Below are 49,427 nucleotides of genomic sequence, written 5' to 3' on the forward strand. Positions count from 1 at the left end.
CAAGTCCGAGGCGGTCGTGGCCGCGACGGCGAAGGGCAAGCCGGACAAGGGCGGGAAGCCGGGGAAGCCGACGGAGGACCGGGCACGGACCGCGGAGGCCCTGGCGAAGGGCGTCGCCGCTCGGCTGGGGGTGAGCCTGGCGTCCGCGCAGGAGGCGGTCAAGGAACTGTTCGCGCTGTCCGACCGATCCGGCGGCGTCGACCCGGACGGCGCGCAGTTCGCGGCGATCGCGAAGAAGCTCGGGGTCAGTCCTGACCGCCTGGAGAGGGCCCTTGGTGAGACCAAGCGGGCCCTCGGCAAGCAGGTCGTGAACGACAAGCACGCGGGCAGAGGCAAGCCGGGCGACGGCAAGGTCGTCATCAAGCACCGGGGACCGGACGACGACGCCGATGTGAAGCTCTTCGCGAAGGGCGTCGCTGACCGGCTGGGGGTCGGCACCGTCGCGGCGGAGCGAGCGGTCGGGGAGCTGTTCGCGCTGGCCGACCGGCCGGGCGGCCTCGACCCGCACGGCCCGCAGTTCGCGGCGATCGCGAAGAAGCTCGGAGTCAGCGCCGACCGGTTCGAGGAGGCTCTGTCGGGCACCAAGCAGGACCTGGCGGCCGGTGAGCAGTCCAAGAAGGGCTGAGCGGGCTAGGCCGGGCGGCCGGTCCGGGGCAGTCCGGGCCGGCCGTCCTTATCCGTTGTTGACCTACCGGACAGGACGATGCGGTCATGCGTGTGCTGGTGGTGGACGATGACGACGCGGTGCGCCTCGCGCTGGCCCGGGCTCTGGCCCGGGACGGCCACGAGGTCGCCGAGGCGGCCGACGGAGTGGCGGCTTTGGAGGCGCTCGGCGGTAGCCGGCCTGATGCCGTCGTCCTCGATGTGCTGATGCCGGAGCCCAATGGCCTGGAGGTGTGCCGCCGGATCCGGGCCCGGGGCGATCGCGTGCCGATCCTGATGCTGACCGCGCGGGACCTGGTGGAGGACCGGGTGGCCGGGCTGGACGCGGGCGCCGACGACTATCTGGTCAAGCCGTTCGCCCTGGACGAGCTCAGGGCCCGGATCCGGGCCCTGCTGCGGCGCAGCGGTGCCGCACAGGAGGAGGTGATCCGCTTCGCCGATCTGGAGCTGGATGCCGCTGCCTGCCGGGCACGCCGCGGTGGGCGGACGCTGGAACTCACCCGTACCGAGTACGCCCTGCTGGAGCTGTTCTTGCGTAACCCGCGACGAGTGCTGAGCCGTTCGCTGATCTTCGAGGCGGTGTGGGGGTACGACTTCGGCCCCTCGTCCAATGCGCTGTGGGTCTACATCAGTTATCTGCGCGGCAAGTTGGAGGCCGGTGGTGAGCCGCGGCTGCTGCAGACCGTGCGGGGACTGGGTTATGTGCTGCGGGAGGAGCCGTGACCCTGCGCAACCGGGTCGCGCTGGCCGGTGGTGCCGTGGTCTGCGCGGCCCTGGTGCTGGCCTCGCTGATCATCTATCCCTCGCTGAGCGCCGGACTGCACCGGCAGAGTGACGACGTGCTGGTGTCCGCCGCCGACCGGGACGCCTCGCAGTTGCTGAAGGAATTCAAGTTCAAGGTCCAGCAGATGGAACGGGAAGGCACACGTCTGACGGTGCCGACCTCACCGGTCACCGTCGGCTCCACGCAGTTGCAGTTCATGGTCCCACCGGTCGCCCCCGGCCCGGGTGGCGGCTTCATTCCCGTCACCAAGCACGACGTCCAGGTCGCCCTGGGCAAGGCGCCGGCGTACTTCCAGGACGCGGAGTTCGAGGGGGTGAGCTACCGGGTGTACACCGCGCCGCTCACCGACTGGGACGGCGCGCTGGTCCGGGCCGCCATCCGTCAGTCGGTCGTCGGCTCCACCCTGGACCGGCTCACCGCCCTGCTCGCCGTGATCACTGCGGGCGGGACCCTACTGGCCGCCTTCGGCGCCCGGCTGCTGGCCGGCCGGGTACTGCGCCCGGTACGGCGGCTCACCGAGACGGTCGAGCACGTCACGGCAACGCAGGATCTGACGGCGCGCATCGACGTGCGGGGCCGCGACGAGATTGCCCGGCTCGCACGCTCCTTCACCGCGATGATGGCGGCAGTGGAGGAATCGGTGAGGGCCCAGCGACGGCTCGTCGCCGACGCGTCGCACGAACTGCGCACTCCTCTCACGAGCATCACCACCAATCTGGAACTGCTCAGCGAGAGCCCCGGCCTGGCCGACCCGCAGGCCCCCGCCCTGGTCGAACAGGCCCGCACGCAGGCCCAGGAACTCCGGGACCTGCTCAACGACCTGGTGGAGCTCGCCCGTTACGGGCAGCAGGACGCCCACACCGAGGACACCCGCCTCGATCTCCTCACCGAGCGGGTCGTGGCCCGTACGGCCCGGCGCAGCCCCCGGGCGTCGCTGCGCACGGAGCTGACCGAGTGTCTGGTGCATGCCGACCCCGAAGCGTTGGAACGCGCCGTCGGCAACCTCGTCGACAACGCCGTCAAGTGGAGCCCGGACGGCGGCGACGTGCTGATTGAGGTGTCCCGCGACGGCACCGTCACGGTCACCGACCAGGGCCCCGGCATCCCGGCGGACGACCTGCCCTTCGTGTTCGACCGGTTCTACCGCTCGCCAACCGCCCGCTCCCTCCCCGGGTCCGGACTCGGGCTCGCCATCGTCAAGCAGGTCGCCGAGACCCACGGCGGCACCATCACGGCCGAGCCGCTGGACCACGGCCTCCGCATGCGGCTGTCCCTCCCGCACCTGGCCTGATCGACCGGGTGGGCCTGCAGTTCGACGGCGTGACGCCCATCAGAGGCTCGGGAGTGCGAGTGTCACCCGTGAGCGCGGTAAATGGAGATGCCGTCCCCTGACCTGCACAGGCAGGATCGCTCCATGTCGACCGATATCAGCGGAATGATCGAATGCCGGCCTGGGGCCCGTCTGTGGGGCCCCGACGACGAAGACTCCGTGTGGGAGGTCGCCATCGATCTCTTCCTCCTCAACAGGGGCAACGCCTACGACGGGCTGGCTTGCCTCTTTGGAGTCCGAAACTCCTTCGGCTTCCGTCCCCTGGCGGAAGGCCGCGGCTTTCCGGATGACGCCTCGGATGGGCTGCGAGGTGGGTTCGCAGGCTACGGCGGGCCCCGCGATGTGCACGGGACCACGTGGCTGACCTGGGCCGAGCTGAGCACCGTGGACTGGCAGGAGACCGACACCTCAGGGACCCGAACGCGCGCCTCAGCCGCAGGGAACGACACCGACTGGGGCCGGGTCTGGAGCGTCATGCGCATCCTCAGCGAGGTCCACGGAGCCGAGAACGTACGGCTTGTCGTCTGGTTCCACTGACCCACAGCTGAGCACCTGGTAGGCACTGCCCGGCAGGTCGAACGCTCAGCTCGATGCACCCTCTGGAGAGAGGTGGCCTCGGTAGTACGGCGGGAGCGGTCAGGTTGTCCTTCGCGGTATTCGATCCATGGGGACGATGCGCCAAAAGAGTTTGTCATGAGGTCGTATGTCGACGACGATCACCTCGTGACGACCGGAAAGGGCCATGCCGTCTAGGCGCCCCGCTCCGCTCTCCACCGCTCGCGCGCCGCCGACCGCTGCTCACCGCAGCACCCGATGGCCGTGACCGCCCACCCCACCCAGGAGAGCCCGCCCGTGCAGAAAACTGCCCTCATTCCGTACGCCCACCTCCCACAAGAGCACCATGACCGCCACGTCCTGACCAGTACCGTCGACGTCTTCGGCGCCGCCCACTGGCTGCTGGCCGAACGCGCTCCGCAGCCCGGCGGCGACGTCCTTCCCTTCGACGCGCTGGTCGTTTCTGTCGATCCCGGCGGCAACGTCGAAGTCACCGAGCTGAGCGCCGTGCGAGCCCGCTGGCCGCACCTGGACCGCCTGCCCGAGGGCGGGTTCGTCGTCGCCGCGTCCCGCGCCCGCCGGTACGAGGACGCGAACCAGGTCCAGGTCTTCGACGCGCTCGGCCGCGAGACCTCGTCCTTCTCCGTCGGGGACGCCATCGAGCACCTGCTCGTCGACGAGGCCGACCATATCTGGGTCGGGCACTTCGACGAGAACCCCGCCGGAATCCGCCGCTGGAGCGCCACGGGCCGACCCTCCTGGACGTCAGACGGCGCCCTCATCCCCGGTCTCTTCGACTGCTACGCCCTGAACGTGTCGGGCACCGTCGCCTGGGCATGCCCATACACGGACTTCCCACTCGTCGAGATTCGGCCCAACCGCACCGACCGACCCGTGAGGGTGTGGGCGAACCGCGTACGGGGCGCCCATGCAGTGGCCGTCCACGGTGGGCGGGTCGCCTTCTACGGCGGCTACGGCGAGGAGCGGGACCGACTCGCCCACGGAGAGCTCACCGAAACCTCCGTCGAGCCAACGGACGTCGGCCTGCTCACCCTGCCCAATGGCCTTGCCCCAGGCCGCCGGCGGGTGGTCGGCCGGGGAAGCAGGATCTACGTCCAGGCGGAGCCGTTCACCACGTGGGGCGTGTTCGACCTCAGCGGCTGATACGCAGCACTGGAAAGGCCGTTTCCACCCAGTCGCCGACCACCGGGCGGACGGTCCCGCAAGGAGTCTGCTGCGGCGCATGCCCGCCAGGGTCCAGCGGTCTTCGACCGGTAGGGCGAAATCTTCGACGAGCAGGGACCCGGCGCTCTTGTGCTGCGCTGACTCTTCACGCCGGAGTGGACCCACGGTCGAGACACGGTTGCACTGCCCGGCACGAGCGGGCGGGCCGGCTTGCCCTTGGGGGGAGTCCTGAGCATGGGAGTTGTCCATCCAGGCCAGGTCTCGCGCTCCGTCACACCCGGACCGGTTGCCAGTGGGACTACCGGACTCCCGTCCCGGACACCGCGAATCAGCTCGCGCGTCGCCCTGTGAACAGGTCCTGGTACGACGTGGACTGGAGCTGCAGGGGTGGAGCCAGGTCGCCAAAGGACTTGCCGAAGGCTTGCGGCGACCGCGCCAGTTCCATCAGCACCTGGTCCGCCGCGTCGTCGCCGGCAAGGTTGGGCGCCAGGGCCGCGCAGGCCCGAACGCCCGCATGCGGGTCAGCCAGCCAGGGACGCGTGTCGCCGTCGAGGTGGCCAATGGCGATCACCATCGTCGCCAGGTCGTGCGAGGTATCGGCGGCCCGGACCATCGACGTCAACTGTTCCAGCAGCGCCGGACGTTGTGCGGAGGCTGCGGGATGCCGCGCCAGTGACCCGACAGCTGCGGCGGCGCATGTCCTGCGCCTGGCGCGTTCCGACGCGAGGTGCGGCAGTGTTCGCCGCAGGAGCGCGGGAACCAGGTCGAAGCAGGCGAGCGCCGCCTGATCGAGGACGAGTTCACCCAGTCCCGTGCCGTCCCGCCACATCCGGGCCCTGCCATCCGCATCGGTCGACACGTACGCGGCGGTCCAGGCCCGCAGCTCCGGTACCCGGTCCTCGACCCGAGCACGGAGCTCCGCAGCCCGGTCTCCGAGGTCGGCGGCGACGCCGACCTCGTACAGGTAGGCGAGCATGGCATCGGGCAACGAGGGGTCATCCGGCCCCAGCAGCGGATTGTCCAGGAGCTCGGCGACGAGCAGCGCGGTGGGCGCCGTCGCAGGCCAGGCCTTGCCTTCGCGACGAAGCGTCGCCGACCACAGGTGCGAGTACCCGTCGACGAAAGCCTCCGCATCGTCGCCGAGGAGAGCAGCCAGGTGCCGCGGCGTGTCGTCGGCGGGGCCCGAGGCATGGAAGAGGCCGGCCCACTCCACGTCATGCGTACGGTCATCCACAACGGGGATGGTGCCACAACAGCTCGCCGGGCTCACATTGCCCAGACTCACTCCGGGGCGGCGGACACGTGCACCCAGCCCGGCCCCCGACCCCGGACGCGGACACGCGACCCGCCGACCTCGCTCAACCCGCAATCACGAACCGGACATCAATGTGCGTATCGCTCTCTGAACGCTGATTTCCCCTCCGCACCCGTGGCTGGGGGGGAGTGCGGGCCCGTCCAGCAGCCTGCACCGCCCCTGTCGCGGATGCGTCATAGCGGTGCTGACCGTCGGCATGCTCGGCGTGCGGCAGGCCCGCGTCAGCCGATCTGTTCGGCCAGGGCGACGATGATGCCTGCGGGGCCGCGGAGGTTGCAGAGCCGGTAGATGTTCTCGTACTGCGCCACCTCGCCGAGGAGTTCGGCGCCGTGGGTGCGCAGGCGGGCGATGGTGTCGTCGATGTCGTCGACGGCGAACATGACGCGATGCAGGCCCAGCGTGTTGGGCGGAGGGTTCCGCGGCTCGGCGTCGGATACCGCGGGGGTGTGGAATTTGGTCAGCTCCAGTTTGCTGTGGCCGTCCGGGGTCCGCATCATCGCGATGTCGCTCCGGACGCCGTCGAGTCCGACGGTGCGGTCCGCATAAAGGCCTTCGATCTGCGCCTTGCCTTCCAGCTCCATGCCGAGCTCGGTGAAGAAGGCGACGGCCGCGTCCAGATCGTCGACGACGATGGCGACGTTGTCCATCCGCAGAATAGTCATGTCTCCGAGCCTAACGACTCGATGCGCCGAGGCGCGGCGGGCGGCCGGTGCCGGGCCCGATGACCAGCTGGTCTTCGTCGACCGGGTGCTGATCACCCTGCTCCACCTGCCTCTGCGGCCACTGCACGCGGCGCCGGCCGAGCTGTACGGAGCGACCCGGCCCACCGTTACCCGTGCCATCCACGAGATCCGTCCTCTGCCGGCCCGGCGCGGCGGCATGCCGCTGCAGCGGGACCCCGGACGGCACGAGTCCCCCCGAGACCCACGCCACCATCGCCGGCCTGGTCTCGGACCGCACCGCCCGCAGCCCGACCCGGCACATCACCGGGGCTCTCGACACCGCTTGGCCGGACACGGGGGCCGGAACTCTTCGAACCGGCGCCCGGCCGCTCACTATTGCTTCTCGACGTCCTTCACCGAGGACGGCCCCAACTGCTTGGCGCTGGCGTACTCCGGCATCGTCATGGGCTTGTCGAACAGGAAGAACGACTGGTTCGTGCCGACCGTGAACTCCATGTACGCGTTCGTCGTCGCGTCGAAGCCGTAGTAGGCGTTGCAGGTCGAACCGGAGGTGTACGTGCCGTCCATGCCTGGCTGCGCGAGGACCGCGACGCCGTTGGAGGTGGACTCCACCCGCTCCGTCGGCGTGAGCATCTTGCAGCGCGGCACCGGCAGGCCCTTCATGATGAAGTACCCGTACTCGCCGTTGGCGTTCTGGATGTAGACGTAGGAGAGTTTGCCCCGCTGCCCCCACGTCTTGACCCACTGGTTGATCGCCTCGCGGGTCGGCGAGTACTCCATGCGGCCCGCCGGCTGCTGGGCCACGAGGCGGTCGTAGTTGTCCTGCTTGGCCTTGTTCTCCTTGTCCTGGCTGGACTCGGTGCAGGACGTCAGGACGAGACCCACAACGAGCGCGACGAGGGTGGCCAGGGCCATGCGTGCGTACTTCTTCATGCGGTGCTGCCCTCTTCCCGGATTGAGGTGCGGATCAGTTGGTGCACGTCGTGCGCTCGGCGGTGGCATCCAGCCGGTACGGCAGATCCTTGTCACGGAAGGGCGCGCGGTGCTCCTGGGCGGCCTTCGAGTTGTAGGCGTTGACCGACTCGATCCGCGTGGCCTTCAGCGCGGTGATCGACTGGTCGATCTGCGTCGTGCGGATCTCCGAAGCGGCCTTCCGCTCCTCCCGGAGCGCCTGGATCGTCCCTTCGGCGTTCTGCACGGCCGCGCACAGATCGAAGAACTCCTCGTAGGTGGTCTGACGGAACTCGCCCGAAGCGACGGTGTTCTCGCGCTCGTCCGCCTCACCGCGGAACGGGGCGGTGATCCACCCCGCGCCGCCGAAGGCGAACACCCCGATCACGTACAACACCGCCAGGGCGACAACTCCGCCGACGGCCCATGCGCCTAACCGTGCCCCCTCGCGTAGCTGCCCCATGGCCATCCCCCTTCACATGTGGCTCCGCGGCGTCGAACCACCTCTTGCGAAGGAGGACACGGCACCCGGGTGAAACGGTTCCGCTGGCGCGAGCGTCAGGAACGAGCCACTGCCGGCACACGGTCCGCTCGGCCAGGCGGCGTCGGCACGCCACGCCCGACCGGTAACCGAGTTCCTGCGGCGAGGGTTTCCCGGAGTTCTCGGTCCGCAGCGCACATGTGCGTGCGACGGGCCGCCGCGTCCCCGCATCCGCGACGTCGAGAACCAGGGCTCCACCCGTGTGATGGCCAAGCTCGGCAGGGCTCACGATCGCACGACGGCCGTGCCCGGTATCGGGCAGCCGGTGCGGGTCACCGCGATCACGCCGGAGCGGTACGCGGCGGCGCGGCAGGGGTTACGCCCGGCGCCCGTCAGACCCCGCCCGCTGTGGCCGGGTTGGGGGCGGGCCGGCTGCGCATCGGCCGGGGAACTGCCATAGGGTTCGGCGCGGACCGGCTCGTTCGGTCAGTTGCGGTACAGGGCAGTTCAGTTCAGGTCAGATCAGGTCGCAGTCAGGCAATCGCCCGACAGGCACGTGCAGGGGAGCACCAGCGTGAGTCTCATCAAGAAGGCATTCGAAGTCATCGAGAAGGGCTTTGACGCGGGCGGTGACGCCATCCACGACTTCACCGTCAACCGCCGCACGGCCGAGCTCTTCCTGAAGCTGGGTGTCGCGGTCTACGCCGAGCAGCGCCTCGGCGGCTCGCACGAGCCGGTGGAGCGGATGTTCGAGGCCCTGGAGGGCCATGTCGCCGAGAACGGCGAGGTGGAGCTCGACCACCTCAAGGAGGCCCACGAGGTCCTGGGCGAGGCGTTCGTGGCCAAGCACACCGCGGAGATCGAGGCGGCGGAGGCCGCCGAGGCCAAGGCCGTCGAGGAAGCCAAGGCCGCCGCTGCCGCCGCTGCCGCCGTGACTCCCGCGGCTCCCGTGGCGGCCCCCGCGGTTCCGGCACAGGCCCCCGCTCCTGCCGCTCCCGTCGAGGAGGCCGCCGCCCCCGTCGCCCCGGCGGAGGCCCCCGCGCCCGCCCCGGCTCCGGCTCCGGCTCCGGCTCCCGCTCCGGCTCCGGCTCCGGCTCCGGCTCCCGCTCCGGCTCCGGCTCCGGCTCCGGCGGAGCCCACCCCCGCCGGCTGACCCCCGAGCGAGGGCCCGGCGGACGTCGTCTCGGCGGATTCCCGGGATCGCCGCAACACCTGATCACTGGCGTGTGCGGCTAGGAGCGCAAGCAGCGGCTCGGCTGGGAGTTCCCGGCCGAGCCGCTGCTGCATCGTCGGCGGGAATGCTCCCATAGCCCCGTCCCTCCATGGATAGGGCAAGAACGAAGGCTCATGAACGACCGATCGGACTGGCCGACGGACAAACTGTCCGCGCTCCGCCTCGGCAGGAGGCTGGTTGCGGAAGTCCCGGCATCGCGGTGGCGGGACACCGCAGTCGGTGGGCTTCCGGGCCTCCGTGCTCCGCCGCGGAGCGGGCCAAGCAGGGAAGGTAAGTGAGGTGCCGGCAGTCGCCGGAAAGCCCGCACTACCCTGGTCCCAGGGGGCGAAGCGCGCGCGTTGGGGGCGAAGATGAAGCGCTTGGTCGGAAGATGCACGGAAGCGGCTTACGTGGTGTTGACCGGAGGTCTGGCCGTAGCGGGAGCCGTCGACGAACGAGCTGCCTTCTACCTGGCCGCCGTCGCGTTGACCCTCCCCTCGGGCGCCGTCGCCCTTCCGGCGATGTACGGGGGTTATGCGGCGATCTCGGCGATCGGCTCGATCTGGGCTCCTGCCGCCGGCCCGGACGGGACGGAGGCCGGCTGGCTGAGCCTCGGCAGCGCAACTCTGAACGTGGCCCTGTTGACCTGCGCCGCGATCGCCAATGTCGCCCTGCTGCGACGCATGTCGCGCCATCGGCGCCCGTCCCACCGCTGAGCAGCCTCCGAGGCCCTCGGGGAGACGACCCTCGGCCGCACCCTCTTGGTGGGGTTCCGGGCCGCTGTGCCACGCCCGAAGGGAGGTCCGCTCGTGTGACGACCGGACCGGCCCGGACCAGGCCCCGCCCGCGGCCCCGGCACGGCCGGGGCGGCGCGCCATCACGCCCACGGACGCCCGCCGTCCTGCGGCCGGCTCCGGGCGGCTGCGGGACGGCGGGCGAGCCGGACTCAGACCGGCGTGGAGAAGCGGCGGCAGACGTGGACCCGGGCGAACTCGCCCCGCAGTCGCTCTTCGTCGGCGAGCGTGGCGTGCAGGAACAGTGCGATGGGCCGCAGGCCTGCTCGGGCAGCCTCGATCGCGTGGCCGGGTTCACCGGACGAGGTGCAGTGATTGGCGTAGACGTGCAGGTAGTGGTCGCTCTCGGCGAAGCCCATCGCCCGATACCAGGCCAGGGTGTCCGCGTCGTCGCGTGTCCAGGCGTCCAGCGTGGAAGCCCCGGCGGCCCGGGCCCGCGAGCGGGTCTTCTCCAGCAGTCTGCGGCCGATGCCGCGGTGCTGGTGGTCGGGGTGGACTGCGACGGTGTCGATGGTGGCCAGATGGCCCTCGACGCTGGTGTCCATGATCCCGACGATGCGGTCGTGCTCGTCGACCGCGACCAGGTCCAGGCCCGGGCCCGACGTGCCGGGCCTGGCCTGCAGGACGTCGTCGAAGTAGGCGGTGGTCAAGAAGGCCAGCACCCGGCAGTGCAGCCAGGCGGTCTCATCGGCGGGCGTGTACTCGCGGACGGTGTAGTTCACGGTCGTGATCCTCTGCAGGCGTGGTGGTGTGCGGACGGTGGCTGCAGAGGCGAGAGATCATGCCGCAGATCCTGACCGACCCCGCGGACGGGCGGCAAGCGAGTTTCCCGCTCCCGCGGACCCGGTGCCGGCTACCTGGGGTCGGCCGCTGGTGCCGGCAGGGCGGCGCGGCTGACCCGGCATGCGAAACGCCCGGTCACCAGGCCCTCCTGGCTCCAACGGCGCCTGGCCACCTCCGCCGCCACGGCAACCGCCACCACCGCGTCCGCGATCCGTCACCCGGCAGGTGGCGGCGGCACCGGATCATCGGTCAAGGCCACCAGCACTGTCGTGAACAGCGACCGACCGTGTCCGCGGGACGCCCCAGTTCGGCGGCGATCCGGCGGTGCCCCCAGCCGCCGGCGGCCATCTCCAGCCCCGCGCACGTCAGCCCCGCACCGAACCGGTCCCGGATCCTACGAGGCCGCGCATGCCCCGGCCGGGCGCACCCCGGACAGGCCAACGAACGACGGCAGCAACGGGGTGGGCGGCTCACAGAGTTCATCAGGAACCAGACGCTTCGATGGATCAGCGCCCACGACCGGCATCGCACCGCACGAACATCACGTCACGTGAGACAACCTCTAAGCCTTGACTGGTGCGGCCGACCTGGCGGCCTGCTCGATCTTCGCGCAGTGGGCTGCACGGGCTTCCTCGTCGATCTGCTGCTCGTGTTCGGCGCGCAACCCGGTCCGGCCGTCGAGGCCCTCGCGCAGGATATCGGCGTGCCCGGCATGCCGGATGGACTCGCCGAGGACGTGGACCATGATGGCGAACAGGTTCGTGTCGGCATAAGGCTCCGGCCACCACGGCACGTGGCCGGGGGCGTCGAGGGGAAGCTCGTTGATCGTCGCGTCCGAGTGTTCCCACGTGCGCCGGTAGAACCCGATGATCTGATCGCGGGTCTCGTCCTCGGTCGCCCACAGATCGCTGCCGTTGGAGTCCTGCCACCGGGGCAGCGGTTCCGGGGAAGGGCGGTCGAATACCTCGCCAAAGTACCTGGCCTCGACGGTGGCCACGTGTTTGACCAGGCCGAGGAGGTTGGTCCCGGTCGCTGTCAAAGGTCGGCGGGCGTCGTATTCGGACAAGCCGTCGAGTTTCCAGAGAAGCGCCTTGCGGTCCCGCCGTAGTCTCCCGAACAGGTTGTCTTTCGCGAATTCATCGATCATGCGGCATGAGCCTGCCATGGGCTGCTCGTGGTCTCAAGATCCCGTACGTGGTCCGCGACGACTGGCAGAGCCGAGGCCTGGCCATGACCGCCCGCCCTGACCTGCTACAAGAAGCTCGCGGAACGTGCCACGCGCTGAGGAACGGCAGCACTATGCGGTTTCGTTCTCCCGTCTCCCATGGCGCCCCGATGGCTGAACGCTGGGGGTCTGCACCATCAACGCCGATCTCACCGAGAGCCGGCGGGAGCGGGAGCGCCTGGCGGTTCTCGGTGGGGCGGGCACGCGTTTGGGCAGCACCCTGGATCTGATGCAGACCGGTCAAGAACTGGCCGATCTTGCCGTGCCCCTCGCCGACTTCGTAGCCGTGAACCTGGAGCACTCGGTTCCATTGGGCCAGGGGCCCCCGGCGTGCATCGGCTCGATCGGCGAACGCTTCCCCGTTCTTCAGCGGGCCGGCGTGGCATCGGTCCGCCCGACCGGCGAGTCCCGGCTCGTACCGAAACCGGACACCTCTGCGGGCTCATGGGTCGTCAGACGCCGGAGATGGCGCAAAGGGTCCGGGAGACCGGGATCCTCTCGGTGATGGTCGTGCCCATCCGTGCGCGGCGCGTACCGCCGGGGCTGGCCTCGTTCGTCCGCACCGAGAATCCGACACCGTTCCAGAAGGACGATCCGCTCCTGGCCCAAGAGGTCGTCAGCCGCGCCGTGGTGGTCGTCGCCAGAGTGCTCCCCTACGCTTCGGCACCCGGGATCGGGGCCTCCATGAGCACGAGACGCTCGCCCCCATGCGGATAGAGGTGAGGGGTGCCGGACGGGGCGGCCCGTCGATTCGGACCGCCCCGTCGAACGATGCTCAGCGCCAGCCGAGTTCCGGTGCCACGTGGGTGAGGATGCTGTCCAGCACATGGGCGTTGTAGTCGACCCCGAGCTGGTTCGGGATGGTCAGCAGCAGGGTGTCCGCGGCCTGGATCGCCTCGTCGTCCCGCAGCAGCTTCACCAGTTCCTCCGGCTCCGCGGCGTAGGAGCGCCCGAAGACGGCCCGGGTCGTGTCGTCGATCATGCCGACCTGGTCCCGGGAACCGCGGTCGCGGCCGAAGTAGGCCCGGTCGAGGTCGTTGGTCAGGGCGAAGATGCTGCGGCTGACCGACACCCGGGGCTCCCGGGTGTGGCCCGCCTTCCGGTACGCCTCGCGGTACGCCTCGATCTGCTTGCGCTGCTGGACGTGCAGCGGCTCGCCCGTCTCGTCGTTCTTCAGCGTCGAGCTCTGCAGGTTCATCCCCAGCTCGGCGGCCCAGACGGCGGTCGCGTTCGATGCCGAGCCCCACCAGATCCGGTCGCGCAGCCCCTCGGAGTGCGGTTCGATCCGCAGCAGCCCGGGCGGGTTGGGGAACATCGGGCGCGGGTTGGGGGTGGCGAAACCCTCGCCGCCGAGGACCGTGAGGAACGCCTCGGTGTGCCGGCGGGCCATGTCGGCGTCCGACTCGCCCGGCGCGGGGTGGTAGCCGAACAGGCGCCAACCCTCCACCACCTGTTCCGGTGAGCCGCGGCTGATGCCCAGTTGCAGCCGACCGGCCGATATGAGGTCGGCGGCGCCCGCGTCCTCGGCCATGTACAGCGGGTTCTCGTAGCGCATGTCGATCACGCCGGTGCCGATCTCGATCTTCGAGGTCCGCGCGCCGATCGCCGCGAGCAGCGGGAACGGGCTGGCCGCCTGCCGGGCGAAGTGGTGCACGCGGAAGTACGCACCGTCCACGCCGAGCTCCTCGGCGGCGACCGCGAGATCGATCGACTGGTGCAGGACATCCGCGGCCGACCGGGCCCGGGAATGCTCGCTGGGCGACCAGTGGCCGAAGGAGAGGAATCCGATTTTCTTCACATCATGTCCAGCGGTTGGAGGTTTCGTTCGATTCCCGCCCCCGTTCATTTCTCCAGGTCGGGGAACGGTACGAGGTCAAACGCGGCCAGTACCTCGGCGACGGCGGTGCGTGCTCTCCTCCGGCGTCGGGGACGGCGGCACGCCCGGTGTGCGTCCCGGCCCGAGGTCATGAACCGCTCGGCTGGCGGGCCGGGTGCAAGGGCGGCCACAGCGCGCATCGATGCCCCCGGTTGGCCATCCCGTACCGGATGCCATGTACGTGCATCAGGTTGCTGGCCCGGACGGTGAAGGGGCGGTCGCCATCCGGGAACGACGCAGCCGGCAGTGCGTAGCAGGTCTCACTGGTGTGGTGTCCGTACCCGTCCTGCGCAGCGTCGACGTGACCGGCCTGATGTCAGCTGGGCTGGGCCGTCGGCATGATGAAGACCTGCGGGAGATTGACCCTCAGCGGCATGGAGGCGATGAAGCCAACCGTCTGCGCGATGTCGTCCGACTGGAGCCAGTCCATGGTCTCCTTCGACCCCTCCAGCCACGCGCTGGCGCCGGGGTCAGTGACGTGCTCCTGCAGCTCCGTGCCCACGATCCCGGGCTCGATTGCGGAAACCCGCACGCGCTTCGGGCCCAGCTCCACCCGGAGGTGCTTCGACAAGTGCGAGACGAACGCCTTGGTGCCGGCGTAGACGGCGAAGGTCGGGTAGAGGTTCTGTGCGGCGCTCGACGAGGTGTTGATCAGGTCGGCGACGCCGCGCTCGGTGGCCGCCTCGACCAACTGCGGCGTGAACGCGCCGATGACGTTCATCAGTCCGGAGATGTTCAGGTCGATCTGGCGCTGCCATTGGTCGGCGCGCAGCTCCTCGACGGGCGCGGGCAGCATGACGCCGGCGTTGTTGAACAGCAGATCCGCGCCACCGAGGTCGTTCTTGACCTGGTCGGCGGCGGCACCCACGGCCTGGGCGTCGGTCACGTCCGTGGCGATCGCCAGTGCGGTGCCGCCGTTCTTTTCGATGCGGGAGACCAGCTCGGCGAGCCGATCCCCGCGCCGGGCCAGCACGGCGACCTTGGCTCCCAGCGATGCCAGGTGTTCAGCGGTCGCTTCGCCGATACCGCTGGAGGCGCCGGTGACGACGGCCACTCGGCCGACGAGCGGAGTAACAGAGGTCTGCGAGGTCATTGAGGGATTACCTTCCGTGGAACCTTCGGGGGGCGGTCGCTCATCCGGGCCGCTCATCCAGCACACCACCACCAGACCCCCTGCCAGGACCGCGTGCGGCACCCTGCCGAGGCTGGTACCGACAGGACCACCCAAACCGGGTATCCGGCACACACAGGGCGCCACACTGGGTGTATGGACACGCGAAGCGAGCTCGCCGACTTCCTGCGTACCCGGCGCAGCCGATTGACCCCTGACCAGGCAGGGGTGCCCGAGGACGGCCGCACACGCCGGGTTCCGGGACTGCGTCGGGAGGAGGTCGCCCGACTCGCCGGGGTGAGCACCGAGTACTACATACGGCTCGAACAGGGTCGAGCCGGGAACCCGTCACCGGAGGTCCTTGAGGCCTTGGGCGGGGCCCTGCACCTGGACGCGACCGAGAGGGAACACCTGAAGGATCTGCTGGCCCGGCCGAGCGCGGCCACGCGTCGCGCCCCCACCGGCCCGCAGCGGATCCGCCCGGGTCTGCTCCTGATGCTGGAGACGCTGCAGCACGTGCCGGCGTACGTCCTGGGTCGGCGGACCGACGTCCTGGCATCGAACCGACTGGCGCGAGCCGTCCTCACCGATTTCGACGCCCTGCCCGTACCGGCGCGGAACCTGGCTCGCTACTACCTGCTGGACCCCTCCGCCCGGCAGACCGTCGGCGACTGGGAACGCATCGCTGCCGAAACCGTGGGCATACTCCGCCTCGAGGCCGGGCGCCGGCCCCATGACCGGCAACTGGCCGACCTGGTGGGCGAACTCATGCTGCGGTCTCCTGAGTTCACGACCTGGTGGAACGATCACCGGGTGCTGCGTTGCACCCACGGCGCCAGGGCTCATCATCACCCCGTCGTCGGTGACCTGCACTTCGTCTTCGAGTCCTTCCCAGTCCCCGGGGACGCGGAACAGACCCTGTACGTCTACAACGTGGAACCGGGCTCCCCAACCGAACAGGCACTGCGCCTGCTCGAGTCCTGGAACGCACCCGCCCCTGATCACAGGCCGATTCGCCCCACTCCGCCCCCGGCCTGACGCCACAGAGCCCTCAGCCGCGGCAGGAACCGTGAAAGGAGCGGTTCCCCCCGATCGACCGAGGAGGAACCTCCGATCGGCGAGTGGCCGCCCCTTACGTGCGGCCTACGAATTCCGTCGAATCAGTAGCTGGCGTTTCTCAAATAAATTCATGCGGGCGCTGCAGAAGCGGCTTCGAGTCCGAGCACGGGCATTTTGAGCTTGCCCTTTTCTGAGAGGATGCGCCGATTGCCGTCTGCGTCCTTCCCGAAAGTCCGATAAGGCTTGAGGCCCGACTGCATGGCTCCCGGAGCAATGCAGTCGGCGACGTAAAGCTCCGCGTCGATATTGAGATGTCATCGTTGCGTAGGTATGGGAAACTCGCTGCTGGCGATGAGCGTCTCGGCTTCGGTGCCCGGTATCGGAGCCTCCACGAGCACGAGGCGCTTGACGTGACGGGGGTAGAGGGTGGCGTAGGCGTAGCCGACCGATATTCCGGGTCGTGACGGACAAGGGTGATGAGGCTTCTCGCACCGAGATGGTCGAGCAACGCTTTGATGTCACCCGCCATTGTTTGTTTGTCCCACTCGCTCTCAGGCTTCGACGATCCGCTGACCCCCGATAATCGGGAGCCACGACGAACCAGCCATCGGAATGTAGTGGCTCGATGACGTGACGGAATTCCCACCAGGTCACGGACCCCGGTGCCAACGTGTGGCCGGGAGGGTCGAAGGACACCATCGACCGGCTCACACCGGACGACATCGCGCACCTCCGGGAAGTCCGGCGCGTTCGACTGGCTCACGCCCGAAGAAGTCGCACAGCGCATTTCCCGGCTCTTATCGATCCGGCTCCTGGACGCAATAGACGACGCTGGCCCACATGTCCACAGCCACGACGGCAAGCACGTGATCTCTGCCTAAGTGCAGTTGACATCTGACGCCCTACGCCCAACCATCAGGCCGGAGATCGAGTCGGGGCCTTGGCTCTGCGGCCTCGCCCCACGGACTTCCCTGGAGGAGGATCATGGGCGCGGTTGTCGTCTTCGCGATCATGTTCATCGGGGGCGCAGTGTTGGCGGCGGACTACCGCGATTCAGTCCACAGGTTCCTGGACTTCTGGAGCATCCTGCTCGACGGCAGGCCCAACGATGTCCTCCCACGCGGCTTCGCCCGTGCCTTCGGAGCCTTCTGGGCCTTCATGGGCGCCACGGGGATCGTCGCCCTGACGGTGAACGCCGTCACCGGCCACTGAGCTGGCCGCCGCCGACACCGCTTGCCTGGCTTGGCTGTGCGCGTCTGACAGGCGTGCGCAGGCAGGGCCGGGGCCATGCCGGTGGAGTTGAGCGCGGTCGAGCAGCGACATCACGCGGTCATGGAGGCCGTCGCGGGGGTCGGCGACTCAATTCGCGGCTCGATATTCGTACATGTCCACCCAGAAGTGCACCAACTGCCCAGACCGCGGCCCATCGCCTCGTGGTCGACCGGGACGCCGGTCGATGCCCACCGGTCGCCGGCGGCGCCGCCGCTGTACGGCGGGCCCGGCTTCCATCCTGATCAGGACTGAGCGGCGGCGGCTCAGCGGTGAGGGATGCCGCCCAGCACCGAGGGCGACTCCCTGGGAGCGACTCGGGGCCAGTGGGGCGTGAAACAGACGGAAGCCCATATTTTATGATGTCGGTCACAGCGCTCCGCCGACCAACTGGCGCACTTAGTAGACGCGGCGTGGCGGATACCTGAGGGTTTGTCCCTATTTGCCGGAATGTGGATCCCGCCGCACGTCCCGGAGTTCCGCCCGGCCGACCCGCACGCCCGCTGCCCCGCGGTGCAAGGCTTCTGACGTCGCGACAGCTTTCTCTCGCGCCGCCATGTGCGGACTGCAGACCCGCGCACTCCCCCCGGCGAGGTCCTGGGACCTACGAGGCGACGTAGTGGCGGGACCCTTTGCGCTCCCTGTCGAGCCGTTCTAACAATGACCCCCCACAGGACGTCGCTGCAGTTCGGAACCGGTGTTCACGCGGAGTCGACCGCGCACCGGGCGCTCGGCGTCACCGAGTGAGAAGGAGCCCTCACATGAAGTCGTCCCGCACCTCCGCGAGGCTCCTCGCCCTCGCTCTCGGCCTGGGTCTGGCCTCCAGCGCGCTGGGCGTGGCGGTGCCGGCGAGCGCCCAGACGGCAGCCGCCCCGTCCGCTTCCGCAGGTACCTCCGTGGCGCGGTACGACGGGTCGGTTGCGGAGGCCACGAACAACACGGTGTTCTTCAAGGCTGTGCTCAAGTCGGTCGCCGAGAAGCGCGCCGCCCAGCCCAACGCGCAGGCGGTGACCGTCTACTACGACGCCTCCAAGGCACCGACCTTCCGTTCGCAGATAGCGAGCGCGGCCTCGATCTGGAACAGCTCCGAGTCCAACGTCAAGCTCCAAGAGGCGTCGAGCGGTGCCGACTTCTCCTACTACGAGGGCAACGACTCCCGCGGGTCCTACGCCTCCACCAACGGCCATGGAAGCGGCTACATCTTCCTCGACTACACCCAGAACCAGCAGGACGACTCGATCCGCGTCGTCACCCACGAGACCGGGCACGTGCTGGGCCTGCCGGACAACTACAGCGGGCCGTGCAGTGAGCTGATGTCGGGCGGCGGCCCCGGCCCGTCCTGCACCAACCGCTACCCGGACGCCACCGAGCGCTCGCGTGTCGACCAGCTGTGGGCCGGGGGACTCGCGCAGGCCCCGGGCACGGTGAACCAGCCCGGTGACCACCTGAGCCCCGCACCGCCGGTAGGGACCGTGACGCCGGGCCACGGTCCGGGGCGTCCGCGCAGCAGCACGCCCTGGAACTGATCGTGTTCCCGAGTGGGAAGCGGCTCGCTGTCGAGGATGGCTACAGCCACGTGCTCAAGACGCTCGTCTGAGCACTCTTGCAGGCCGGCCGACAGACGCTGGTGCTTTGTACGGCTGTCCTGGGAGGGCGGAGCCAGGAGGCGAAGCCAACCCGTACGCAGGCGGTACCGAATCGACTGTGCCGGTAACCGCCACCGTGAGAGTTCATCCTGGCCCCTGCGGGGCACCGAGGTCGACCCGGCTCATCCCCCTTCCACCCGCGGCATTCGACGCAGGTCAGCTGTACGCAAGTGAGTGACTAGCCTTCATGACGACGGGACAGGGGCCGGGCCTCGGCGACACGGGAAAGCATTGATCATGGGCAGCGAAGTACCCGCGGACTTGCTGGAGATTGTCGATGCGCTGCTGCCGGGCGCTCCCCTGGATCGGGTGCGTCTGGCTGCCGATGGCAATGTCCATCATGTCGTGCTGCTGCCGGGCATCGCGGCCGTGCGGATCAGCAAGCGTCCGTCGGCAGCGGAGGCGCTGCCCCGCCGGATGGAACTGCTACGGGCGATCGGCGCCGCCGGTCTGCCCTTCGCCGTACCGGAGCCGCTCACGCCGGTCGCGGTCTTCGACGGCCGTGCCGCCGTTGCCGTGTCCTGGATCGACGGCGTCGCACTGCCTGAGGATGGAGGGGACCCGGAGCAGATCGGGGAACTCCTGCGGGCCCTGCGGGAAGTCCCCCTCACAGTGGACCTCCGCCAGGCCCTGGCCGCCGCCCAGGACCCAATCCCCACACGGGGCTGGGCCGGCATCCTGGCCGAGGACGTCATCCCCCGCCTGCCCGCGCGGTGGCGCGAGGAAGGCCGGCGCCGCCTCGACGACGCGATCGCCCTGGACCCCGTACCCGACGCGCTCGTCCACGGCGACCTCGCCGGCTCCAACGTCCACTGGAGCCCCGACGGCAAACTCATCGGCGTCCTGGACTGGGACCTCGCCCTGCCCTTCGACCCCGCCATCGACGCCGCCTGCATGGCCTGGCACGGCTGGGACACCATCCGCAACGCCGTCGACCACGCCACCTACCAACGCGCCCGCATCTGGGACCAGACCTTCGGCATCGAGCACCTGATCGCCGTCCTGCCGGGCAAACCTCTGTCCAACGTCGACAGCTACGTCAACCACATCGTCCCCTGGCTCGAACACCACACCCCCTGACAGTCCCACCGCAGGACTGCGTTCGCTGTGCGGCGAGTTCGGCCGGCGTGGGCTCACGTCGCGCTGCCGGCGCCTGATCGGTGCGCTCCGGTTCGCGCGCCGGCACGGCCCGGCGCATCCAGTGTCCGGATCAGCGTCTCGTGGAGCGGGGCGGACACTCCCAGCGTTGGGGGCTCGAGCCGCTTGATGAGGGCCGACCCGCGCCGGAGCAGGGCCAGTGGCTTGCGGTCCAGGCAGACCACGACGTGGTTGGCGGTTGCGGAGTTCTTGGCCGCGGCCTGCAGCAGGGCGTCCGGAAAGGTGTCAGGGGGCTTCCTCGTCTCCCCCGGCCACCGTCCGGGCGAGGCTGTTCAGTGCCGTAGGGTCTCTGCTTGGGGATCGAAGATCAGTCCATGTTCGCGCGCCAGCGCAGCGGCGTATGAGGACACTTCCTCGGCCCTGCTGTACGTCATGACCAGGTACAGGATCGGGCCCGAGGCTTCGTTGACGACCGGTGGTGACGCCCACGGGCTTCGTGGCATGTCATCGGGGTATCGCTCGACGAGCGCCTCGACGTAGGCATCGATGCGTGGCGACGGTGGTACGACCGCGTCCTCCGATTCCAAGTAGCGCCCGTAGAGCTCGTCGTAGATCGCGCCCGCGTCATCGTCATCGAGCGGGCGCGCGCCTTCCCACACCGCCAGGTCGTAACTCACCGCCGCGTCCTTGCAGGTCCCCGCGCGGGTCGGTCAGCCGGGCATGGCCCTGACGGGGCCACATCCTCCATGGACCAAGGACGGAGTATGAGGGCAGGAGCGGATGGCCATGCGCCCCGACGGAGTAAGACGGCCTCATTCTCCGGGCGATCATATGCCGCCACGCCACCGACACCGGCCAGTCGGGTCGCCGTCCACCGCCGCCGCAAAGCCATCGTCGGGGCGCTGGCCCGTGCAGCGGCCCTGTGTGCAGGCACCGGAACTTCATCCTGTCGGGGCCGGCCCGATGGCCGTGACCGGCCCACACTGGTCACAGTCATCGGTCTGCTTGCCTGTCACCGACCCGGGCACCTAGCAGTAGTTGTCGTAGCTGGTGCGGTATGCGAGGTCGTACGCGTCCTTGTAGTCTTCCGTGGCCTTTGCCGGAGCGTACGAGTGCCGGTAGTCGCACTTGAGGGTGAGGGCGTCGCGCTTGCCGTCCTTCGCACCCTTCGTCTTGCCCTCGGAGGCGTCGTTGGCGCCTGCAGGCGTATTGGGAGCCGCCTCACCACGACAGTAGTTGTCGTAGCTGGAGCGGTATGCCAGGTCGTACGCGTCCTTGTAGTCCTCCGTGGCCTTTGCCGGAGCGTACGAGTGCCGGTAGTCGCACTTGAAGTTGAGTCCGTCGCGCTTGCCGTCCTTCGCACCCTTCGTCTTGCCCTCGGAGGCATCGTCCGCAGGAAGGTGCGCGGCTCGCGAGGTAGTCGTTGCCGAGATGTTTGTGGTGTCGGCCGCCGCCTGCGTCATCAGCGCGGGCGAGAACGCCAGTGCTGCCGCGGCGACGGGGCTCGCCATGATCGCGATGCTTCGCTTCGCGCGCATAGCTATCCTCTTTCTTCGAGACATTACGTGCGCATGGCGCCTGAACCTGGCCAGGACACATCCCGGGAGCGGTATCCACACCGCGATGCGCTGGGCACCATGAGGGCCGGTGGCTTCCGGCTTGCGACGCCAACTTCCTCGCGTGCGTAATTGGATTACAGCTGCAATTGTGGCGCCTGTGTTTCGACCGTATCGAGCGATGCGTGCGGTGTCCACTTATGGCCTAATGGCGCATGATTGATGCCTCAACTGCCGTAAAAACACGGCGATGACCAGCAGAAATCTCTGCGTTCGCATTGGTGCCTGCGGCAATTGTCAAAGCCTCATCCATGCACGCCACGGCACCTCTGCGCACCTTCCGACATCGCGCGGATGGCAGCGTGCCCCTCCCATTCCGGGCGGCCCCCGGGCGCGGTCCCCCGGGGCGTTGGCGCGATCTGCATCGCCGCTGGCTCGGCAAGACCGACGAAACACGCCCGCATCCGAGACCACGGCGCACGGGCTCCTGACACCCCTCCCAACACTCAAGATCGCGTTACGAACTCCACGGGCCGGGACGGTCACCACGAGAGGCACACGAGGATGCCTAGAGTGGCGGCGGGGACGCGGTCAGCGCTGCCAGAGGAACGCGGCCCGCTCGCAGGGCCGGCAGACGAAGGTGTAACCCAGGCCACCACCACCGAAGTTCGCGGAGGTGGCGTGGTCGTGGCCTTCCTCCAGTTCCGCCACGAACGCCATGGGCGCGGCGCAGGAAGGGCAGGACGGCGTCTCGTCGTTCTGCAGCCAGTCCGGCTCGCCGCCCAGCCGTCCGAGGACGGGCGCCGTCGTGGCGACGTCGACGGGCTGCGGGCGCAGCGCGGTGACGGCGCCGAGCAGCGTCTCGCCCTCGGCGGGGACGGCGGCCGGACCGAGCGGGCCGGTGAACAGGTAGGCGCGGTTGCCACCCGCGGCGGCGTCCCAGTCGTCGCACATGCCCGGGTCGTTCTGGCAGAAGAAGACGGCGACCGCCCCGCCGTCGACGGGCAGGTGCGCGAGGAACTGCAGCGCCCCGGCACAGTTCCGGCAGGTCGGCCACACGAAGCCCTCCGGGACGAGCGGGACTCCGCCGGTACGAAGGACGGGCGCGTCGGGGGCGGCTTCCCCGTCGTGGATCAGGAGCACGGCGACAGCCTAGACGACTGGGTCCGCTGTTCTCAGTGGTCGTGGGCGGTCAGGGATCGTTGGTTCTTGGCGTCGCCACTCCGGTTGTGCCGGATGCCGGCTGCGGGGCGAGGGGGCGTTGCCCGGTGCGTGCGAAGAATCCGGCCAGGGTTCTGCCACCGTGTTGTTCCGGACTGAGCCGACCTGAAGGGGTCGGAGACGGCCTCGATCCACTGGCGGCACACGGGCACGTCGTCCATGCCGGCGGCCTCCTCCTTGCGGTCGGGTAGGACCCGGTGGACGTCGAAACGCTCGGTGAGCATCGCCTCGAACTCCCGGCCCGCGAAGCCCTTGTCGGCGAGGGGCCGCCTGTGCGGTGCGGATGAGACGGTGGTCGCGTTCCAGCACCGCGGCTAGGTTCATCCGCCCAGCGCGACTGGCGCCAGGCCGGAAGGCAGATGGTGCACGGCCAGTGCCACAGCCTCCTTCGCCGTGGTGAAGACGCCGAGGTCCTCGTTGGCGATGCTCCCGCCCGCTCCGTACGTGCCATCGCTTTTCGCGGCCAGGTACGGTCCGACGACGGTCAGGCGCGGGCGGGTTGTGGTCGAGAAGCGCAGCGCCCAGTGGCTGGTGAACGGGTAGAGGGCGCGCAGGACCGGCTCGGCGTACGCGGCCTCGATCAGGGCCTGGTACGTCTCGTGCCAGTCGTACTCCATTTCGGCCGCCTCCAGGCGCAGGCTCTGCCACTCGGATTCCGTCAGCCGTGCGGGATCGTGGTCCGGCACCTCAAATCGTCCGGTCACATGCACGAAGGGTGCCGCTCGGCGGATGTCGTTCAGGGACGCCCCGTCGTGCCACGCCAGGGCGGCACTGGCGATTTCTGCCAGGTCGTCTGTCCTACCGTCGATGAGGGCCAGGCTCTGGAACGGTTCCGTGCCCCGGATCGACCAGACTCGTTCGTACGACCAAGCACTGATCTTCAGCGGTTCGCGATGCGGCAAGGTGCTGGGCACAACCGCATGGACCAGGTCCGAGGACCGGACCGGAACGGCGTCGAGGCGACCTTCCGCCGCGGTCCGGAGCGCTGCGGCAAGGCTGCCACAGGCCGCGACGTCGGGGTACAGGACAGCGGGGTCAGGAGGTGTCGGCACGACTCCAATTGTGCCTGAGCCCCTGGTTGCCTGGGGTGGATGCGTTGATGCATCTCTGAAGAGACGATCGCTGATCCTGTGCGGCAGGGTTGGTTCGCAGGGTGAAGACGAGTGGTCTGCGGAGGGACCACGTGGCCAGAGGATGCCAGCGGCGCTGAGCCGGAGTGCGCACGGTGGCGCGCTGCTCTAGTGTCGGAAAAAGGGGTGGTCTGCCGAGCCGACCGCTGCGAGGCCCGCTTCCACGGTCATGCACCGGTCGTGTCCGCTGCTCGGCGCCTTGAGTTCCCGACCGGCCCCGGAGAGCAGGTGCCTCCCATGCGCACGTCGATCCGAATCGCCAGTGTCCTCACCGGTCTGACCGTCGCACTCGGCGGCGCGGCTTTCCCCGTCCCCGCCGCCCACGCGGACATCCCGTCCTGCACGAACATGGTCCGGCAAACGGGCGTCGAGGTTTCCGACGCCGTCACAACGGCGTGCACCCTGGGGGTACACGGTGACCTGAAGGGCTGTGTGAGCGGCCTGACCGGGGCCGGCGTACCGGGCGGCGCCGCCACCGGGGCCTGCCGGGCAGCGGCCAACCCGCCGTGACGGCGCTTGTCGCCGGGGCCTTCACAGGTGAGACCACCTCACCGGGGCCGGCCAAAGGTCGCCACCTGTGGACAGTTGCCTGGCCCGCTTCGTGGGTTGGGAGATCAGCTGCGTGACCTGCCGCACGGGGCCCGCCCCTCATCGGGTGAGCCCACGCACGCGTGACTCCAACTGCACGTACAACCTCGGCGGAATCGAACGGGCCGCAGGTAGTCACTGCCCGGAGGTCGGCGTGCCCTGCGCGGCGATCGACTTGGGGCCGCATGAAAGTCGGGCGGCTTCTCGTGCAACGGCCAGGTCGGCTTCGCTGCCGGGACCGGTCCGGGTGCCGCACTCAAGGGTGCCCGAAGCCTCCGCCGTCCAGCTCTTCGCATGCCCGATGGTCACGGTTTTCGTGCCTGGGCACGTGTACCGGAAGTCCGCCTCGACGACGTGTGTCTCGTTGTACAACACAAATCGGCCTGCCCCGGGCGTCGAGACGGCCCGGCTCAGATTGGGATCGCCCGGTCTTCTGCCGACCTCGGTGAAAGGCATGTCGGCGGAAGTGTCATCCTCCTGGGCCTCGCCTACCAATTGCGCAAGGGAAAACAGCACGTCACGCGACGGCAAGGCTGGACCGCTCGCCAATACGGATGTCTCGGGCCACGAGACCCGGTGCTTGGGTGCCTTCGTGAACGTGCCGCCGCCCTTGCCGAAGGTCTCCACCTCGGAGAGGGCGGAGAGCCGAACAGGCCGCTCGACGTTGAACCACTGGTACGTTCCGTTGACGCAAGCCCTCGGACCCATGGTCCGAGCCGGCACCGACGGCGCTGCCTTGCCTTCGGTGTACGTGGCGGTTTCGGTACACCCACCAGCGCCTGCGATCGCCACGAGGGCGACACCAGTAGCGATCGTTCGCCTCATGGCGATTCCCTCACGTAGTGCTCGGCGAGCGGCCGGGTCTCACCCCTGGAGCGAGGGGCCGATGCATGATCGCATAGTGGCGCACGGTGTTGCGCGCGGCCGCCGTTGAGCCGCCCTCCCTGGAGATCGTTGACGAGCGATTCCGTAATCTCCGCGCTGCTCGGCAAGCAGCAGTTCGGCACGCCCGCACTGTCAGACGCTGGACAGCTGGGACTCCGAAGCCCGGTTCGTGTGGTTCTCGACGCCGACCGATCGCATCAAGGTGGGGCACCTGCGCCGTGACCCGGGAGCAGCGCTGCATGTCCGGGGCGGCAACACACGAATAACTACGCGAATATATGACTATTTAAGCCCGATGAGAAATTGAATTGCATTTCGTGAGAAGCAGTGTTCTGCGGTGTTTTGGCGACGCCGGAGGGCGAGGATCAGCGCATGCCCGGCCGAACGGTCCGGGCAGTCCCGGGGCCGTCAGCCCCCGTTCGTACGGAAAGGCCTGAACATGATCAACGGGTTGAAGAGGGCCGCGGCCCTGGGCGCGGCAACGGTGGCCCTGGCCGCGGGCGCGCTCGTCGGCACGGTCGGCACCGCGTCGGCCGCCCCGCAGGACCACCGGCCGCCGAAAGCGTCGCACCACTGCGCGAAGGTGGCGGGCCACTGGGCACGGCAGTGGCACCCGGGGTTCCGGGACCGGCACCACCGCTGGCACCCCGGCAAGTGGACCCGCGTCTGGCGCCCCGCCCATCACGAGTGCCACCGCTGACCCCGTAGCTGACGCCGGCACCCGCCCGTAGGGGTGGCGGCGACCCGAACCGGAACCGGCCCCGACACGCCGCTAGAAGGCGTGATGGGGCCGGTTCGTCGTGTGCCCCGCACCTGCCGCCAGGTAGACGTCCGCTGGGAGCACCGGTCGGACGACATCGTCGCTTCGAGCAGAGGCGCCGCGGCGGAGGCCCGGTGCACCGCTGAGGTACAGGGTCGTGGCGGAGTCGATCGTGCGGCTTGGATGCGGCCGCGGGCCAGGACCGTGATGCGCGGTCCGCAGGCCGGTGGCCGGCCGGGGCGGTGAGGGCGTGTGGCAGCGTCGCGCCGAGGCCGACCGACCGCGACAGCGTTCCCGGCAGGGCGTGGGCGCGCACGTGGCGGGCGTCCAATGGTGGGAAGCAGACGGCCGCCCGGCCGCCTCCGGACGCTACCGCGGCCCGTGCCAGGTCGAGGACCTGGCACGGGCCGGCCCCGTAGGTGATGACCGTCGAGGCAGGGTATGCCCGGGTGTCCTGCGCAGGCACGATCGCGATGACTCCGGGGCGCGGAGCGCCACCGGGCTCAGGCGGACGGAGCCCCGAACGCAGCCACTATCAAGGCCAGTTCGGTGGAGTTCATGTCCTCGCCCTTCGCGTCCGTGGCACCGACGTTCATCACCATCGTGCGGGACAGGTCGCGGGTGGCGGCGATGACGCTGGTGTAGCCGTACCGGCTGCCCGTCTTGCCCCACACCTCGCGGTCGCCGAGATTGATCTTGGACAGCCCTGCGCTGTAGGAGGCCGGGGCGCCCGAGCCGTACTCACGCACCGGCGCCTCGGGCAGGGTGAACATCTCCTCCAGCTGCGGCCGAGGCACCACACGACCTGTGAACAGCGCCCGTTGGAACCGTTCCAAGTCGGCGGTGGTGGAGATGATGTCGCCCGCCGCGTAGCCCTGCGTCTGGCCCCACACCGTCACGTCGCGGAGCTCGGTCGAGCCGTCGGGGCGCGGAAAGGCCTGGTAGCCGTGGTTGTGGGGTCCTTCGATGCGCGGGTCGGTGCCGGGGTAGAAGGTGTTCTGAAGCCGCAGCGGCCTCAGAATGCGCCGGCCGACCTCCTCTTCGTAGGCACGTCCGGTGATCCTCTCGATCAGCAGACCGAGCACGGTGTAGTTGATGTTGAGGTAGTGCTGCTGGGTGCCGGGCGCGAACTCGGTCGGCTTCGCGGTCGCGTTCTCCACCATGTCCTCGGGCGAGTAGAGATCGAACCGGTGGGCGTAGGCCTCCTCGAGGGTGTCGCCCGGCATGTCGGCCGCCGGGATGCCGCTCGTGTGGTTGAGCAGCTGCCGCACGGTGACGTGCCTGTACGCCGCGGGGATCAGTTCCGGCAGGTAGCGGCGTGCGGGCGCGCTCAGGTCCACCTCCCGCGCGGCGGCGAGCTGCAGGACCACCGCTGCCGTGAACACTTTGGTCACCGAGCCGGCCCGGAAACGGCCTTGCGGATCGGCTGGGCGTCCGCTGTCCAGGTCGTGCACGCCCGCGCTGCCGCGCCACGTACCGTCCGTGCCGCCGACGCGTACGAGCGCGGCGGTGGTGTCGGAGTCGGGCAGGGAGCCGAGCGCCGTGCACAACGCCTCGGTGTCGAGCCCGCCCGTGTGCGCGGCGGAAGTACACGAGGACGGCGACGGGGGCGGAGTGGCCACAGCCGCCTGGGCCGCCGGGAAGGCCACGGCAGTCAGGGCGAGGAGAGCGGGCAGGGCGGTACGGGCACGGGCATTCATCTTGTGATCTCCTGACGACGGGAAACGGCGCGAACCGTTGCCTGCCATCCTGTTGATCACAGCCCCCGAGCGGATCGCCCGGGCGAGCGGTCTTGGTGCGGACGTCGACTCGCCCCCGCGGCGGAGCCGGCGGGCCCGCCTCCTCCGGGAGAGGGATCACGCACCGGGAGACCGGCGCCGGCCGGTCCCCCCGCAGTCACCAGTCCGGTCTCGTACGCGCAGATGACCGCCTGGATGCGGTCCCTGAGTCCGAGCTTCGCCAGCACGTTGCCGACATGGGTCTTCACGGTGTGCTCGCTGACCGTCAGCGCGGCCGCGATCTCGGCGTTGGACAGTCCCCGGGCGAGGTGCAGCAGGGTCTCGCGCTCGCGTGCGGTCAGCGCGTCGAGCCGGTCCGACGCAGGCGCCCTGGCCGGCCGGGGCCGGCTCCTGTACTCCTCGACCAGCCGGCGCGCCACCGTGGGGGCGAGCAGGGAATCGCCCTCGGCCACCACCCGCACCGCGTGGACCAGATCGTCGCGCCTGACGTCCTTGAGGAGGAAGCCGCTCGCTCCCGCATGCAGCGCCTCGTACACGTACTCGTCGGAGTCGAAGGTGGTGAGCATGATCGTTCGGCAGTCGGTTGCCGCACTGATGGCGCGACACGCCTCGATCCCGTCCGTGCCCGGCATCCTGACGTCCAGGAGCGCCACGTCCGCGCCGTGGAGCCGCACGGCCTCCGCCGCCTCGGCCCCGTCAGCCGCCTCCGCGACCACCTCGATGCCGGGCTGGGCGTCGAGGATCATGGCGAAGCCGCTGCGTACGAGCTCCTGGTCGTCGGCCACCACCACCCGAATGGTCACCCGTCCACCTCCATGAAGACATCAGCCAGCGGAAACCGCACTCTCACCCGGAACCCCGTGCCGTCCGGGCCCGGGCCCGTCTGGACGGTCCCGCCGTGCGCCGCGGCCCGCTCCCGCAGCCCGATCAGCCCGTGCCCCGTGCCCCCACCCGGCCTGCCGCCGGTGCCGACAGCGGCCCCCCTGCCGTCGTCGGTGACCGTGATCTCCACGGACTCGGCGCCCAGCTCCACGCACACCGTCGCGGATTCCGCGGAGGCATGTCTGACCACGTTGGTCAGCGACTCCTGCACGATCCGGTAGACGGTCGCTTCCGTGGCCGGTGGCAGGGACCCCGGAAAACCCACGGTCACGTACTCCACGGCGAGGCCGCCCGAGGCCACCTGCTCCACGAGCAGCGGAAGATCGGCCAGAGCGGGCAGGGGTTTGCGGGACGCTGGCTCCGGGGCCTGCGTGTCCTGCCTGAGCACCCCCAGCATCCTGCGGAGCTGCGTCATCGCGTCCCGCCCCGTCTCGGAGATGGCCTCGAACGCCGCCTCGGCACGCTCCGGCGCCGTACGGACCGTGACGGGGCCGGCCTCCGCCTGCACCACCATCAAGCTCACCGCGTGCGAGAGGATGTCATGCATCTCCCGCGCGATCCGCGCCCGTTCGGCCGCTGCCGCCTGCTCCACCTCGATGCGGTTCGCCCGCTCCAGCTGAGTCGCCCGGTCCTCCAGAGCGGCCGTGTAGGCCTTCCGGGTGTGCGTGAGGCGGCCGAACCCGTACGCCGCGCCGAAGAGGAACAACGAGAACAGCAGTTCCCTGGCCTCACCGGAGTTGAGCGCCACCGAAGGGAAGATCAGCGCAAGCGTTCCCGCAGCCACGGGGATGCGCCACCTGGCCGGGGTCAGCTCGGCGACCGTGTAGAGCGCCACCAGCGCGTTGTACGGCAGGGGCTGCCCCGGTCCGTCGAGCGTGAACCGGTAGAGCACCTGCGCGGCAAGGACCGCGGCGAGCGCGGTCACCGGTGCCCGGCGCCGCCATAGCAGGGGCAGCACGCCGAGCGTCGTGAGGCCGTACGACGCCCAGGTGGCGGGCGGCAGTGACGGCGCGCGCGGCACGACGAACGGGATGGTCTCGGCTGCCTGCACGAGCAGCATCAGCCCCGCGTCCACCGTCCAGGGACTGGTGAGCGGCTGACGGACACGGGAGGCGAAGAGCCTCAGGCGGCCGGCCGCCATCAGGGTTCTCTGGCGACCAGGCCGAACTGCGCCACCTCCGGGCCCTGTTCGGCGCTGCCGGGCCGGTGGTTCCGGACCCGCGCATCGCGCGCAACGTCCGAAGGAATGCCTTCCGAGCCCTCCTTCCCGCGCGCCTTGCCCTCGGTCACTTCTGCCACTTGTGCTCCCCTGCGCCGTGAATACCGGTCCTGACCTTGTCAGGATCCGGCCCGGTACGTCGACCCTGGCGGGCCGTGATCGCGTCGGGACCACGAACCGTACAGGCTTCGCTCGATGGGGGCATGGCACCCAACGCGTAGGCGCGCTACCGCCCGTAGGGGTGGGAAACCGCATTTCCGGTGGCAAGTTCCCGGTTGCCCTCGCAGTCATGCGGCGAGCCCACCTCATTGCCTGCTCATGACCGGGTGACGCCGGGATGGCGGCGAGGTTCGTCGTGATCACCCACCACGACGGCTGATCCCGGTCATGTCGGTGTGCGGGTCGCGTGCAGCGAGGACGCTGAAGAAGGTGGCGACGATGGCGAGTACGGCGTATCCGAGGGCGATCTGCGGTAGTGAGAAGGCGTTCGAGAGCTGGCCGGAGATGAGGCTGGGGAAGGCGGCTCCGCTGTAGCAGAGGAGGTAGATGGCGCTGAAGATCGGTGCCCGGTCGGCGAGGGTGCTGCCGTGCAGCAGGCCGCGGGTGGCGGAGCTGATGGCGATGCCTTGACCGGTGCCGGCGATGATGGTCGCGGCGATGAACAACGCCAGTGTGCCTACGGCGATCGCTGTGATGATGCCGATCCATCCGGCCAGGAAGATGACCATGCCGATTCGCTGGGCCGCCGCGGAGGTGAACCGGCCGCCGATGGGAGCGCCGAGAACGCTCGGGGCCATGTAAAAGGCGAACAACAGGCCGAGGATGAGCGGGCTGTGGGTGTGGAACTGATCTGCGACCAGTGCGGGCACGAAGGCCTGGTAGAAGGCCCCGGTCGCCCAGGTCGCGAGGAACACCGCGGCGGCGACAGGCAGCAGATGCCTGACTCGGACCGGTATGCGGACCCGGGGTAGCAGTGATTGCCGAGCGCCCGGCGTCGGCTTCGCGGTTTCCGGACTGATGACGATGAGTGCGGCAGACAGTACGAGGAATCCGGCGCAGACCAGGTAGATGAGGTGGCGTGGCCAGGGGCCGAACTGGACCAGGGCGCCGGAAGCGATGGCGCCGAGGGTGAGGCCGAGCATGGGCCCCTGGCTGGAGGCGACGGAGGCCAACCATTCCGGTCTGGTGGGTGCGGCGTCGACGATGTAGGAGGTGAGGCTGCTACTGGCCACCCCTGTACCCACACCCATCAGGAGCCGGCCGGACAGCAGGGTCACGATGTCGTGCACGTTCAGCAGGAGCAGACAGCCCAGCAGGAGCAGGCCGAGACTGGCGATCGCGGTGGGCCGTCGGCCCAGATGACCGGACAGTCGTCCCAGCACCAGCAGTCCGGCGATGGTGCCGACGGAGTTGCTGACGACGGCCAGTGAGATGCCGGCGTTGGTGAACCCGTCCTCGGCCCGGTAGGTGTTGAACAAGGGGATCGGTGCGGCCGACGCGGCAAACGAGGCCACCAGGGAGACCACTGCAGAGGAGAAAGCCAGGTGGAGCGATCTGCCCCGGCGGGTCAGGTTGATCACTGGTGCCACGTCCTGCATCGAGCAGTGCCTTTCCATGAGTCGGTGAGTCGGGTCCCGACCCGACCGAAGTCCTCGGGCGCTATTCGTCTGCTGCGGCCGGGTGTGCGGGAGAGGATGACGGGGTCGTGGACTGTTCGCACACGGACAGCGTCGGCGTGGCCGACTGCGTTGGCGGCCACACCGGCGCCGATTCCACTGGTGGTGTTCGCAACCTGTGCCGACGTGCGTGAGCGCTGGAGTGAGGTCGCGTCGTCTCGGCCCATTGCCGTGTCGTGACGTGCCTGCGCGCATGGCCCCCACCTGGAGCGCGACCAGCAGCCTCGACCGGGTGGTCGGGTCAGGTGCCCGGGGCGATCGCACAGGCCGAGACGCAGACCCAGCCACCCTCACGCTTCTGGTACGTGTCCGTGTACAGGGCTTCCTGAGCCGCTCCGTCGGCGAGCATGGTGTAGGTGGCGCGGCCGTGGACCAGGGCAACGTCACTGAGGATGCGGACCTTGACGTCGTGCACAGCGAGATCCTTGAAGGGCCGCGGCTCGGCGATGTATTCGAGGAACTCGGCCCGGTTGCGCGTGACACCCGGAGTCTGCACGACGAAGTCCTCGGCGAGCAGCTCGCTGAAACGCTGGACGTCGTTGAACTGGTCGGAGTGGACGTAGTCGTTGTTGAGCTGCTCGAGGATCGCAAGATCTTCGATGGACTGCTTGGTGTTGGTGTCGTTCACTTTCTTGTTCCTTCCCTGCGTGTTGCGGCGTCGCTGCAGGTGGGCTGTTGTTTCGGTGCCGTGTACGCCGTGCCGGCGCGCACGGTTGCGGTCTGTCGATCACGTGCTGGTCGACGCGGCGAACGAGGCCATCAGGGAGACCACCGCAAAGGGGAATGCCTCGCGTTCGCCATGGAATGCAGCCGTCGCGGTCCGGATGCGGAGACAGACGCCTCTCGCGCGCCGCGGCCCCTTCGGAGCCCGGGCCTTGCACTTCCTCAAGCTTCGCAAAGACGAAACGGGACTGTCAAGTCCTCTTAGTTTTAGAATTGCCGATCGCGGACCAAGAAATATGCAGGTCAGAGGTATCTCACCCGAGAGCAGCGTCGTGGAGTATGGACCATGTAGCTCTTCGTAGAGGTGGCGACCGTGGACGGCACGGTCTGGCGGCCTGCGGTCGGCCCGGACCCTGTGCAGTACTGGGACCACGACTGTTGCGCATCGCGGTCGCCGGGCAGCACTTTCGCAGGGTCAGACGTGCGAGTGCAGCGGTTTGCCTGTGAGCGCGAGAGCCGCCTCACCGAGCGCCTCACCCTGTGTCGGGTAGGCGTGGACGAGGCCGGCGACGTCCTGAGGACGCGCTTCCCAGTTGTAGATGAGCTGGGCTTCCCCGATCTGCTCACTGATCCGGTCGCCGATCATGTGCACACCGACGACTGCCCCGCCCTTCCTCCGGACCACCTTGACGTGCCCTTCCGTTCTCAACATGCGGCTACGGGCGTTGGTCGCGAGGTCGTAGACGACGAAGTCGACGTTCTCGGCCCCGTACGCCTGCTTGGCCTTGGCCTCCGTCAGGCCGACCGACGCGATCTCAGGGCGGGAGAACGTGACGCGCGGGACGCCGTCGTAGTCGATCGGCACAGCAGCCTTCTTGGCCACTCGTTCGGCGACGAGGATGCCCTCGGCGAAGCCGACGTGTGCAAGCTGCGGGGTGGGGACCAGGTCTCCGATGGCGGAGATGGTGGGGACGCTGGTGCGCATGTACTCGTCAACCAGCACGTGCCCCTTGTCCATGACGACGCCGGCCTCCTCGAAACCCAGGCCTTGGGAAACAGGGCCTCGTCCGACGGCCACGAGCAGGAGGTCGGCTTCCAGCGCTTTGCCGTCCGCCAGACGGACGCGGATGCCGTCCCGTGTGTACTCGCTGCCGACGAAGGGGACACCGAGGTGGAGGGAGATACCCCGCTTGAGGAACTCCGTCTCCAACCGGCTGGAGACGGTCTCGTCCTCCGTCGGGACGAGGTGTGGCAGGGCCTCGACAACGGTGACCTGGGCTCCGAACGACGACCACGCGGAGGCGAACTCGACGCCGATCACTCCGCCGCCGAGCACGATCACGGACTTGGGGACGTGGTCGAGGGTGAGAGCGTGGTCCGACGAGATCACTCGCCGTCCGTCGATCTCCAGTCCGGGCAGGGTTCTTGGAACGGACCCGGTGGCGAGTACGACGTGGCGGCCCGTGAGTCGGCGGCCTCCGACATCGACGGAGGTCGCCGATGACAGTCGGCCCTCTCCTTCCACATAGGTGATGCCGCGTGCGTCGACAAGACCGGTGAGCCCATTGCAGAGGCTTGAGACGACGCTGTTCTTGTAGGCGTGCAGGGCGTCCATGTCGATGCCTTGAAAGGACGAGCGCACCCCCACGTCGCGCGCCCGGCGGGCCTGATCGGCCAGTTCTGCCGCGTGCAGCATGGCTTTGGTCGGGATGCAGCCGTTGTGGAGGCATGTGCCCCCGAGCTTGTGGCGTTCGACCAGGGCGACGCTGAGCCCGAGTTGGGCTCCGCGCAATGCGGCTGCATACCCGGCGCTGCCGGCCCCGAAAACGACCATGTCGTAGGGCTCTTCGTTGTCGCTCATGTCATCGCTCCTTTGCGGTCTGCCGGGTGGTTGCCCGGTCGGCGCCGCCCCCCGGTTGTGGCGGCACTGCTCGTTTTGCACTCCACCCCAAGGGAGTAATCAGTCCATGTTGCGAGAAACCGCAAGGCCTTCTTGCGGAGAGAGGGGGGGGAGGACCGGACGGCGCGTGTGCCGTCCGTACTGGTCACGACCTGTGGCGTGCACGGGCAGCAAGCCCGCACGTCCAGGCCGAGCAGCTCTCGTACTGCCTCGTGCACCGCGTGTCAGCCCACGGTGTACGTCTTCACGTGGGCTAGCGCCATATCCATGGCGATGCGCATCGGTTCGACGTCGCGTGTCATCTGGGCGAGCAAGTAGCTTCCCTGCAGTGCGGCCATCACGGACACAGCGAGCTTTTCAGGATCGGCCTCCTCCTTGAGCGAGCCGTTCTCCTGCATCCGGCGCAGGCCTGCCGTGATCAGCTCCTGCCATTCGCCGAACTTCTCAGCGAGCAGGTGTCGGGCCGCGGGATCGTGAGGCGCGCGGGATCCGACGAGTGCACCCAGAGCGCACCCGTAGGCTCCGTCCTGGAGAGAGTTGAGGCGGATGATCGATTCGTTCCAGTGTTCCAGGGCCTGGAAGGAGCTCATCCGTGCCAAGTGCTGTCGGTCGCGATCGAGGATCTGCTGGGCACGCAACTCGATCACACTGCGTACAAGCTCGTCCTTGTCCGGAAAATGACGGTAGAACTGGGACTTGCTGGTCCTGCTCACCGCTCGCACGTCATCCAGGGTCACCGAGTGGACACCCTTGACGTAAAAGAGGTCTGCAGCGGCCTGGATCATGCGAACACGCGCTATGGCTCCGCTGGTGATCGACATTCTCTGCCCCTTCTGAGAGATGTGGAATCGATGGCGACGCGTGAGGGCGCAGTCCGGGGCGTACCGCTGGCGCCGGCCATCGAAGCCATGCGGCACCCGGTCCCATCTCCTGCCTTGCCGGCCATGGGTGACTTCCTCACCGACACCGGCTTGCCGGAGGCCTCCCTCGGCCCACCGCTCGCCGACGTCACCGCCTGCTCGGCAGCCAGGCTTGCGCCGCCGCATCTCGTTCCGCCGCGGGCGGGCGCCTCAGTTGCGGGCATCGTCGACGGCCTGCGACCCGGGATCGAGGATCTCGCGGAACTGCGGGTGCTTCTCGATGAAGCGATCCACGACGGGGCACCGGCTGGTGACTGCCGCGTGTTCCCTCACCAGGTCGGACAGCGCCTCGTGGATCAACGCGGTCCCCAGGCCGCGGCCGCGGTAACCCTCCTGGACGTACGTGTGCGTCAGGCTGTACTGGCCGCCCTTGCGCTCGTAGGCGAGCAGCCCTGCATAGTTGCCGTTCTCTTGAACCTCGTAGAACCTGTTGTCTTCGTCCTTGAGGACTCGGATCGAGCCGCTCACGTCAGTCCACAGCACCTTGGCCATCGCTGTTCCTGTATCTGTGCTGGCTCCGCCTGGATGACGGGGCCTGTCGATCACCTAATGGACTAGATCGTCCTCTTGGAGGGTTGATGAGCCTTCAGCGGACGCGGATGATGGTCTTTCCCCTGACCCGCTCGGTCGGATTGAAGGCCGCGACGGCATCATCGAGGGTCGCGACGTTGCTGATGACCGTACGCAGCCGTCCGTCCCGCACCCGCTGGACCACCTCACGCAGCTGGAGGCGATCAGGCTCGACAACGAAGTCGATGGCCAGGCCGTCCGCAGGTCGCGCCTCCGGCGGGCCGGCGATGGTCACCAGCGTTCCTCCGGCTCGAACCAGGCTCGCGGATCGCTTCCCTACGTCGCCACCGATGACGTCGAAGACCAGATCAACTGCGCCGACGTCTTCGAGTGTGTCGTTGTCCAGGTCGACGAACTCCGTCGCGCCGAAGTCGAGCACCGTCTGACGATCGGCGGCACGTCCGGTGCCGATGACGTAAGCACCCGCCTCGCGCGCTAGTTGCGTGACCATCGATCCGACTCCGCCGGCCGCACCGTGCACGAGGACGCTCTGCCCCGGCTGAAGACGCCCAAGCTCGAACAGGCCCTGCCACGCCGTCAGGCCCGAGATCGGCAGGCTCGCGCCCACCGTGAAGCCAACATCGCCGGGCAGCGGCGCGAGGTTACGTGCTTCGACGGCCGCATACTCCGCCAGCGTGCCGTCGCGGGTCCAGTCCGTGAGGCCGAAGACTCGCTGTCCCACGGACAGCCCCGTCGTGCCATAGCCGAGGGCACTGACCACTCCGGCGAGCTCATGACCGGGGATCGATGGTGTGCGGTCGCGGCCCAGGCGGTCCGTCCAGTTCGAAGGCCACGTCAGCTCCCCTGGGGTGAATCCGGACGCATGAACCTCAACAAGCACATCGTTCCCTGCCGCCTCGGGCGTGGGGCGCTCCACCAGCCTCATTCCGGCCGTCCCACCCGCGGCCTGATCGGTCACCACAATCGCCTTCATCGGGTACTCCCTGCATCCCGTCGCCGTCCGCGCGCCACGCACGCCCATCCACAAAGGAAAGTGAACTAAAAGGTCCACAACATTGGTCCGATCTGAACTCTAACAGCATGCTCAAGTCGATGACTGGTCGAGATGGTCCCGTTCCAAGGAGACCGGGTCAGCCCCGCTGACGCCTGCAGCCGGGTCTCCGGGACGATGGCGACGAAGGACAGCCCTGGGGACCGACCCGCCGCCCATACGGACGGTGCCGCTGGCAGCCGACGGATCGCCTCTACGCGTCACCGGTCTCCGCGGCCGGCCACCAAAGCGCCCTGGCGGCGATGAGCGGGCGGCTGGTCACCGGGGCCGACGCGGAATCTTGCGCTGCTCGACTCGCAGCAGGTGGGACGGGGACTGCGCCATACCCCACGCGTGTCCGGGGTCAGGGTTTGATGAGCACCTTCAGGCTCCTGCGGTCCGCCATGCCCTGGTAGCCGGTCGGGACGCCGTCGAGGCCGGTGCTGGGGTCGCCAGCGCCGTGCATGAGTGCTGCGCGCATCAGTGATGCTCCTCTTTCAGGTGGTGCCTGCGGGAGCGATCGTGCGTATCGGCTGGCCTCCGAGCGGAGAATGCCGGCGACGGGCGTGCGGCGGCCTTCCATGTCGAGCCGGGTCCGCCCTGCTCCGCATCCGCACCCTTCGCCAGTGATCACACAGCGCTACCATCGACCACGGAACAGAGTCGTGTTGGTGCGGAGCAACAGCCGCCGGTTGGACTGCGCAGCCCCTCGACCACTGCAACCAGAGTTGCCACTCCGCCCGGAACGCCACCGATAATCGCCGGTTATCAGCTCCATAAGACGTGGAGCCCACCGCCCTCTTCCCTTATGACGCAAGCGAGAGGACCATGCAGTCCATCTAGTGACGTGCCTGCGAATGTCGCCATCGTCGGGGTTCCGACCGCGCTCACGGGAACCTGATGCGTGCCGGCGCGGGCTGCTGCCCAGAAGTCATCGCGAGGGGAAGTGAGGCCCACATTCGAGCGTTCCCACGGTTCGCATCCAGTGAGAGGCAGAGGTGGTCCATGTGACAGGCAAGTCACGAAAGTCACGCGCACCTGCGAAGGCCGCACCTCATGCGCTCGACGCCCCGGTGGGCACGGAGCAGCCGACCGGTACCCCCCAGCGTGGGTCGGCAGCACTCTCAGACTCTTCCGCGGACCCGGTGATCGCTCGTAGTAATATCGGGCACATGTCCGTAGATGATGCTCCTAGGCAAGAGCGACGCCTGACCTCGCGTGGGGCTGTCACCCGTGACCGCATCATTCAGGCCGCTGCCGACCTTTTCTACGTGAGGGGCGTCAACGCGGTCTCACTCGACGACGTACGAGCGACGAGCGGGACGAGCAAATCTCAGCTGTATCGCCACTTCGCGGACAAAGACCAGCTTGTCCACAGCGTCATCGAACTGCGGGCCGGTCAAGTCCTGAACCGTGATCGCCAAATGCTGGAGCGGATGAATTCCCTTCGCGCGCTGGAGCGATGGAGCGACAAGGTCATCCATCTCAACTCTTTGCAGAACGGTGCCTACGGGTGCGCGTTGGGCTCGCTCGTCAGCGCGCGGGCGGCGCAGGACCCGACGTCGAGGAGCAAGCTTGCCGAGACGTTCGCTGACTGGCAGCAGCTCATCTCGGCAGGCTTGAAGCGCATGCAGGAAAACGGCTCGCTCCGCCAAGAAGCAGACCCGGAGCAGCTCGCCACCGCTGTCATGGCCGCCTTGCAGGGTGGCTATTTGCTGGCCCAGACCGCCCAGGACGTCGAGCCGATGCGCGTCTCCATGCAGATGGCGTTGAGCTACGTCCGCTCCTACCTCGTGGACTGAGCCGGATCCTCGGCTCGATGCTTTGCCACGCAGGCGGGCAGTTGACGGCCGGCCGGCTGGTCAGCCCGATGAAGGCGAGACCCAGGTGCCCGAATGTTTCGCGTCGACCAGGCTGAGGTATTCGGGATTCTTGCGTATGAACCTGTCGACGACTGGGCAATAATTTGAAATGGTGTTTCCGTGGATGCGCAAGAAGTCCAGGGTGCTCTTGATGAGGACGTTGGAGAGACCTTGCCCGCGGAATGCGTGATAGATGACAGTGTGCATCAACACGCGTCGATTGCCGTTCGATCGATAGCCCATGTGACCGACCGTCTCACCCGCTACGGAGATCTCGTAGCGATACTCCCTCTCGTTGTCGCTCACCACCACAGACGATTCCGCGTCTGAAAAAAGAACGTCAGACATCTCAGCCCTCCAGCCCATCGCGAAAGCCCCATAGTGGGAAAGTTGCCAGAAGTCGATCGGCGACTGCCGTGAGGAGGTTCAGCCTCTGGACGAGTTGCTGTAGAGACCGCCCACCCTGGCTGTCGCGCAGCGCGATTCAGCCTAAGCGAAGTGGACGAAGCAGTCCAGTCTGAGTACGAGTCGGCATCCCGTCGGCGCAGCTGCGACCCGCGAAGGACGGCTGCACCCCGAGGAGGGGTCACCCCTCCGGATCCTGCGCGGAGCGGCACCGGACACCCCATCGATGGCACGCAGAGGCCGCTCTACCGAGCCGCCGGCCATGGCGGGCACGCAGACCGCGGTCATGCCGCTCTCGACGACGCCCCAAGGGCCGTTCACGAATTCCACCCCGGCGGCAATCTCCTCACAGGTAGACCATCTGTCGGCTGGGCTACCGACCGGCTTCGCGCCCGGCTCCCAGCGGACGCGACCTGCCCTGCGGCGACAGATAGGATTATTACGCCTATCGGGGTGATATCACTCGATGATGGTCAGGGAGCGGCAGATGGACGCCTCGGACGAACTCCTGCAGAGGGCCACACCGTCGGCTCTTTTGGCCCTGGACGGTGTCATCCGCCGCCTCAACACCGCAATGGCCTCAGCGCTTGGCAGGCCAGAGGAACGGTGCGTGGGTCGCGGCTTCAGTGACCTGCTCTCCGAAGACCAGCGGATCTCGGCCCGGAGCCTGCTGGCGCACGGGGCGACGACGAAGCGGCTCGCAATGCGGGTGCTGGAATTCCCTGGGACGGGCGAAGCGTCTGTGGTCTGCCTGGTCGAGGCGCGGCCGGTGACGGACCCCGCAGATGGCAAGCGGCTTGTGTGGGTGCACTCGTTGGACGCGCGACATGACCTGGGCGCCCTGCTGATCCCGTTTGACCTTGCAGCCAAGGCCGCCGGCCTTGGCCTATACATGTGTTCACCCGATGAGCACCAGATCGAGTGGCTGGGTGGCGAGCCCGCTCTGGCCACGCTCTTCCCGCGGGCGTCCATGTCCCTGCCCATGGTGATCCGGCGAGTGCACCCCGATGACCGAAAGGACGTGCAGCGACTCGTGCGCTCGTCCGTCGCCCAGTCCCCGTGGATCAGGTCGCGGTTCCATACCGAGCATGACGGCTGGCGCATGCTGGCCAGCCAAGCCCGCCGGATCACGCTGGGATACGGCGGTCCCGAACGGGTCTTCGGGGTGATCCGCGACGAGTCCACCGTGGAGGCGCACCGAAAGGACATGCTGGCTGCGGTGAGTGCTGAGCGGCGGCGCGCCGATGAGATCGCCGCGTTCTCCTCCGCCCTGTTCACCGCCGCCACCGAGCAGGAGTTGCAGCAGGTGGTCCTGACTCGGCTCGCCGCGGCTTACGGCGGTTTCGGCGCCCTCTTCGCGCTCGTCGACGACGGGCGCCTGCGGGTCTCCTCGGATGCCGGGATCCCCACATGGCAGACCGATGCCCTGCTCGGTCTGTCGCTGGATGAGGACCGGCCGTTGCCCTGTGCGATCCGTACCGGTCAGCCGCAATTCATCGCCAGCCGGGAGGAGCTCGCGCGGTGTTGGCTGAGTGATTCAAGTACGGCCCAGGCACCGCCTGGCCCCGATGTCGCCATGTCGATCACCCCCCTCAGCCCACCGGGCGACCGACCACTCGGGGCCTGGGCAGTGACGTACGACAGCAAGCGCCCTCCTTCCCTGGAGAAGCTCGCCTTCATGACCACTCTGGCCGATCTGGCAGGCCAGGCCCTGAGGCGCATCAGGTTGCAGCAGGCCCACGTCGAGCTGTCCACGGCGGTCCAGCAGAGCATGCTCCCCACGCTGCCCGAGCACCTCCCGGGCCTGGAGGTCGCCGTCCGCTATCTGCCCAGCCGGGACGGGCTCGATATCGGCGGAGACTGGTACGACGCGTTCTTCTTGCCCGACGGTGCGGTCGCACTCGAGATCGGCGACGCCCAGGGGCACGACGTCGATGCCGCGGTTTTCATGGGACAGGTGCGCTCGTCCATGCGTGCGATCGCCGCCCACGAGCCCGAGCCAGGAACGGTGCTGACACGCACCAACGAGTTGCTCACCACGATGGGCGCACCACGCTTCGCCAGCTGCACCATGCTGCACGTCGATCCGCGTGACGGTCAGGTCATCGGCACCAGCGCAGGCCATGTTCCGCTGCTCCACGCACGCGACGACGGCAGCCACTGCATCCGCACACTTCCCGGAGGACCCGTCCTGGGAGTCCTGCCCGATGTCGACTACCCCGAGGAGACCTTCACCTTGGAAGAAGGCACCGCGCTGGTCATGGTCACCGACGGCCTGGTCGAAGGGCCGGGACTGACGCTGGAAGCCGGACTGGAGCGGGCGGGAACGCTGGCCGGTCGCGCCCTGCACGACCGGCTCGACATCGAGGCGACGGCAGATCTCATCCTCAACGCCGTGGTCGCCGTAGACCACCTCGATGACGTGGCCGTGCTGGTCATCCGGCGCACCTAGGAGGTGCCGGCTCGGGAAGGATCGCGGCCGTTGGGCCCAGGTGCGATGGGGGCTTCCATCACGGCCATGCGGCGCACCTCCGACGGCCACTGCGCCGCGTAGGCGTAGGCGACCCACACGCCGACATCGTGGCTGACCACCTGGATGCCGTTGTTGAGTCCCAGCTGCTCCAGCAACTGATGCACGTCCTCAGCCAATTGTGCGGCCTGGTAACCACTCTTCGTGACCTGTGAGTTGCCAGTACCACGAAGGTCGACGGCGATCACGGTGTGAGTCATGGAGAGCGGGCCCATCTGCTGCCGCCACTCGGCCCATGTCTGGGGGAACCCGTGGATCATCACCACGGGCGAGCCTTTGCCGCCCTGCATGTAGTGCATACGGAAGCCGTTCACTTCCGCGTACTCGGACAGAAAACCATCGGGTGGTTGGGATTGCGGGTAAGTCGATGGCGACGGCTCCACCATCGAACTATGCCGGCGGCTTTCTCCCCACCCTTCGGAACCCGAGGTGACGGAGATTTCCAGGAGGGTCTTCAATGCCATGATGAGCCTGTCGGTCTTTCCCATTCCGATGCTCATTGATGCACCTACTCGGAGTCGCTACCTCGTCATTCCACACTAGTACTCCAGCCGTAGATCGTGATCTTCATGCCTGACGGCGACGGGCAGTAAGCGGAATCCAGGTATGCGAGGTAGACCTACCGCTCTGGTGATGTCGAGCCTGCTGTCCATATCGAGGTGACATCTCCCGTACGGGTCGGTGTGGGACCAGAACAGCGGGGACAGCCCGCGCCCGTCTGCGGTGGTGAGCTTCCCGGCCCACTGCGGGTCGTGGAAGGCTGCATGGAGAAGCTGGGTGTTGATCAGGACCATGCTGGATTGCCGGAGATGGGGTGTGAGCATGGAGACCTCGGCGTGCTCGCGTGTCTGCGCCGGTGAGGACGCTCTCGCGGCCGTAGAAGATCTTGTCGTTGGCGGAGTTCCACTCCTCGACGACCTGCAGTCCGCTGTTGACCTCGCGGTGAAGGTGCTCATCAGCGAGATAGTCGCAGGCGAAGACGGTCCTGACCGCCCACCCGAGTTTTTCGGCTTCAGGAATTCGAGGCCGTGACCGGGGCGTGTACCGGTGGTTCTGGATATCGATGAGGCCTCTCCGGAGCGTTGGAGGGGCCTCACCTGATCATGCGGTCGGATCCGTACCGACTCCGTCCGTCGGGTTCGAGGTCGGCCAGAGGTCGGTCGGCCGCAGGCTACCTGCTGGATCTCCCGGCGCAGCAGCTCCAGGTTCGCCGCGCTCAAGGGGCCCGCCTTGACCTGCCGGCCTCGCGGGCCGAAGGGCGGTACCTGCGGTCAGGGGCACCTGGCGCGACCCGCACCGCCGGGCACCTGACAAAGGCCACGATGGCGGGCGGGTCCGAAGATCAGTCGTCCGGCCCGGCACCGCCTGGCTCGCCATGCGCAGGGGATCCATCGCTCGGCGCATCGGCTGGGGGGCGGGTCATTTCTTCCAGGAGGAAGACGAAGGATTCGTACGGGCGGCCGGTGGCGTGCCGCAGTCCCATCTCGCACGTGCGGTTCGCCGACAGGTAGGCGTCGGCGGGGGTCCGGTCCAGGGCGGCCTTCTCGTCCCGTGTCGCGGATCGGACGAGTTCGGGGTGGAGGAGTCCTCTGTCGCCGGCCGTGCCGCAGCAGGTGGTGCCGACCGGTACGAGGACTTCGGCGGCGAGTTGTCCGGCGATGGCTTCCAGGGTCTTGCTCAGGCCCAGGTGCGCCGTCGAGCAGGTGGGGTGCACGGCCACCCGGTCCACCTGCCCGGTGACGGTCAAATGCGGGAGCAGGTCGGAGCACCAGGTGATCGCATCGAGAAGGGTGATGCGCTCGAGCCGGGCCCGGTGTTCGTCGTCGAGGTAGTTCTTGACGTCGTCGAGCAGGCCGTTGGTGCACGAGGCGGCGTCGATGACCACGGGAAGCGTGCCGTGTCCGCTCCAGGACCACAGGGCGTCGCAGGTGGTCTCGGCCATCCATGCGTGTCCGCGGCTGTAGCCCTTGCTGCTCCATGGGGTCGAGCAGCACTTGCCGGCCACGTCGTCGGGGATCCACAGCGGTTTGCCGGCTCGTGCCGAGACCTCGACCAGTGCGTGCTGCAGGGACGGGTGCCGCGGCATTCCGGGGTCGCGGCCGAAGATGCGGTTGACGCAGGCCGGGAAGTACACCGCCGCCGCTCCATGGCGGGATGTCGGCGGTGGCTTGCCCACCCCGGCGCGCGGCATCGGTCCCGGGACGGCCGGCATGAGTTCGTTGCTGATGGCGAGCCGCGCGCCGGCCGTGAGGCCCGTGAGGGCCTTCGAACCGACGGTTCGCTGCACGATGTCGGCGGCGCCCATGGCGGTACGGGCGAACTCCTCCACGGTCGCCCATCGCTGGGCGATCTTCAGCGCGACCTCATCGCGCTGCTCAGTCGATTCGTCCCGCCGGAATTCCTTGATCAGCGCGCCGGTGTTGATGTGGACGGGGCACAGGAGCGCGCAGGTGCCGTCGACAGCGCAGGTCTCGATGGCGTCGTACTCGTACTCCGCCTGCAACTGGGCCAGCAGCGGGGATCCTTCCGCCTGCCGGGCCATCTCCCTGCGCAGCACGATGCGCTGGCGGGGCGTCGTCGTGACGTTCCGGCTGGGGCAGACGGCCTCGCAGTACCCGCACTCGATGCAGTGGGTCGCGACGTCCTCGATGTCAGGGGTCGACTTGAAGGACTTGAGATGGATGGTGTCGTCGCGGGTGAGGACGACGTCGGGGGCGAGGACGCCGTACGGGTCGGCGAGTTCCTTGATGCGCCACATCATCCCGGTGGCCTTCTCGCCCCATTCGAACGCCCCACTCTCATCAACGTCGGCACGACTCCGGTCCGCGAGACGGCGTCCCGCCGTTCCTGACCGTTCGGGACCCATCGTCGCGGCGCTCCAAGAGGTCCGGGCCGCCGCACCGAGGAGCCGCCGCCCCAGCCCGGGCCGTTACGCCCGGGCCGTCCGGACTGTGCGTCCACGGGAAAGAAGTGTGCGCCGCCGCGAAAGACCTCTCCGGCGGGATGCCCCAGAGTGGACGGTGTGCCGACGGGCGGGCTGTGCCCGGGTCAGCGGTGCGGCCGGCAGGACCCACCACGACCGCGACCCCGTCTCGCACACGTCCAGCCGATGCCGATCGTGCGACAGCATGAGCCCGAAGGACTGACTTCCATGACTCCGCCCTCCCAAGTGCACACCGTCCGCGGCCCTGTGGCGGCCAGCGACCTCGGGACCGTCCTGATGCACGAGCATGTCTTCGTCCTGAGTGAGGAGTTCCGGCAGAACCTCCCGGAGACCTGGGACGAGGCGGAGCGCGTCGGCGACGCGGTCAACCGGCTGAAGGCCCTGGCGGCCCCGGGCGTCACCACGCTCGTGGACCCCACCGTGATCGGGCTGGGGCGTGACGTCACCCGGGTCGCGGCCGTGAACGAGCAGGTCGACATCAACATCATCGCCGCAACGGGCATCTACACCCTGGGCGACATCCCCCACTTCTTCCGCTTCCACGGCCCGGGAACGCTACTGGGTGGCGCCGAGGGGATGACCGAGCTGTTCGTCCGGGAGCTCACCGAGGGCATCGCCGAGACGGGGATCAGGGCCGCCTTCCTGAAGTGCGCTATCGAGGAGGAGCTCACCCCGGGCGTGGAGCGGGTGATGCGGGCGGTGGCGCAGGCACACCTGCGCACCGGCGCGCCGATCACCGTGCACACCAACGCGACCGCCCGCACCGGCCTGGTCGCCCAGGAAATCCTGCGGAGCGAGGGCGTGGGCCTCGGCGCCGTCGTCATCGGCCACAGCGGCGACACCGACGACCTGGGCTACCTGCACCAGCTGATCGACAACGGCTCGTACGTCGGCATGGACCGCTTCGGCCTCGACATCCTGCTGCCGGGCGACCAGCGGGTTGCGACCGTCGCCGCGCTTGCACGGGAAGGTCTGGCGGACCGCATGGTTCTGTCGCACGACGCGTCGTGCCACATCGACTGGTTCCCGCCGGGCGTGCGCGAACAGATCGCGCCGGACTGGCACCACACCCATCTTCACGACACCGTCCTGCCCGCACTCCGCCAGGCCGGCGTCACCGAGCAGCAGCTCAGTACCATGCTGGTCGACAATCCGCGCCGCTACTTCACCGCCCCGGGCGACTGACCCGCCGAGGTGGAAACAGGCTCACCCCAGGTCTGCCGTAGGGGCGAAGACGCCGTGTCTGGCATCACGGGGCGCCATGCCGAACTCCTGCCGAAACGCGGTACTGAACGACGCATGGCTGCCGAACCCACAGGAGTGAGCGATCTGCCCGATGGAATGCCCGGCCCAGCTCGCGTCGGTCAGTCGGGTCCGGGCCAGGTGCAGCCGTTCACGGCGCACGAGATCGCGCGGGGTCGTACCGGCTGCACGCAGCACCTGCTGGATGTAGCGGGTCGACCAGCCGAGCGCCCGTGCGATGTCGGCGACGTCGAGGTCGTCGTCGCCCGCGTGGCGGCGGACGTAGCGCCTGATCTCGGCCTCGACTGTGGCCCGCTGCCCCGTCGGCGCCGAATCGGTCGCGCCTTCCGCGGCGAGGCACACCAGGTCGAGCAGCCGCTCGCAGGCGACGTCGAAGGTCGCCTCCGAGAACTGTTCCCGCTCCTCCTGCAGCGTGGCCACCATCGTGCGGATCACCCGGCCCAGGCCGCTTGTCCCCTTGAGGGTCCGCGGCTCACGGGCCAGGGCCGGGTTGCGGTGGGCGACCTCATGCCCGGGCACGATCAGCGCGATCGACCGGAAGTCGTCGTCGTGTGCGAAGGTCACCGGCCGGTCCATGTCGCACAGTGCCATACGGCCCGGCTGGAGCTCCCCCGAGGACGTCCCTTGCTCCACCCAGGCAGTCCCGGCCAGGGGGACGAGCAGTTCGTGGGTGCCGCGGGGGTCAGCGGCGATGTGCCGGGCGTCCCGGACGACCGTCTCCTGGCCGCCGCTGCACAAGGCGATGGCGTACGTCCGGGACTGCTGGGCTTCCAGGAGTCCCCTCCATGGCGCCTCGCGGTCCATGACCGTGATGCGGCTCGCCCCGTGCAGACCGGAGAACGCCTCGCTCCAATCGCTCAGCGCCGGTGCGGACGCAGCAGTCCATCGGTACATGCGCCTTCCCATCGGCTGTGCCGGCAGCGGAAGCAACCACTTGGTCACCCCGCGACCGCGCCCTTGCGACACGTCGATGTTCACACGCCGCGGCAATCAGAAGTTACACCTTCACGGACATGCGCCACGCATGCAGCCAGAGAAACGGAGACCTTCCATGCCGAAAACCATCGTTGTCACCGGAGCCAGCGACGGTATCGGAGCCGCGGGCGCCCGCCGGCTGCACCGGGACGGCCACCGAGTCGTCATCGTCGGCCGCTCACCCGAGAAGACCTCGAAGATCGCCGACGAACTCGGAGCGGACCGCTTCCTCGCCGACTTCACCAGCTTGGCCGACGTCAGGAAACTCGCCGCGGACCTGGACGCCGCATACCCGCGTGTGGATGTCCTGGTGAACAATGCCGGGGGAATCTTCGGCGATCGCGAAAAGACCGTCGACGGCTTCGAGAAGACCTTCCAGATCAATCATCTGGCGCCGTTCCTGCTCACCAATCTCCTCATGGACAAGCTCCTGGCCGGCAAAGCATCGGTCATTCAGACATCCAGCGCGGGGGCTCGTCTGTTCGGAAAGCTCGACATCGACGACCTCGACCACGACCACGGCTACTCCGCTCACCGGGCGTACGGCACGGCCAAGCTGGAGAACATTCTTTTCACCAAGGAACTGCACGCCCGATACGCGTCCCACGGTCTGTCCGCTGCCGCCTTCCATCCCGGAGCCGTCGCCACCAACTTCGCCACCGGCAGCAAGAGCTTCATGCGCCCCATCTACAGCAATCCGCTCAGCCGGCTGGCCATGGTCAGCCCCGAGAAGGGCGCCCGCCAGCTGGTATGGCTCGCCGAGACCACTCCCGGCGTGGACTGGCACTCCGGTACGTACTACGAGAACGGCAGGCCCGCTCGACGCACCAACCCGCAGGCGGACGATTCCGACCTCGCCCGTCGGCTCTGGAACCGTTCCGCCGACCTCACCGGGTTGGACATCACGGCTCCGTGACGGCGGCCTCCCCCGCGGACCGGGGCCGGTCGATGGGTGCGGCGCCGGCGCCTGTCCGCCGCCGGAGTGAGCTGCACCCCGTCATCCGGCCGCCCCGGGTGACCGGCGCGGAGGCGTGGTCGCCGGGCTGCGGCAGAGCGCGGCGCGCGGCGATCTCCGACTGCTGAACCTCAACGATCCTCGTCGCAAAACCATGACCTCTTCCGCAGCGGCCTGTACGGGTTGCGCGGCCTCCTATGGCAGCCCGACCGGACTGCCTTCCGGGAATCTCTACGAGTAGGTGCCATGACCTTCGAAATCACCGAGTGGCTTGTCGACGGTAGTGGCTGGCCTGGGATCGGGCCTGGTGGCGGCGCCGCCAGTCGGACCCACCGAGCCGGTGGGCGGCATCGTGGACGGGTCGGACAACGAGTGTGATGAACAGGCGCTGGATCTCGTTGCAGGTGAGCGGAATGAGGGCATCGGGTGCGGGGCGGGTGTGCTCGTCTCGTCGACCACCAGTACCGCCTGGTCGTCGTGCAGGTGGTCCACCACGTAGTCACACACATCGTCGCGGACCCGGTCGGCGTCCCACTTGGCCCGCCCCAGCAGATGCTGCATGCCGTCCGGGGTACTCTCCCCGGCCCATTCGGCAATGGTCCAGCAGTTCTTGCGCGGCAGGTCCGACAGCAGTCCGAGCACCAACTTCCGGACCCGGAACCGGGGTTCGACCCGTGCGAACCGTCCCGCTATCCGGCTCATCAGGCCCTCGAACGCCTCCTGCCAGCGGGCAGGGTCTACGCTGTGGCCTCCGGCCACCGCGTGATCGTTTGTCTTCGCACACCGATGATCAACGGGTGGCCGCACCCGTCTCCACAGCGCGTCGGGGTCGCGCAGCGTCCGGCCGTCCTGTGTCAGGAGGACATGTGCAACGTGGCGAACTCTGGTGGGTGGAGTTCGACGAGCGGCGGCCGGTCGTGCTGCTGTCGGGAGACGACGCGTCCGGGATCCGGGTGATGCAGGTCGTCGCTCGGGCGGGTGTCGACATCACCGGTCTGGGCGTCGAAGTGGCAGTGGGCGCCGTGGAAGGACTGCCCTTTGAAGGCGTGCTTCGGTTCGCGTTCCCGCGTCCGGGCTTTACCCCTTGCACGTGGCTGACCACCGTGTCCCGGGACGACCTGATCGAGCGGGCGGGCGCCCTGTCCTCCGCGAAACTCAGCGAGATTGAGAACGCCCTCCGTCTCGGTGAGCAGGCGAAGGAGTGGACCCCGGCGACGACCGCGAAGCTCAGCGAGATAAGGAACGCCCTCCGTCTCGGTGGACTCGGGTAGGCGGAGAAGGAAACGAACGCCCGCGACGGGGTGGTCGGTCTCGGCCAGATGATCGACGCTGCCAGCTGCCTCCTCGGCGCCCCTCACGATCGAGATCACGAACTACGGCTGGAGTACTAGGACTTGTCCGGGCGATCATGTGCGGAGCCAGATGGCGAGTGCTGCTGCGGTGGCGGTGCCGAGGTAGACGTAGCCGCGCTTGTCGTATCTGGTGGCCACGGCCCGGTGCTGCTTGAGTCGGTTGATGGCTCGTTCGATGGTGTTGCGCTTCTTGTAGCGCTCTTCGTCGAAGGCGGGTGGCCGTCCGCCGCGTGAGCCTTTGCGCAGGCGGGCGGCCTGGGTGTCAGCCTTCTCCGGGATGGTGTGCCGGATTCCCCGGCGGCGCAGGTACTTGCGGATGGGTCCGTTGCTGTAGGCCTTGTCCGCGGCAAGGCTGTCGGGTTTCTTGCGGGGCCTGCCCGGGCCGAGCTTGGGAATGCGGATCTTGTCCAGCACCTTCGT

General features: G+C 68.5%; 47 protein-coding genes and 2 pseudogenes (1 of these 49 only partly in view). 18 read left to right on the top strand and 31 right to left on the bottom strand.

Annotated features, from left to right (window positions below; genetic code table 11):
- The 5 genes from PV410_RS19455 to PV410_RS19475 all read left to right on the top strand — a co-directional run.
- Nucleotides 1-625: the 3' portion of a hypothetical protein gene (locus tag PV410_RS19455; protein WP_500326132.1), read on the top strand. Its footprint begins 98 nt before the window's first position; only the last 625 of its 723 coding nucleotides appear in the window; its start codon lies beyond the left edge, outside the window; its stop codon occupies nt 623-625.
- 86 nt (nt 626-711) lie between these two features.
- Nucleotides 712-1,386, top strand: a complete 675-nt coding sequence (locus PV410_RS19460) for a response regulator transcription factor (RefSeq protein ID WP_500326134.1) — start codon at nt 712-714, stop codon at nt 1,384-1,386.
- Nucleotides 1,383-2,738, top strand: coding sequence for a HAMP domain-containing sensor histidine kinase (locus tag PV410_RS19465; protein ID WP_500326136.1), 1,356 nt, complete (start codon nt 1,383-1,385; stop codon nt 2,736-2,738). The genes PV410_RS19460 and PV410_RS19465 overlap by 4 nt, the downstream gene beginning before the upstream one ends.
- A gap of 123 nt (nt 2,739-2,861) precedes the next feature.
- Entirely contained in the window at nt 2,862-3,314 is a 453-nt protein-coding gene (locus PV410_RS19470; RefSeq protein WP_500326138.1) for a hypothetical protein, read from the top strand.
- Between the two features lie 315 nt (nt 3,315-3,629).
- Nucleotides 3,630-4,496, top strand: coding sequence for a hypothetical protein (locus tag PV410_RS19475; RefSeq protein ID WP_500326140.1), 867 nt, complete (start codon nt 3,630-3,632; stop codon nt 4,494-4,496).
- A 349-nt stretch (nt 4,497-4,845) separates the two neighbouring features.
- On the opposite strand, the gene PV410_RS19480 is transcribed toward PV410_RS19475, so the two are convergent.
- From PV410_RS19480 to PV410_RS19495, 4 genes are all read right to left on the bottom strand, one after another.
- Complete coding sequence (locus PV410_RS19480) at nt 4,846-5,751, bottom strand: hypothetical protein (protein ID WP_500326141.1); 906 nt, start codon at nt 5,749-5,751, stop codon at nt 4,846-4,848.
- A 302-nt stretch (nt 5,752-6,053) separates the two neighbouring features.
- A complete protein-coding gene (locus PV410_RS19485) occupies nt 6,054-6,494 on the bottom strand; it encodes a VOC family protein (protein WP_499510022.1) in 441 nt (146 codons plus the stop codon).
- Between the two features lie 393 nt (nt 6,495-6,887).
- Nucleotides 6,888-7,448, bottom strand: a complete 561-nt coding sequence (locus PV410_RS19490; RefSeq protein WP_500326143.1) for a hypothetical protein — start codon at nt 7,446-7,448, stop codon at nt 6,888-6,890.
- Between the two features lie 34 nt (nt 7,449-7,482).
- A complete protein-coding gene (locus PV410_RS19495; protein ID WP_500326145.1) occupies nt 7,483-7,935 on the bottom strand; it encodes a hypothetical protein in 453 nt (150 codons plus the stop codon).
- Between the two features lie 586 nt (nt 7,936-8,521).
- On the opposite strand from PV410_RS19495, the gene PV410_RS19500 reads away from it, so the two are divergent.
- A complete protein-coding gene (locus PV410_RS19500) occupies nt 8,522-9,100 on the top strand; it encodes a hypothetical protein (protein WP_500326146.1) in 579 nt (192 codons plus the stop codon).
- A 470-nt stretch (nt 9,101-9,570) separates the two neighbouring features.
- Complete coding sequence (locus PV410_RS19505) at nt 9,571-9,876, top strand: hypothetical protein (protein WP_500326148.1); 306 nt, start codon at nt 9,571-9,573, stop codon at nt 9,874-9,876.
- Between the two features lie 230 nt (nt 9,877-10,106).
- Here the strand turns inward: PV410_RS19505 and PV410_RS19510 are convergent, their stop codons facing one another.
- The 4 genes from PV410_RS19510 to PV410_RS19525 all read right to left on the bottom strand — a co-directional run bounded on the left by PV410_RS19510 (nt 10,107) and on the right by PV410_RS19525 (nt 14,931).
- The gene (locus PV410_RS19510; RefSeq protein WP_500326150.1) at nt 10,107-10,676 is read right to left on the bottom strand and encodes a GNAT family N-acetyltransferase; all 570 of its coding nucleotides are present in this window, start codon (nt 10,674-10,676) and stop codon (nt 10,107-10,109) included.
- 623 nt (nt 10,677-11,299) lie between these two features.
- Entirely contained in the window at nt 11,300-11,884 is a 585-nt protein-coding gene (locus PV410_RS19515; protein WP_500326152.1) for a DinB family protein, read from the bottom strand.
- A gap of 853 nt (nt 11,885-12,737) precedes the next feature.
- Nucleotides 12,738-13,760, bottom strand: coding sequence for an LLM class flavin-dependent oxidoreductase (locus PV410_RS19520; protein ID WP_500326154.1), 1,023 nt, complete (start codon nt 13,758-13,760; stop codon nt 12,738-12,740).
- Between the two features lie 394 nt (nt 13,761-14,154).
- Nucleotides 14,155-14,931 (bottom strand): SDR family oxidoreductase, encoded by a 777-nt coding sequence (locus PV410_RS19525; protein ID WP_500326156.1) that lies wholly within the window; start codon nt 14,929-14,931, stop codon nt 14,155-14,157.
- Nucleotides 14,932-15,105: 174 nt separating this feature from the next.
- On the opposite strand from PV410_RS19525, the gene PV410_RS19530 reads away from it, so the two are divergent.
- The 4 genes from PV410_RS19530 (at nt 15,106) to PV410_RS19545 (ending at nt 20,003) form a co-directional block, all read left to right on the top strand.
- On the top strand, nt 15,106-15,987 hold the full coding sequence (locus PV410_RS19530) for a helix-turn-helix transcriptional regulator (RefSeq protein WP_500326157.1): 882 nt from the start codon (nt 15,106-15,108) through the stop codon (nt 15,985-15,987).
- Nucleotides 15,988-16,992: 1,005 nt separating this feature from the next.
- On the top strand, nt 16,993-17,220 hold the full coding sequence (locus tag PV410_RS19535) for a hypothetical protein (RefSeq protein ID WP_500326158.1): 228 nt from the start codon (nt 16,993-16,995) through the stop codon (nt 17,218-17,220).
- A gap of 818 nt (nt 17,221-18,038) precedes the next feature.
- The gene (gene snpA, locus PV410_RS19540; RefSeq protein ID WP_500326160.1) at nt 18,039-18,803 is read left to right on the top strand and encodes a snapalysin; all 765 of its coding nucleotides are present in this window, start codon (nt 18,039-18,041) and stop codon (nt 18,801-18,803) included.
- Nucleotides 18,804-19,160: 357 nt separating this feature from the next.
- Complete coding sequence (locus PV410_RS19545) at nt 19,161-20,003, top strand: phosphotransferase family protein (RefSeq protein WP_500326161.1); 843 nt, start codon at nt 19,161-19,163, stop codon at nt 20,001-20,003.
- A 350-nt stretch (nt 20,004-20,353) separates the two neighbouring features.
- Here the strand turns inward: PV410_RS19545 and PV410_RS19550 are convergent, their stop codons facing one another.
- The 4 genes from PV410_RS19550 to PV410_RS19565 form a co-directional block, all read right to left on the bottom strand.
- Entirely contained in the window at nt 20,354-20,698 is a 345-nt protein-coding gene (locus PV410_RS19550; RefSeq protein WP_500326163.1) for a hypothetical protein, read from the bottom strand.
- Nucleotides 20,699-21,049: 351 nt separating this feature from the next.
- Entirely contained in the window at nt 21,050-21,559 is a 510-nt protein-coding gene (locus tag PV410_RS19555; protein WP_500326165.1) for a hypothetical protein, read from the bottom strand.
- A gap of 609 nt (nt 21,560-22,168) precedes the next feature.
- A complete protein-coding gene (locus PV410_RS19560; RefSeq protein ID WP_500326167.1) occupies nt 22,169-22,720 on the bottom strand; it encodes a hypothetical protein in 552 nt (183 codons plus the stop codon).
- 398 nt (nt 22,721-23,118) lie between these two features.
- Nucleotides 23,119-23,850: a DUF6193 family natural product biosynthesis protein gene (locus PV410_RS19565; protein WP_500326168.1), complete on the bottom strand. Its 732-nt coding sequence runs from the start codon at nt 23,848-23,850 to the stop codon at nt 23,119-23,121.
- Nucleotides 23,851-24,165: 315 nt separating this feature from the next.
- On the opposite strand from PV410_RS19565, the gene PV410_RS19570 reads away from it, so the two are divergent.
- Complete coding sequence (locus PV410_RS19570) at nt 24,166-24,438, top strand: hypothetical protein (protein ID WP_500326169.1); 273 nt, start codon at nt 24,166-24,168, stop codon at nt 24,436-24,438.
- 213 nt (nt 24,439-24,651) lie between these two features.
- Here PV410_RS19570 and PV410_RS19575 read toward each other — a convergent pair whose 3' ends face one another.
- Nucleotides 24,652-25,341 carry a hypothetical protein gene (locus tag PV410_RS19575; protein WP_500326171.1) on the bottom strand — a complete coding sequence of 230 codons (690 nt, stop codon included), beginning with the start codon at nt 25,339-25,341 and terminating at the stop codon, nt 24,652-24,654.
- Between the two features lie 499 nt (nt 25,342-25,840).
- On the opposite strand from PV410_RS19575, the gene PV410_RS19580 reads away from it, so the two are divergent.
- A complete protein-coding gene (locus tag PV410_RS19580) occupies nt 25,841-26,101 on the top strand; it encodes a hypothetical protein (protein ID WP_500326173.1) in 261 nt (86 codons plus the stop codon).
- A 563-nt stretch (nt 26,102-26,664) separates the two neighbouring features.
- Here PV410_RS19580 and PV410_RS19585 read toward each other — a convergent pair.
- From PV410_RS19585 to PV410_RS19630, 10 genes are all read right to left on the bottom strand, one after another.
- Nucleotides 26,665-27,861: a serine hydrolase domain-containing protein gene (locus tag PV410_RS19585; protein WP_500326175.1), complete on the bottom strand. Its 1,197-nt coding sequence runs from the start codon at nt 27,859-27,861 to the stop codon at nt 26,665-26,667.
- A 56-nt stretch (nt 27,862-27,917) separates the two neighbouring features.
- Nucleotides 27,918-28,703, bottom strand: a complete 786-nt coding sequence (locus tag PV410_RS19590; RefSeq protein WP_500326177.1) for a response regulator — start codon at nt 28,701-28,703, stop codon at nt 27,918-27,920.
- A complete protein-coding gene (locus tag PV410_RS19595; RefSeq protein WP_500326178.1) occupies nt 28,700-29,923 on the bottom strand; it encodes a sensor histidine kinase in 1,224 nt (407 codons plus the stop codon). The genes PV410_RS19590 and PV410_RS19595 overlap by 4 nt, the downstream gene beginning before the upstream one ends.
- On the bottom strand, nt 29,923-30,081 hold the full coding sequence (locus tag PV410_RS19600; RefSeq protein WP_500326180.1) for a hypothetical protein: 159 nt from the start codon (nt 30,079-30,081) through the stop codon (nt 29,923-29,925). Before PV410_RS19600 ends, PV410_RS19595 begins: the two co-directional genes overlap by 1 nt.
- A gap of 279 nt (nt 30,082-30,360) precedes the next feature.
- A complete protein-coding gene (locus PV410_RS19605) occupies nt 30,361-31,599 on the bottom strand; it encodes an MFS transporter (protein ID WP_500326182.1) in 1,239 nt (412 codons plus the stop codon).
- Between the two features lie 319 nt (nt 31,600-31,918).
- Nucleotides 31,919-32,305, bottom strand: coding sequence for a nuclear transport factor 2 family protein (locus PV410_RS19610; protein WP_500326184.1), 387 nt, complete (start codon nt 32,303-32,305; stop codon nt 31,919-31,921).
- A gap of 510 nt (nt 32,306-32,815) precedes the next feature.
- Entirely contained in the window at nt 32,816-34,201 is a 1,386-nt protein-coding gene (lpdA, locus tag PV410_RS19615) for a dihydrolipoyl dehydrogenase (RefSeq protein WP_500326222.1), read from the bottom strand.
- A gap of 263 nt (nt 34,202-34,464) precedes the next feature.
- Nucleotides 34,465-35,061 (bottom strand): TetR/AcrR family transcriptional regulator, encoded by a 597-nt coding sequence (locus PV410_RS19620; RefSeq protein ID WP_500326186.1) that lies wholly within the window; start codon nt 35,059-35,061, stop codon nt 34,465-34,467.
- Nucleotides 35,062-35,310: 249 nt separating this feature from the next.
- Nucleotides 35,311-35,652 (bottom strand): GNAT family N-acetyltransferase, encoded by a 342-nt coding sequence (locus PV410_RS19625; protein WP_500326188.1) that lies wholly within the window; start codon nt 35,650-35,652, stop codon nt 35,311-35,313.
- 94 nt (nt 35,653-35,746) lie between these two features.
- Entirely contained in the window at nt 35,747-36,664 is a 918-nt protein-coding gene (locus PV410_RS19630) for an NADP-dependent oxidoreductase (RefSeq protein ID WP_500326190.1), read from the bottom strand.
- 1,229 nt (nt 36,665-37,893) lie between these two features.
- Here PV410_RS19630 and PV410_RS19635 point away from each other — a divergent pair.
- Complete coding sequence (locus tag PV410_RS19635; RefSeq protein ID WP_500326192.1) at nt 37,894-38,523, top strand: TetR/AcrR family transcriptional regulator; 630 nt, start codon at nt 37,894-37,896, stop codon at nt 38,521-38,523.
- Nucleotides 38,524-38,583: 60 nt separating this feature from the next.
- Here the strand turns inward: PV410_RS19635 and PV410_RS19640 are convergent, their stop codons facing one another.
- Entirely contained in the window at nt 38,584-38,889 is a 306-nt protein-coding gene (locus tag PV410_RS19640; RefSeq protein WP_500326194.1) for a GNAT family N-acetyltransferase, read from the bottom strand.
- Between the two features lie 586 nt (nt 38,890-39,475).
- Between PV410_RS19640 and PV410_RS19645 the strand changes: the two genes are divergently transcribed.
- Nucleotides 39,476-41,440: a SpoIIE family protein phosphatase gene (locus PV410_RS19645; protein ID WP_500326195.1), complete on the top strand. Its 1,965-nt coding sequence runs from the start codon at nt 39,476-39,478 to the stop codon at nt 41,438-41,440.
- On the opposite strand, the gene PV410_RS19650 is transcribed toward PV410_RS19645, so the two are convergent.
- From PV410_RS19650 to PV410_RS19665, 4 genes and pseudogenes are all read right to left on the bottom strand, one after another.
- Nucleotides 41,437-42,006, bottom strand: coding sequence for an alpha/beta fold hydrolase (locus tag PV410_RS19650; protein ID WP_500326197.1), 570 nt, complete (start codon nt 42,004-42,006; stop codon nt 41,437-41,439). The genes PV410_RS19645 and PV410_RS19650 overlap by 4 nt on opposite strands.
- A gap of 51 nt (nt 42,007-42,057) precedes the next feature.
- Nucleotides 42,058-42,474 carry a Tn3 family transposase gene (locus tag PV410_RS19655; RefSeq protein ID WP_500326199.1) on the bottom strand — a complete coding sequence of 139 codons (417 nt, stop codon included), beginning with the start codon at nt 42,472-42,474 and terminating at the stop codon, nt 42,058-42,060.
- Nucleotides 42,425-42,583 (bottom strand): annotated as a pseudogene (locus tag PV410_RS19660) (hypothetical protein); the annotation flags it as partial. The gene PV410_RS19655 and the pseudogene PV410_RS19660, both read right to left, overlap by 50 nt.
- Before the next feature lie 277 nt (nt 42,584-42,860).
- Nucleotides 42,861-44,279, bottom strand: coding sequence for a (Fe-S)-binding protein (locus PV410_RS19665; RefSeq protein WP_500326201.1), 1,419 nt, complete (start codon nt 44,277-44,279; stop codon nt 42,861-42,863).
- 390 nt (nt 44,280-44,669) lie between these two features.
- Between PV410_RS19665 and PV410_RS19670 the strand changes: the two genes are divergently transcribed.
- Nucleotides 44,670-45,647 (top strand): phosphotriesterase family protein, encoded by a 978-nt coding sequence (locus tag PV410_RS19670; RefSeq protein WP_500326203.1) that lies wholly within the window; start codon nt 44,670-44,672, stop codon nt 45,645-45,647.
- A 21-nt stretch (nt 45,648-45,668) separates the two neighbouring features.
- Here the strand turns inward: PV410_RS19670 and PV410_RS19675 are convergent, their stop codons facing one another.
- Nucleotides 45,669-46,619 carry an AraC family transcriptional regulator gene (locus tag PV410_RS19675; RefSeq protein ID WP_500326205.1) on the bottom strand — a complete coding sequence of 317 codons (951 nt, stop codon included), beginning with the start codon at nt 46,617-46,619 and terminating at the stop codon, nt 45,669-45,671.
- 130 nt (nt 46,620-46,749) lie between these two features.
- Between PV410_RS19675 and PV410_RS19680 the strand changes: the two genes are divergently transcribed.
- Nucleotides 46,750-47,616 (top strand): SDR family NAD(P)-dependent oxidoreductase, encoded by an 867-nt coding sequence (locus PV410_RS19680; RefSeq protein ID WP_500326206.1) that lies wholly within the window; start codon nt 46,750-46,752, stop codon nt 47,614-47,616.
- A 483-nt stretch (nt 47,617-48,099) separates the two neighbouring features.
- Here PV410_RS19680 and PV410_RS19685 read toward each other — a convergent pair.
- Nucleotides 48,100-48,357, bottom strand: a pseudogene (locus tag PV410_RS19685) (transposase); the annotation flags it as partial.
- A 164-nt stretch (nt 48,358-48,521) separates the two neighbouring features.
- On the opposite strand from PV410_RS19685, the gene PV410_RS19690 reads away from it, so the two are divergent.
- Complete coding sequence (locus tag PV410_RS19690) at nt 48,522-48,926, top strand: type II toxin-antitoxin system PemK/MazF family toxin (RefSeq protein ID WP_500326208.1); 405 nt, start codon at nt 48,522-48,524, stop codon at nt 48,924-48,926.
- 135 nt (nt 48,927-49,061) lie between these two features.
- Here PV410_RS19690 and PV410_RS19695 read toward each other — a convergent pair.
- Nucleotides 49,062-49,427: transposase (locus PV410_RS19695; protein ID WP_500326210.1), on the bottom strand; the 366-nt coding region annotated here is incomplete at its 5' end.

It is taken from the genome of Streptomyces sp. PA03-5A (genome assembly GCF_033792725.1).
Lineage (GTDB): Bacteria > Actinomycetota > Actinomycetes > Streptomycetales > Streptomycetaceae > Actinacidiphila.

Bases quoted from the DNA above. Each gene is read 5' to 3' on its own strand.
- PV410_RS19460 (WP_500326134.1), top strand. From the start codon at position 712: ATGCGTGTGCTGGTGGTGGACGATGACGACGCGGTGCGCCTCGCGCTG.
- PV410_RS19470 (WP_500326138.1), top strand. From the start codon at position 2,862: ATGTCGACCGATATCAGCGGAATGATCGAATGCCGGCCTGGGGCCCGT.
- PV410_RS19485 (WP_499510022.1), bottom strand. From the start codon at position 6,494: ATGACTATTCTGCGGATGGACAACGTCGCCATCGTCGTCGACGATCTG.
- PV410_RS19490 (WP_500326143.1), bottom strand. From the start codon at position 7,448: ATGAAGAAGTACGCACGCATGGCCCTGGCCACCCTCGTCGCGCTCGTT.
- PV410_RS19495 (WP_500326145.1), bottom strand. From the start codon at position 7,935: ATGGCCATGGGGCAGCTACGCGAGGGGGCACGGTTAGGCGCATGGGCC.
- PV410_RS19515 (WP_500326152.1), bottom strand. From the start codon at position 11,884: ATGATCGATGAATTCGCGAAAGACAACCTGTTCGGGAGACTACGGCGG.
- PV410_RS19525 (WP_500326156.1), bottom strand. From the start codon at position 14,931: ATGACCTCGCAGACCTCTGTTACTCCGCTCGTCGGCCGAGTGGCCGTC.
- PV410_RS19530 (WP_500326157.1), top strand. From the start codon at position 15,106: ATGGACACGCGAAGCGAGCTCGCCGACTTCCTGCGTACCCGGCGCAGC.
- PV410_RS19535 (WP_500326158.1), top strand. From the start codon at position 16,993: ATGGGCGCGGTTGTCGTCTTCGCGATCATGTTCATCGGGGGCGCAGTG.
- snpA (WP_500326160.1), top strand. From the start codon at position 18,039: ATGAAGTCGTCCCGCACCTCCGCGAGGCTCCTCGCCCTCGCTCTCGGC.
- PV410_RS19545 (WP_500326161.1), top strand. From the start codon at position 19,161: ATGGGCAGCGAAGTACCCGCGGACTTGCTGGAGATTGTCGATGCGCTG.
- PV410_RS19555 (WP_500326165.1), bottom strand. From the start codon at position 21,559: ATGCGCGCGAAGCGAAGCATCGCGATCATGGCGAGCCCCGTCGCCGCG.
- PV410_RS19570 (WP_500326169.1), top strand. From the start codon at position 24,166: ATGCGCACGTCGATCCGAATCGCCAGTGTCCTCACCGGTCTGACCGTC.
- PV410_RS19575 (WP_500326171.1), bottom strand. From the start codon at position 25,341: ATGAGGCGAACGATCGCTACTGGTGTCGCCCTCGTGGCGATCGCAGGC.
- PV410_RS19580 (WP_500326173.1), top strand. From the start codon at position 25,841: ATGATCAACGGGTTGAAGAGGGCCGCGGCCCTGGGCGCGGCAACGGTG.
- PV410_RS19585 (WP_500326175.1), bottom strand. From the start codon at position 27,861: ATGAATGCCCGTGCCCGTACCGCCCTGCCCGCTCTCCTCGCCCTGACT.
- PV410_RS19595 (WP_500326178.1), bottom strand. From the start codon at position 29,923: ATGGCGGCCGGCCGCCTGAGGCTCTTCGCCTCCCGTGTCCGTCAGCCG.
- PV410_RS19605 (WP_500326182.1), bottom strand. From the start codon at position 31,599: ATGCAGGACGTGGCACCAGTGATCAACCTGACCCGCCGGGGCAGATCG.
- lpdA (WP_500326222.1), bottom strand. From the start codon at position 34,201: ATGAGCGACAACGAAGAGCCCTACGACATGGTCGTTTTCGGGGCCGGC.
- PV410_RS19620 (WP_500326186.1), bottom strand. From the start codon at position 35,061: ATGTCGATCACCAGCGGAGCCATAGCGCGTGTTCGCATGATCCAGGCC.
- PV410_RS19625 (WP_500326188.1), bottom strand. From the start codon at position 35,652: ATGGCCAAGGTGCTGTGGACTGACGTGAGCGGCTCGATCCGAGTCCTC.
- PV410_RS19630 (WP_500326190.1), bottom strand. From the start codon at position 36,664: ATGAAGGCGATTGTGGTGACCGATCAGGCCGCGGGTGGGACGGCCGGA.
- PV410_RS19635 (WP_500326192.1), top strand. From the start codon at position 37,894: ATGTCCGTAGATGATGCTCCTAGGCAAGAGCGACGCCTGACCTCGCGT.
- PV410_RS19645 (WP_500326195.1), top strand. From the start codon at position 39,476: ATGGACGCCTCGGACGAACTCCTGCAGAGGGCCACACCGTCGGCTCTT.
- PV410_RS19650 (WP_500326197.1), bottom strand. From the start codon at position 42,006: ATGGGAAAGACCGACAGGCTCATCATGGCATTGAAGACCCTCCTGGAA.
- PV410_RS19655 (WP_500326199.1), bottom strand. From the start codon at position 42,474: ATGAGCACCTTCACCGCGAGGTCAACAGCGGACTGCAGGTCGTCGAGG.
- PV410_RS19665 (WP_500326201.1), bottom strand. From the start codon at position 44,279: ATGATGTGGCGCATCAAGGAACTCGCCGACCCGTACGGCGTCCTCGCC.
- PV410_RS19670 (WP_500326203.1), top strand. From the start codon at position 44,670: ATGACTCCGCCCTCCCAAGTGCACACCGTCCGCGGCCCTGTGGCGGCC.
- PV410_RS19675 (WP_500326205.1), bottom strand. From the start codon at position 46,619: ATGTACCGATGGACTGCTGCGTCCGCACCGGCGCTGAGCGATTGGAGC.
- PV410_RS19680 (WP_500326206.1), top strand. From the start codon at position 46,750: ATGCAGCCAGAGAAACGGAGACCTTCCATGCCGAAAACCATCGTTGTC.